This is a genomic window from Ruegeria sp. CF1, assembly GCF_056537445.1.
This window is the reverse complement of sequence record NZ_JBQFRN010000004.1, coordinates 1-57,671: the sequence shown is the minus strand read 5'-3', so window position 1 is coordinate 57,671 and position 57,671 is coordinate 1. Positions and strand designations below refer to the sequence as shown.

The 57,671-nt window shown below is 56.8% G+C and carries 46 protein-coding genes (1 of these 46 running past the window's edge); 33 read left to right on the top strand and 13 right to left on the bottom strand.

Annotated elements, in window-relative coordinates; all coding sequences use genetic code 11:
- Window positions 1-2,305 carry the 5' portion of an ABC transporter transmembrane domain-containing protein gene (locus ACRZ96_RS09435; protein WP_170511501.1) on the bottom strand. The gene continues 737 nt to the left of window position 1, outside the view, so 2,305 of the gene's 3,042 nt are visible here — the first part of the coding sequence; its start codon is at window positions 2,303-2,305; its stop codon lies beyond the left edge, outside the window.
- Between the two features lie 169 nt (window positions 2,306-2,474).
- Between ACRZ96_RS09435 and ACRZ96_RS09430 the strand changes: the two genes are divergently transcribed.
- Window positions 2,475-2,864, top strand: coding sequence for a DUF3307 domain-containing protein (locus ACRZ96_RS09430; protein WP_170397621.1), 390 nt, complete (start codon window positions 2,475-2,477; stop codon window positions 2,862-2,864).
- A 3-nt stretch (window positions 2,865-2,867) separates the two neighbouring features.
- Here ACRZ96_RS09430 and ACRZ96_RS09425 read toward each other — a convergent pair whose 3' ends face one another.
- Window positions 2,868-3,329: an Lrp/AsnC family transcriptional regulator gene (locus ACRZ96_RS09425; protein ID WP_170511280.1), complete on the bottom strand. Its 462-nt coding sequence runs from the start codon at window positions 3,327-3,329 to the stop codon at window positions 2,868-2,870.
- Between the two features lie 146 nt (window positions 3,330-3,475).
- Between ACRZ96_RS09425 and ACRZ96_RS09420 the strand changes: the two genes are divergently transcribed.
- The gene (locus ACRZ96_RS09420; RefSeq protein WP_480705673.1) at window positions 3,476-6,871 is read left to right on the top strand and encodes an indolepyruvate ferredoxin oxidoreductase family protein; all 3,396 of its coding nucleotides are present in this window, start codon (window positions 3,476-3,478) and stop codon (window positions 6,869-6,871) included.
- Here ACRZ96_RS09420 and ACRZ96_RS09415 read toward each other — a convergent pair.
- From ACRZ96_RS09415 to ACRZ96_RS09390, 6 genes are all read right to left on the bottom strand, one after another.
- Entirely contained in the window at window positions 6,868-8,172 is a 1,305-nt protein-coding gene (locus ACRZ96_RS09415; protein ID WP_170736580.1) for an FAD-dependent oxidoreductase, read from the bottom strand. The genes ACRZ96_RS09420 and ACRZ96_RS09415 overlap by 4 nt on opposite strands.
- A complete protein-coding gene (locus tag ACRZ96_RS09410) occupies window positions 8,159-8,842 on the bottom strand; it encodes a TetR/AcrR family transcriptional regulator (protein ID WP_170397633.1) in 684 nt (227 codons plus the stop codon). Before ACRZ96_RS09410 ends, ACRZ96_RS09415 begins: the two co-directional genes overlap by 14 nt.
- Entirely contained in the window at window positions 8,843-10,387 is a 1,545-nt protein-coding gene (locus ACRZ96_RS09405; protein ID WP_480705675.1) for a trimethylamine methyltransferase family protein, read from the bottom strand.
- A 2-nt stretch (window positions 10,388-10,389) separates the two neighbouring features.
- Window positions 10,390-12,792, bottom strand: coding sequence for a GcvT family protein (locus tag ACRZ96_RS09400; protein ID WP_480705677.1), 2,403 nt, complete (start codon window positions 12,790-12,792; stop codon window positions 10,390-10,392).
- A 98-nt stretch (window positions 12,793-12,890) separates the two neighbouring features.
- On the bottom strand, window positions 12,891-13,520 hold the full coding sequence (locus tag ACRZ96_RS09395) for a glutathione S-transferase (protein ID WP_170564505.1): 630 nt from the start codon (window positions 13,518-13,520) through the stop codon (window positions 12,891-12,893).
- Window positions 13,521-13,613: 93 nt separating this feature from the next.
- Window positions 13,614-14,111, bottom strand: a complete 498-nt coding sequence (locus ACRZ96_RS09390) for a class I SAM-dependent methyltransferase (RefSeq protein WP_170564502.1) — start codon at window positions 14,109-14,111, stop codon at window positions 13,614-13,616.
- 228 nt (window positions 14,112-14,339) lie between these two features.
- Between ACRZ96_RS09390 and ACRZ96_RS09385 the strand changes: the two genes are divergently transcribed.
- From ACRZ96_RS09385 to ACRZ96_RS09365, 5 genes are read left to right on the top strand one after another with little or no spacing between them, the layout of a single operon-like run.
- Window positions 14,340-16,112: an ABC transporter ATP-binding protein gene (locus ACRZ96_RS09385; RefSeq protein ID WP_480705679.1), complete on the top strand. Its 1,773-nt coding sequence runs from the start codon at window positions 14,340-14,342 to the stop codon at window positions 16,110-16,112.
- Complete coding sequence (locus ACRZ96_RS09380; protein WP_170596927.1) at window positions 16,105-18,018, top strand: ABC transporter substrate-binding protein; 1,914 nt, start codon at window positions 16,105-16,107, stop codon at window positions 18,016-18,018. The genes ACRZ96_RS09385 and ACRZ96_RS09380 overlap by 8 nt, the downstream gene beginning before the upstream one ends.
- Window positions 18,019-18,033: 15 nt before the next feature.
- Window positions 18,034-19,062 (top strand): ABC transporter permease, encoded by a 1,029-nt coding sequence (locus ACRZ96_RS09375; RefSeq protein ID WP_170397654.1) that lies wholly within the window; start codon window positions 18,034-18,036, stop codon window positions 19,060-19,062.
- Window positions 19,059-20,213 carry an ABC transporter permease gene (locus ACRZ96_RS09370; protein ID WP_170663923.1) on the top strand — a complete coding sequence of 385 codons (1,155 nt, stop codon included), beginning with the start codon at window positions 19,059-19,061 and terminating at the stop codon, window positions 20,211-20,213. The genes ACRZ96_RS09375 and ACRZ96_RS09370 overlap by 4 nt, the downstream gene beginning before the upstream one ends.
- Window positions 20,210-21,565: a CoA transferase gene (locus tag ACRZ96_RS09365; protein ID WP_480814436.1), complete on the top strand. Its 1,356-nt coding sequence runs from the start codon at window positions 20,210-20,212 to the stop codon at window positions 21,563-21,565. The genes ACRZ96_RS09370 and ACRZ96_RS09365 overlap by 4 nt, the downstream gene beginning before the upstream one ends.
- Before the next feature lie 87 nt (window positions 21,566-21,652).
- On the opposite strand, the gene ACRZ96_RS09360 is transcribed toward ACRZ96_RS09365, so the two are convergent.
- Window positions 21,653-24,049: a mechanosensitive ion channel family protein gene (locus ACRZ96_RS09360; protein WP_170397663.1), complete on the bottom strand. Its 2,397-nt coding sequence runs from the start codon at window positions 24,047-24,049 to the stop codon at window positions 21,653-21,655.
- 382 nt (window positions 24,050-24,431) lie between these two features.
- On the opposite strand from ACRZ96_RS09360, the gene ACRZ96_RS09355 reads away from it, so the two are divergent.
- The 8 genes from ACRZ96_RS09355 (at window position 24,432) to rpe (ending at window position 31,746) form a co-directional block, all read left to right on the top strand.
- Complete coding sequence (locus tag ACRZ96_RS09355) at window positions 24,432-25,646, top strand: glycosyltransferase family protein (protein ID WP_480814435.1); 1,215 nt, start codon at window positions 24,432-24,434, stop codon at window positions 25,644-25,646.
- Window positions 25,643-26,890, top strand: a complete 1,248-nt coding sequence (locus tag ACRZ96_RS09350) for a glycosyltransferase family 4 protein (protein WP_480814434.1) — start codon at window positions 25,643-25,645, stop codon at window positions 26,888-26,890. The genes ACRZ96_RS09355 and ACRZ96_RS09350 overlap by 4 nt, the downstream gene beginning before the upstream one ends.
- Complete coding sequence (locus tag ACRZ96_RS09345) at window positions 26,890-27,963, top strand: glycosyltransferase family 4 protein (RefSeq protein WP_480814433.1); 1,074 nt, start codon at window positions 26,890-26,892, stop codon at window positions 27,961-27,963. Before ACRZ96_RS09350 ends, ACRZ96_RS09345 begins: the two co-directional genes overlap by 1 nt.
- Window positions 27,963-28,541, top strand: coding sequence for a histidine phosphatase family protein (locus ACRZ96_RS09340; protein ID WP_480814432.1), 579 nt, complete (start codon window positions 27,963-27,965; stop codon window positions 28,539-28,541). Before ACRZ96_RS09345 ends, ACRZ96_RS09340 begins: the two co-directional genes overlap by 1 nt.
- A gap of 2 nt (window positions 28,542-28,543) precedes the next feature.
- The gene (locus ACRZ96_RS09335; RefSeq protein ID WP_480814431.1) at window positions 28,544-29,686 is read left to right on the top strand and encodes a glycosyltransferase family protein; all 1,143 of its coding nucleotides are present in this window, start codon (window positions 28,544-28,546) and stop codon (window positions 29,684-29,686) included.
- The gene (locus ACRZ96_RS09330) at window positions 29,683-30,435 is read left to right on the top strand and encodes a polysaccharide deacetylase family protein (protein ID WP_480814430.1); all 753 of its coding nucleotides are present in this window, start codon (window positions 29,683-29,685) and stop codon (window positions 30,433-30,435) included. The genes ACRZ96_RS09335 and ACRZ96_RS09330 overlap by 4 nt, the downstream gene beginning before the upstream one ends.
- A 19-nt stretch (window positions 30,436-30,454) precedes the next feature.
- On the top strand, window positions 30,455-30,931 hold the full coding sequence (locus tag ACRZ96_RS09325) for a class I SAM-dependent methyltransferase (RefSeq protein ID WP_170511246.1): 477 nt from the start codon (window positions 30,455-30,457) through the stop codon (window positions 30,929-30,931).
- Between the two features lie 125 nt (window positions 30,932-31,056).
- Entirely contained in the window at window positions 31,057-31,746 is a 690-nt protein-coding gene (rpe, locus tag ACRZ96_RS09320; RefSeq protein WP_480771671.1) for a ribulose-phosphate 3-epimerase, read from the top strand.
- Window positions 31,747-31,899: 153 nt separating this feature from the next.
- Here the strand turns inward: rpe and ACRZ96_RS09315 are convergent, their stop codons facing one another.
- Both ACRZ96_RS09315 and ACRZ96_RS09310 read right to left on the bottom strand, forming a co-directional pair.
- Window positions 31,900-33,993: a 3-hydroxyacyl-CoA dehydrogenase NAD-binding domain-containing protein gene (locus ACRZ96_RS09315; RefSeq protein ID WP_480814429.1), complete on the bottom strand. Its 2,094-nt coding sequence runs from the start codon at window positions 33,991-33,993 to the stop codon at window positions 31,900-31,902.
- A 531-nt stretch (window positions 33,994-34,524) separates the two neighbouring features.
- Window positions 34,525-35,178 carry a GntR family transcriptional regulator gene (locus ACRZ96_RS09310; protein ID WP_170612103.1) on the bottom strand — a complete coding sequence of 218 codons (654 nt, stop codon included), beginning with the start codon at window positions 35,176-35,178 and terminating at the stop codon, window positions 34,525-34,527.
- A 208-nt stretch (window positions 35,179-35,386) separates the two neighbouring features.
- On the opposite strand from ACRZ96_RS09310, the gene ACRZ96_RS09305 reads away from it, so the two are divergent.
- The 13 genes from ACRZ96_RS09305 to ACRZ96_RS09245 all read left to right on the top strand — a co-directional run bounded on the left by ACRZ96_RS09305 (window position 35,387) and on the right by ACRZ96_RS09245 (window position 50,314).
- Entirely contained in the window at window positions 35,387-36,469 is a 1,083-nt protein-coding gene (locus ACRZ96_RS09305) for a Gfo/Idh/MocA family protein (protein WP_480814428.1), read from the top strand.
- A gap of 100 nt (window positions 36,470-36,569) precedes the next feature.
- Complete coding sequence (gene dctP / locus ACRZ96_RS09300) at window positions 36,570-37,580, top strand: TRAP transporter substrate-binding protein DctP (protein WP_170429695.1); 1,011 nt, start codon at window positions 36,570-36,572, stop codon at window positions 37,578-37,580.
- A 30-nt stretch (window positions 37,581-37,610) separates the two neighbouring features.
- Entirely contained in the window at window positions 37,611-38,186 is a 576-nt protein-coding gene (locus ACRZ96_RS09295) for a TRAP transporter small permease (protein WP_480814427.1), read from the top strand.
- Window positions 38,183-39,478: a TRAP transporter large permease gene (locus tag ACRZ96_RS09290; protein ID WP_170328647.1), complete on the top strand. Its 1,296-nt coding sequence runs from the start codon at window positions 38,183-38,185 to the stop codon at window positions 39,476-39,478. The genes ACRZ96_RS09295 and ACRZ96_RS09290 overlap by 4 nt, the downstream gene beginning before the upstream one ends.
- Window positions 39,478-41,364 (top strand): bifunctional sugar phosphate isomerase/epimerase/4-hydroxyphenylpyruvate dioxygenase family protein, encoded by a 1,887-nt coding sequence (locus tag ACRZ96_RS09285; RefSeq protein WP_480814426.1) that lies wholly within the window; start codon window positions 39,478-39,480, stop codon window positions 41,362-41,364. The genes ACRZ96_RS09290 and ACRZ96_RS09285 overlap by 1 nt, the downstream gene beginning before the upstream one ends.
- A 1-nt stretch (window position 41,365) precedes the next feature.
- Window positions 41,366-42,238, top strand: coding sequence for a shikimate dehydrogenase (locus ACRZ96_RS09280; RefSeq protein WP_170602879.1), 873 nt, complete (start codon window positions 41,366-41,368; stop codon window positions 42,236-42,238).
- The gene (locus tag ACRZ96_RS09275; protein ID WP_480814425.1) at window positions 42,235-43,050 is read left to right on the top strand and encodes a citryl-CoA lyase; all 816 of its coding nucleotides are present in this window, start codon (window positions 42,235-42,237) and stop codon (window positions 43,048-43,050) included. The genes ACRZ96_RS09280 and ACRZ96_RS09275 overlap by 4 nt, the downstream gene beginning before the upstream one ends.
- Window positions 43,040-44,227 (top strand): Gfo/Idh/MocA family protein, encoded by a 1,188-nt coding sequence (locus ACRZ96_RS09270; RefSeq protein ID WP_254447327.1) that lies wholly within the window; start codon window positions 43,040-43,042, stop codon window positions 44,225-44,227. The genes ACRZ96_RS09275 and ACRZ96_RS09270 overlap by 11 nt, the downstream gene beginning before the upstream one ends.
- Complete coding sequence (locus ACRZ96_RS09265; protein WP_170558876.1) at window positions 44,217-44,891, top strand: hypothetical protein; 675 nt, start codon at window positions 44,217-44,219, stop codon at window positions 44,889-44,891. The genes ACRZ96_RS09270 and ACRZ96_RS09265 overlap by 11 nt, the downstream gene beginning before the upstream one ends.
- Window positions 44,884-46,074 (top strand): Gfo/Idh/MocA family protein, encoded by a 1,191-nt coding sequence (locus tag ACRZ96_RS09260; protein WP_170602881.1) that lies wholly within the window; start codon window positions 44,884-44,886, stop codon window positions 46,072-46,074. Before ACRZ96_RS09265 ends, ACRZ96_RS09260 begins: the two co-directional genes overlap by 8 nt.
- Before the next feature lie 154 nt (window positions 46,075-46,228).
- On the top strand, window positions 46,229-47,143 hold the full coding sequence (locus ACRZ96_RS09255) for a sugar phosphate isomerase/epimerase family protein (protein ID WP_480814424.1): 915 nt from the start codon (window positions 46,229-46,231) through the stop codon (window positions 47,141-47,143).
- Window positions 47,124-48,533, top strand: coding sequence for an aldehyde dehydrogenase family protein (locus ACRZ96_RS09250; RefSeq protein ID WP_480814423.1), 1,410 nt, complete (start codon window positions 47,124-47,126; stop codon window positions 48,531-48,533). The genes ACRZ96_RS09255 and ACRZ96_RS09250 overlap by 20 nt, the downstream gene beginning before the upstream one ends.
- The gene (locus ACRZ96_RS09245) at window positions 48,533-50,314 is read left to right on the top strand and encodes a thiamine pyrophosphate-binding protein (RefSeq protein ID WP_480814422.1); all 1,782 of its coding nucleotides are present in this window, start codon (window positions 48,533-48,535) and stop codon (window positions 50,312-50,314) included. Before ACRZ96_RS09250 ends, ACRZ96_RS09245 begins: the two co-directional genes overlap by 1 nt.
- A gap of 103 nt (window positions 50,315-50,417) precedes the next feature.
- Here ACRZ96_RS09245 and ACRZ96_RS09240 read toward each other — a convergent pair whose 3' ends face one another.
- Complete coding sequence (locus tag ACRZ96_RS09240; RefSeq protein WP_480814421.1) at window positions 50,418-50,645, bottom strand: hypothetical protein; 228 nt, start codon at window positions 50,643-50,645, stop codon at window positions 50,418-50,420.
- A gap of 215 nt (window positions 50,646-50,860) precedes the next feature.
- On the opposite strand from ACRZ96_RS09240, the gene ACRZ96_RS09235 reads away from it, so the two are divergent.
- The 5 genes from ACRZ96_RS09235 to ACRZ96_RS09215 all read left to right on the top strand — a co-directional run bounded on the left by ACRZ96_RS09235 (window position 50,861) and on the right by ACRZ96_RS09215 (window position 56,710).
- Complete coding sequence (locus tag ACRZ96_RS09235) at window positions 50,861-52,084, top strand: MobA/MobL family protein (RefSeq protein ID WP_170618613.1); 1,224 nt, start codon at window positions 50,861-50,863, stop codon at window positions 52,082-52,084.
- Window positions 52,085-52,241: 157 nt separating this feature from the next.
- Complete coding sequence (locus ACRZ96_RS09230) at window positions 52,242-53,690, top strand: hypothetical protein (protein WP_170620592.1); 1,449 nt, start codon at window positions 52,242-52,244, stop codon at window positions 53,688-53,690.
- 165 nt (window positions 53,691-53,855) lie between these two features.
- Window positions 53,856-54,395, top strand: a complete 540-nt coding sequence (locus tag ACRZ96_RS09225; protein ID WP_170620593.1) for a hypothetical protein — start codon at window positions 53,856-53,858, stop codon at window positions 54,393-54,395.
- Complete coding sequence (locus ACRZ96_RS09220; protein ID WP_480814420.1) at window positions 54,388-54,822, top strand: hypothetical protein; 435 nt, start codon at window positions 54,388-54,390, stop codon at window positions 54,820-54,822. The genes ACRZ96_RS09225 and ACRZ96_RS09220 overlap by 8 nt, the downstream gene beginning before the upstream one ends.
- Before the next feature lie 274 nt (window positions 54,823-55,096).
- Window positions 55,097-56,710 carry a recombinase family protein gene (locus tag ACRZ96_RS09215; protein ID WP_480814419.1) on the top strand — a complete coding sequence of 538 codons (1,614 nt, stop codon included), beginning with the start codon at window positions 55,097-55,099 and terminating at the stop codon, window positions 56,708-56,710.
- A 715-nt stretch (window positions 56,711-57,425) separates the two neighbouring features.
- Here ACRZ96_RS09215 and ACRZ96_RS09210 read toward each other — a convergent pair.
- A complete protein-coding gene (locus ACRZ96_RS09210; RefSeq protein WP_480814418.1) occupies window positions 57,426-57,551 on the bottom strand; it encodes a hypothetical protein in 126 nt (41 codons plus the stop codon).
- Window positions 57,552-57,671: the final 120 nt, after the last annotated feature.

The window sequence follows — 57,671 nt, the reverse complement described above, 5'->3', positions numbered from 1 at the left end:
CCACCACCATCGGTCGCGCCCCGTTCTCGGCCAGAACATCGACGATCAGTTTGCGCGCCTCGTCGGTCCGCGCACCGCCGATCTGGCTGACCTTGCCAAACAGTGCGTTTTCCATGACCGTCAAACCGGGTGCAAAGGCATCTTCATCCAACGGGACGAATACATCGTGCAAGGGTTCCAGCAATTTGGCCGAATGGCTGTGGCGAAGCTCAAGAATGCGGTTCTTCAGCTCATCCGAAAACGCCGGGCCAATCTGCTCGGCCGAGATCACAAATGGCACCGAAAGCAAGCTAGCCAATTGTTCGTCATCCAGCCCGTTTGCGCCTTCCTTCCGGGTTTGCTCGACCAATTCAACCGCGGCCTCGTAGGTCTGGGCCTCAAGCCCCAGCTTGCGAAACAAAGGATGATCTGTTCCATCAAGCCCAAATATCTGGCGCAGCATCTCAATTACGTCGCGTGTCAGGCTGATCAGGGTTTCATCCAACCCCAACTCGCGCAACTGGCCCAGAAACACGGTCTGCTGTGCCAGCAATTGTCGCGTCACCGGAACGCAGGGGGTGGCAAACAACAGGTTCTCAGCAACGGGTAGCGCAGGGTTATACGCGCAGCGATCGAAAATCAGCGCCTGCTGATCAAGCCCGGCCTCGCGCACCGCCTTCTGAACCCGAGGGCGCAATTCGACCAGCTTTGCTGCCAGTTCCGGGCGCTCATTCGCATCAAACACCTGCTCGGCACCGCGCTGAAACAACGCCGCGCCCGAGCCCATGCCATCGATCAGTTTCAGCCACCAATCGCGCAGCCGCGCCGTATCGTCAAAACCCGCCATTCCGGGGTCAAGCCATTCGGCGTTGAATGGATCAGCACTATTGCCTGCCCTCAGCGTCTCGGGGAAATCCGGATCCTCGGTGGACTTGGACAATGGATGTGACCGCATCGGCATCATCACATTTTCACCCAACGTGCCCTGAAACATTATGGGGCGCGAGGTTGCTAGACCTATTCGTTGGGCAACAACGCTTTGATGCAGGCCAGCCATATTGATGCCGCCGATTTCAATACGGCCAGAGGTTGGCAGTATCTCGCGGGTCAGCAACTCGGTCAGCGCATGGCGATCTTCCTCGCTGGTGGCCGAAATGCCGACCGTTTTACCTGCTGGGAACGTCAGGTCCAGATCATCCAAAACCTGATTGCCGTCGATATCACGAACCGAGACTTGATTCAGTACGATATCGCCATTCAGATGTGGACGATCCGCTGGCTCTCCGTCAAACAGGGCCTCATCAATCATTCCATCCGGTGCGAAACGATCAATCACAACATCCCATCGCAGCGACATGTCCTGCGTTTGATTATAATAGGTCAGCAGTTCTTTCCAGGGTGAGCTCAAGTCTTTGTAAGCCGCCAGCGCAGCCACCAGAGCACCCAGCGAAACAGACCCCTGCAACACCAGCAGGCCACCGACAAGGTAGAACATGAATGGCGTCAGCTGCGATATGAAGTTGTTGATGAACTTCATAAAGAACTTCTTCTGATAGATCTCAAAGCGGATGGCGAACAGGCGCCCCAGCTGATCCGAGATCATCGCCCGCCGATAACGCCAACCGCCATTGGCGCGCAGGGTCGAAGCACCGGCAGCGTTCTCGCCGATCTGGGCAGCCAAAACGCGGACCTCTTGAATGCGCTTCTTGTTCAGAAGATTGATCTGGCGTTGCAATCGCGGGATCAGCCAGGCCTGCAGCGGGATCAACGCCACCGCGGCCAGTCCGAACCAAACGCTTTGGAGGAACAGAAAGGACAGGATCGTGATCATTTGTCCGGCCTGCAGCACGGGCTGACTGATCGCATCCCCCATCAGCCCACCCATCGGTTCGCTTTCAGCGGTTATCATCGAGACCATTTCGCCCTGACTGACCCGCTCAAAATATGGTTGTGGGAAGCGAAGCGCGCGGTTGATCAACTGATAGCGAAAGCGACGCAGCATACGCTCGCTCAGAACACCCTTCATGGTGTTGATACGCATCTTCATCAGCCCGTGCGCCAGCACCGCAGCCAGAAAGGCAAAGCACAGGATCATCAGAAAAGTGGTCTGCGTCAGGCTATAACCCCAGACATCGACAATCTGACTTGTCGCGCCGATTGCGTCATTGATGATGCGCTTGGGCAGCTCCAACGTCAGGTAAAGCAAAGGAAACAAGGTCGACGTCACGGCCAGCAAAATCAACTGGTCGCGCTTCGAGTATTTCCAGATGAACTGAAAGATCGATCGTTCTATTGAACCCGCCCCTACTAACGATCCGCCGCTCAAATCACTGATTTTGGCGTGAATACAACGGGCCGAATTTACCGCAATCGTATCCTCGGAAGCAAATGAATTTCCGATTTGCGCCTAATTTGCGTTGTGTGAACAAGTTCATTTGCGCGTTTCGCGTTTACCCCCTAATCTCCTGATTCAGGACGATATCGGGAGGATTCATTTGCCTGCCAGCTTTGGCGCTGTGTTTCTGTTGCTGTGCCTGCTTCAGATCAAACACATGTTCGCCGACTATTATTTACAGACGCCCAAGATGCTTTCCGGGCGAGGCACGTATTTCCACATGGGGCGCGCGCAACATGCTGCTGTGCATGTTGTGGGTTCGGTCGTGATTTTCGCGCTCTTTCGCGCCCCGATTGAATTCATACTGATCATCGCTGCGTTGGAATGGATCGTGCATTTTCACATCGACTTTGCCAAAGCCAACTATTCTGACCGCAAACAGCTGCAACCCAATCAGGCCGCTTTTTGGCGTGCCGCTGGTCTGGATCAGTTATTTCATAACCTTACCTATATTGGCATGGCCTGGGCTTGGGTGGCTTTCGCGGCTTAAGCTTCAGGGTACCACCGGTCGGTTCCGCTTGATCGTCCGCAGCACGACATTCGTTTGCGCGCTGGCGACGGCGGGCAATCGAAACAAGAAATCTTCCAGAAACGTGTTGTAAGCCGACAGATTCCTGCACAAGACACGCAGATGATAATCCGCCTGACCTGTCGTGGCGTAGCATTCCTGCACTTCGGGGCTGATCTCGACGGCACGGATGAAGTCAACAATCTTGTCCGGGTCATGCCGGGTCAGGTGAACATGCACGATTGCTTCGAACGTCAACCCCATCTCGGCAGGGTTCACCAAAGCGCCATACCGTTCGATCACCCCAGCCTCTTCCAGCGCGCGCACCCTGCGCCATAGGGCTGAGGCCGACATGCCGACTGCATCTGCCAATTCGGCATTTGAAACCCGGCTGTCATTTTGAAGCAGCGTCAGAATGCGGCGGTCCCGATCATCAAGAGTGGTCATCTTAGAAAGATTCATCCGTAATTTTAACTAAATCTGGTGAATTATATCATATTTTGCGGAACTCGCACAAAATCTGAAACAGAAATTCACCTGCGGGGGGTTAAAATAACCGAACACCAAAGACAAAAACCCATGGACGCGCAGCAATGAGCCACCACGAACCCTCCCCCCGCACCTATCGGCTTGAAGACCGCAATACCCTGACGCAGGGCCGGGTTTTTCTAACAGGCACGCAAGCCCTGGCGCGGATTATGATGGACCAGGCCCGACGCGACCGTCAGGCCGGGCTGAACACGGCGGGGTTTGTCTCGGGCTATCGCGGATCGCCACTGGGCGGGCTGGATCTTGAGCTATGGCGCGCAAAGGACCGACTGAAGACGGATCGCATCACGTTTATGCCCGCCGTGAACGAAGACCTCGGCGCAACGGCGGTTCTGGGTGCGCAACAGGCCATTTTGGACCCGCATTGCGAGGTCGAGGGCATCTTTTCGATGTGGTACGGTAAAGGCCCCGGTGTCGACCGATCAGGCGATGCATTGAAACATGGGAATGCATATGGGTCTGCGCCAAAAGGTGGCGTGCTGGTCGTGGCAGGCGATGATCATGGTTGCGTCAGTTCTTCGATGCCCCATCAGTCGGATGTGGCCTTCATGTCGTGGTTCATGCCGACATTGAACCCAGCCTCGGTCGAGGAATATTTGGAATTCGGCGAGTACGGGTTCGCTCTGTCCCGTTTCTCAGGCACGTGGGTCGGGTTCAAGGCGGTCTCGGAAACGGTCGAAAGCGCGCGGTCCGTCGATCTGCACCCGGATCGCAGCTTTTCCCTGCCGCAGATCGACTTGCCCGAACGCGGCTTGCACGTCCGCACTGCCGATTTGCCCTCGCCCGAGATCGAGACCCGCATCCAGCACAAGTTGCGCGCCGTTCGGGCCTTTGCCGAAGAAAACCCCATCGACCGGCGTATTTATGACATCGACAGTGCGAAGTTCGGCTTCGTGACCACCGGCAAGGGGCACCTCGATCTCATGGAGGCGCTGCGTTTGCTGGACCTTGATGAAGCCGCCTGTCGCCGCTTGGGGATCGACATCTACAAGGTTGGCATGGTCTGGCCGCTGGCCCGTCGCAACGCGTTGCGCTTTGTGAAAGGCAAGGCCGAGGTTCTGGTCGTCGAGGAAAAGCGCGGCATCATCGAAAGCCAGTTCAAAGAATACTTCTATGACTGGCCCGGCGACAAACCCCATAAGATGGTAGGTAAATATGACAGCCATGGCGAACCGCTGATCCCATGGACCGGGGAACTCAGCCCTTTCATGCTGGCCCCTATTGTTGCCGCCCGACTTAACACGTTCTTCCCTGAAGAAAACCTGCCTGCCAAAGCGCGTGCACTGACTGAGACAGAACCGCCCGTGATCAACGTCCCGGGCGCAACACGGACACCCTATTTCTGCTCGGGCTGCCCGCACAATACATCAACCAAAGTTCCAGAAGGCTCTACCGCTGCCAGCGGCATTGGTTGTCATGTAATGGCATCTTGGATGGATCGCGAGACGGTCGGCTATGCACAGATGGGAGGCGAAGGCGTACCCCATGTGGTGGCCTCACAATTCAATGGCGGAAAGCATATCTTCCAGAACCTTGGCGAAGGGACGTGGTACCATTCTGGATCACTCGCGATCCGTCAGGCGGTCGCGGCAGGGACAAATATCACCTATAAAATCCTCTACAATGATGCGGTCGCAATGACCGGAGGGCAACCAGTGGATGGACCTGTCAGCGTTGCAGGCATTGCCCAAACCTGCCGGGCTGAAGGCGTTGCGCGGATCGCGCTGGTCTCGGACAACATTGCCAAGTTTCACCGATCCGATTTCCCGGCTGGCACCACATTCCACGACCGGGCAAAGATGGACAGCCTGCAACGCGAACTGCGCGACATACCCGGAGTCACGGTCCTGATCTATGAACAGACCTGCGCCACCGAGAAACGCCGCCGCCGCAAGCGTGGGACAATGGAGGACCCCTCGACGTTCGTCTGGATCAATGATCTTGTCTGCGAAGGTTGCGGCGATTGTTCGGTCGCATCGAATTGCCTGAGCGTTGAGCCGCGAGAAACCCCGCTAGGGCGCAAGCGCAAGATCAATCTAAGTTCGTGCAACAAGGATTTTTCGTGCTTGAACGGGTTCTGTCCGAGTTTTGTGACCGTTGAGGGCGCAACCCGACGAAAGCGCGCCATCGAAATGGACTTCAATGCGCTTGAAACAGGCCTGCCGGACCCAAAGCTTCCATCTTTGGACACACCGTTTGATCTGCTTGTGACAGGCGTGGGTGGCACTGGGGTTGTCACGGTTGGGGCCCTGATCACTATGGCCGCGCATCTGGAAGGCAAAGGTGCCTCGGTCCTGGATTTCACCGGATTTGCGCAGAAATTCGGCACGGTACTCAGTTACATCCGCCTTGGCGCAGCTCCGGATGCGCTTAACCAAGTACGCATAGATCAAGGCGCTGCGGATGCGGTGATTGGCTGTGATGTGGTGGTGAGTTCGGCCCCCAAAGCCTCAGCTCATTATGCCCGCGGGACACGCGTTGTGCTGAACAGGGCTGAGATGCCCACCGGCGATCTTGTCCTGCGTCGCGATGCCCAATTGCGGGTCGATAAGCGGGAACAGGCGATCGCAGATGTGGTTGGGGTGGACAATCTCGCCAGCCTTGACGCAAATGCAATAGCTGAGGCGCTACTGGGGGATTCCGTCTTCGCCAACGTCATTTTGCTGGGTTATGCATGGCAAAACGAGCTGGTTCCGGTATCGCACCTTGCATTGGCTCAGGCCATCTTGCTGAACGGTGTTGCCGTCGAAAAAAACCGGCTGGCCTTTGCTCTTGGGCGTTGTCTGGCGGCTGACCCCGACCGCATTCACGGGCTGGCACTACCCGAAGAGGCAAACGGCACCTTGGATCAGGTGATTGCGCGTCGGGTGGCGTTTTTGACAGATTATCAGGATGCCGCATATGCGGATCGCTATGCGCAACAGATTGAAGCAATCCGCGCGTCGAACCCGAAAATATCCGACGATCTTCTAGAATCCGTAGCCCGTAACCTGTTCCGCTTCATGGCCTATAAGGACGAGTTCGAAGTGGCCCGGCTGCAAACGTCCCAAAACTTCGACAACGAACTGAAGCAACAGTTCGAGGGAGATTTCAAAACCAGTTACCACTTCGCCCCGCCAATGCTCAGCTGGCGCAAGGACGAACGGGGCCGCCCCCTCAAGTTTGCACTGGGTCCATGGATGCGCCCGGTTCTGCGGGGACTGTCCCGTCTACGTGGTTTGCGTGGCTCGGTCCTGAACCCCTTCGGCTATCACTCCGAAGCGCGACTGCATCGAGATATCCTAAACTGGTACCAATCGCTGTTGGACATGTATCTGACAAACCCCTCCGCCCATTCCGAGACCGAGTGGCTGGACGTGCTGTCAGCTGCGGACCAGATACGCGGTTTCGGTCCAGTACGGGAAGAAAGCTATGAGAACGCGCGCGCGATGGCGCGTTAACCAAGCACCGAGAAACTGCTATCGGTATTGACCGGTCGCTTGCGGGAATAGAAACCGGTGTCGATTGTGCGCCCAATGCAAGGCAGTTCAAACTGCATCGGCTTGTCGTCATGATCCGCACCGCCTTCAACGTAGTCAATCAGTTCAGCCATCATTTTGCCCGCAATCGGCGCGTTCTTGTATTGGTTTCCGCTGGTGCCGCAGGCCATGTAAAACCCCGGCAGGCTGGACTTGTCATAGATCGGAATCCAGTCAGTCGAGGCATCATACAAATCCACCACCCCACGGGTTCTGGAGGGTATCCCCAAGCTAGGGACCCGTTGGGCATAACGCATGGCCTGCGTGGTCCATTGATCCGTAAAATCGTGGTTATAGCTTACATCATCTTCGCACCATTGATGCGGATCACAAGCCGGATCCTCGGAGCCGATCAGAATATGATTGCCATGTTCTGGACGGCAATACAGCGCGATATCACTATCCGAGACAATTGTTCCTTGCGTTTCGAAATCAAATCCTTCGGGCGCGGGTACATGCACCACCTCCTGCCGCAGCGGGCGGGTTTGAATAGTCATGTCACCCAGAACCCCGGCCATTTCGTTGACAAGCGCTGACCCGGGACCGGCAACATTCACCACCACTTTGGCGTGGATTTCTTCACCAGAGGCAAGTCTGACACCTGCGACGCGCCACTGCTGCAACAGGATTTCGCGCACGTCTGCGCCCGTTCGCACTTCGGCACCATGCAGCTTGGCGGCATCCATCAGGTTTTGCGCCGACAAGGCCGGATCGGTCACATAGCCTGCTTTCGGCCAGAACACTGCGCCCTGAATCCGATCTCCGTTCGGTTGGCCGAACTCCGGATCATCCATGCGCCGCGCCGGGGCAAAGCTGTCCAGAGAATAGATCGGCAGACGTTCGGTAATCCGCTCGGGTGTCCATTCTTCAAACGGACAATCCAGTTCGGCGCTGTACTTCTTATGTTTCTCAAGAAATCCATTGGCCTCGGTCTTGACGACCAAACAACCGGTCTCACGAAACTGCGCCAAATCGGCTGTGTCGGGCAAGCCCAGATAGTTCGCCCAATCACGCCAATAGTGATAACCTTCCCAGGCGAACGCGGTTCCATCGAGGGTCGAATAATGCATCCGAATTATCGCGCAAGAGCCAGCGGTCGAGCCATGCCCAACCTGCGCATTGCGATCCAACGACAGAGTTTTCCAACCGGCCTTGGACATCTCGAACGCGATGGCGGCGCCGATCACACCGGTGCCAATGATGATTGCGTCAGGTTGGTTCATGTCCTGCCCCTTCCCAGAAACGTTTCGCATACGCGCTGAATTCGGTGATTTCCTCGGGTCGCGGTTCGACCCCTGTAAAAACATAAAGGTAGTGTGGAACCATCGACAGCCTGATCGCCAATGGTTCGTTTAACTGCGCCAGATCATATCCGATCTGCATATAATATAGCACCCGCGCCCGCGTCTCTGCCTCGGTCTCATCATAGTTGAACCGGATGAACATCGCGCGCAGCGCGGCCAGGCGACGGGCATCGGACTGGTCCAGCATACGCCGCACCTTTCCCGATCTTCGTGCCCAATCCCGCACAGCAAAATCAAGCGCCGTATCAAATAGTTCGGTATTCACAACGCAGCGCTGCACATTGCACACCGCAGCCGTGATCGTTTCAGCAGGCAATTCGGATTGCGCGATCAAGGCCGCCGTATTTGTCGCCTGCCATCGCGCCAGCAGCGCATCCAGCAATTCCTGCCGCGACTTGAAGTACCAGTAGAATGATGAGCGCGAGACCGCCATCCGCTCGGCAAGGTTCATGACTTTCACCTGCTCGACCCCGTCCGAAATCAGGACGTCCATGGCCACGTTCAGCCAATCATCGCGCGTGACCTTGACGTTACCAATCAGTGGCTCAGCTTCGGGATCGTCCCGGTGCAGGATGGGTTTGGTGTTCATTCAACTCTCCGGCGGTGCGCCGCCCTCTTCTGTACGGCGCGCTATGAAATCCTTCAACGCACCAAGGCGATCCGTATCTGATGCCGGTGCTTTGAAATTTGCCAGGATTTCCTTCCATACACCGGTCGCGCGATGGTTGGCGTCGATCGCGCCACGCTCGGTCCAGGTGCCAAAATTTGCGTAATCATGCAGGTGCGGCTCATAAAATGCGGTATTATAGCGCTCCATCGTCTGACTCGTGGCGAAGAAATGTCCGCTGGGTTCAACCTCGCTCAGCGCAGTATCAAACCCGATCTCTGCACCATTGGCCTGTGCCCCTGCACAAAGCTCGGCCACCATGTTCAACACCTCGGCATCGCAGATCATCTTCTCGAAAGATACGGTCAGGCCACCTTCGAGCCATCCGGCCGAATGAATGATGACCGTCGCCCCGGCCATCAGGCAGCCCCACAGGCCGAACTGGTTTTCATTGGCGGCCTGAACGTCGTTGATATTTGCCGCAGACCCCGCCGCAGACCGCCAGGGCAGGCCCAGATGCCGGGCCAACTGGCCCGCCGCCAAAGACGCCTGAAAATGCGAGGGTGTCCCGAATGCAGGCGCCCCTGATTTCATGTCGACATTGCTGGTAAAGGTCCCATAGCACACCGGCGCACCGGGGTTGGTAAGCTGGGTCAGCGTCAAGGCCGCAAGTGCCTCGGCATGGGACAGCGTGATGGCCCCGGCCACCGTGATCGGAGCCATTGCGCCCATCAGGGTAAAGGGTGTGATGATCGACATCTGACCATGGCGCGCAAAGTCGATCAGCCCCTGAGCCATTGGAATATCCAGCGTCCGCGGGCTGTTGGTGTTGATAATCGTGTAACAATGGGCGTTAGCGCGGAACTCCTTGTCAGACAGACCTCGCGCCGTTGAGAGCATCTCGAAGCAGTCCATCACTTGCGGCGTGCCCCGCGAGAAGAAGAACGGGAACTTATCCGTCAGCTCCATCTGCGCTTGTGTGGTGAAATAGTGCCGCACATTGGTTGGCACGTCCTGCGGTTCGACCTGCGGTGAGATCATCTGGAAGACATCAAAGTGATGAGTGAGCTTTAGGAACTCCAGATAATCCTGCCCACTCGCTGGCCGCCGACCGCGTTCCAGATCGGTCGCGTTTGGAGCGCCAGCCCCGGGTTGGAACACCAAAGAGCCCAGCTCCAAAGTGAAATCCCGGTGCCGCGCGCCCGCCCGGCAGCCGATGGATTTCGGAGCTGAGGCCACCGCAGCCTCAACCATATCCCGCCCGATGAAGACCATTTCGCTGTCTTCATCCACGCGGGCGCCACCCTGCGCGTAGATTCGCCGCGCTTCGGGCAATAGAACTTTCACGCCCAACTCTTCCAGTGTGCGCAATGCGGTGTCGTGCATATCTGCAATCTGATCCGTCGGGAACACTTCCATCTGTGGAAACGGATTGCGCAACTGGCGATAATTCACCTCGCGACTAGATTGCGGGGCGACATCGGTCCCGCGCCCGCGCCGTCGGCGTCTTTGGCCCAAGTCCGACATGGTCAACCTCGCATCGCTTTGCCCAGCGGGTCATAGGGCGACGGCGCAATCACGCGGGCCGGGCGTTCGACACCGACCACATGCACCGACAACTCGGTGTCTGGTTCAGCCTTGTCGCGGTCGACCAAAGCCATGGCCAGCGACTTGCCCGTGTAGTGGCCATAGCCACCCGAAGTCACAAATCCAACGCGCTCATCCCCAGCCCAGATCGGTTCATACCCACTGGCATCTGCGTCCAGCGCATCAACCTCAAGCGTCACTTGAACTTGCGCCGGACCGTTGCCATCGCGTTCAGCCAGCGCAGCCTCTTTGCCAACGAAATCCTTGTTCCAGTCGATCCAGCGATCCATTCCGGTCATGCCTGGCGTGTAAAGCTGAGTGAACTCTGCAGACCAGATACCAAAGCTCTTCTCAAGCCGCGTCGACAGCATCGCGTTGAATCCGCATTCGCGGATACCGTCCCCGGCCCCAGCCTCAAGCAGCATCCGGCGCAGTTTGATATGGTCGCCATAGCGGCAGTTTATCTCATACCCTTTTTCGCCCGTCACAGACATACGCGCCACACGGGCACGCACCAGACCGATATCAAAGTCGCCGCAGCCCATGAATTTCAGGCCCGAGATATCCTGTTCGGCCAGTTTCTCGACCACAGCCTGCGATTTCGGCCCAACCACGGCAAAACCGCAATATTCCTCGCCCAGATCGCGGATATTCACGGCGTCCATCATGTGATCATTGAACCAGCGCATATGCCATGCGCGCAGATAATAGCTGCCCATGATCCACCAGGTCCCGTCGCCCCAGTTCAGCACGGTCAGATCACCCTTGAGGCGACCGTTCTCACCCAGCATTGGAGCCAGTTTGGCACGCCCCGGTGCAGGCAGTTTCGACGCCATGATCCTGTCTAGCCAAGCCTCGGCATTTGGGCCTGTGACCTCGAAGCGCGAAAAGCCCGAGATATCCAGTAGTCCCACGCCTTCGCGGATGGTTTTGCACTCCTCAGCCACGATGTCGTGCGCATTCGAGCGTTTCAGCGTCGGCGTCTCTTCAAAGCCCTTGGGCGCAAAGTAAAGCGGTACTTCCAGATCCCAGCTGACGCCCCATTTGCACCCCGCCTCGGTCATTGCATCATGGGCTGGGGCCATCTTCAGCGGGCGACCTGCGGGCAGTTGCTCGTTCGGGTAAGTCATCACGAAACGACGGGAATAGAACTGACCGGTTGTTTCGCGGATGTAGCGTTTGTTCTGAGCGAAATCGCCATAGCGCGCCACGTCCATAGGCCATGCGTCGGCCTCAGGATCGCCATGGATCATCCATTCGGCCAGCGTCTTACCAACGCCGCCACCCTGCAGGAATCCGGCCATCACCGCACAAGCTGACCAATAACCGCGCTTGCCTGGGACCGGACCGACCAGCGGGTTGCCATCGGGTGAGAAGGTGAACGCGCCGTTCACCCATGTTTTGATGCCAACATTCTGGATCGACGGGTACCGTTCAAAGCCCAGCGTCAGCTCGTTCTCGATCCGGTCGAGCTGTTCCTGGAACAATTCTTCACCGTAATTCCACGGCGCACCGTCCATAGCCCAGTGCTCGTGATCGACCTCGTAGATGCCCACCAGAACGCCCTTCTGGTCCTGTCGCATATAGGTGAAGCCTTCAAGATCAACCGTCATCGGCATCTCGAAATCCGCCTCGGCCACCTCAGGCACCGTATCGGTGATCAGATAGTGGTGTTTCAGCGGCGAAACCGGCAGCTCCACTCCGGCCATGCGCCCCACCTGTTTGGCCCAGAGGCCAGCAGCGTTGACCACATGTTCACAAGTGATAGTGCCTTTGTCGGTCACAACTTCCCAACCATCCGCAGTCTGTGTCAGGCTTTCGACCTTGGTTTCTTCGTAGTATTCCGCGCCACGTTTCTTGGCCGCAGTTGCATAAGCCTGAACCGTACCGGTTGTATCGATGTAACCTTCGCGATCCGCCCACATCGCGCCCAGCACGCCGTCGGTGGACATGATCGGGCAGCGTTTCTGCGCCTCCTCTGGCGACAACAACTCACAGTCGTCAATGCCGATGGACTGAAAAATGCGGTAGTTGGCCTGCAGCCACTCCCACCGTTCGGGCGTGCCCGCCAGCGTCAGGCCGCCGGTCATGTGCAGGCCGATATTCTGACCCGACTCTTTTTCGATCTCGCTGAGCAGATCAATCGTATAGGCCTGCAGCGACGCCATGTTCGGATCTGCGTTCAGCGCATGGATGCCTCCCGCCGCGTGCCACGAAGACCCCGAGGCCAAACGCCGCCTTTCCAGCATGACCACATCTGACCAGCCAAACTTGGCGAGATGGTACAGAACCGAGGCGCCGACAACGCCGCCACCGATGACTACGACACGATACTGAGATTTCATCCTGCGCTCCCCTGCATGACTCGCAGAGGACGCTAGAGGCACTGTTCACTTCTGTCTAGACATTTCTGTACAGTTCGAGGGACAGCACCCGGATCAGCTTAAAGCCGGGCGCTCGGGCGTGTCTGAACGGCATCAAACCAGGCGCGTGTGGCCGTGTTCTCTTCTGGGATACGCATCTTGATGACACGTGCGAAATCGACAAACACAAATGTGGTGATATCGGCCAGTGAAAACATGTCACCCGCAACGAAACCGCTCACTTGCAGACGGGCCTCAAGCAAATCGAAGAAGGCACGCACCCGCTCAGCCCCCCGCTGCGCTAGTTCAGGGATTTGCGCGTGGTTTGCAGGCCCGGTGATCGCGCGGCCTTTGAACGAAGGATGGGTGTTGCGCAAAGTTTCCGCGATTGGTGCGCCACATTGTTGTTCGGCGATGGCATTCCACATCAGAATTTCGCCTTTTTCATCCGGCGTTTGCCCCATCAAGGCAGGTTCCGGAAAGCGCGCCTCGAGATAGGTGGCGATGCCAAGATTTTCTGTAAGCGTGGTACCTTGATCCGTAACAAGCACAGGAATCGTTGCACCAGGGTTCACAGCCCGGAAAGCATCGCTAAGCTGTTCACCCTTGGCGATTGAGATATCGCGGGTGTCAATCTTCAGCCCCTTTTCCGCGATAAACATCCGAGCACGGCGCGGGCTTGGCGCGGTCGAGCAATCGTAGAAAAGCATTTTTGACGGTCCCCTCCAAAGCTTCACGCCTCAGACGTTAGACCGGCCCGGTACTACAGCGCGAGTCGGATCACACAGTGACCCTACGGCAGATCAACGCCGATAGATGAAACAGCGCCCGTCGACCGCCCCTTCTGGCAGCGGCACCTCGGTCAGTGTTTCGAAATACATACGATCGCTGGAAACCATCAGTCCGTCCCGCGCCAGAAGCGGTTCGATCAAAGGTGAGACGAGGCGGGCAAAAGCATCATTCTTTTGCCGGTTGTGTCCCCCAAGATCGGCATGGATCAGACTGGCTGACGCGCCAAATCGCGTGACCGAAGCAGGCAATGTTTCGCGCACATCACCGAGAATCACCAGATCATCGGGCGGTGTCGAATCAGGATGAGACGCAACGGCCCGTTCAAAAACATAAACGGGACGGTCCTGAATGTGCTTAACCATGTGGTGATATGTGCGCCCATTTCCCAATCCCAGCTCAAAAACCGGACCAGGCTGCCCCGTGGTCTGCGCGATGGCAAAGTCCAGACAAGCACGTTGCGAGACCATTCGGTCAATGAACAGATCCAATCGGCTTTGTTGCTCGGACACGGGGCACCTCTTTCAAAATCATTCGACACCAGTCGGGGGGCGATTGCGCCTTTGATGGCAAAAACTCAAGACTTTGTGTAGCCATACGGCCCGAGTTTCACGATTCCGCGACAATTCGGGTGAAGAAGGTGTTTGACTACGCCGCCCCAACCGCGCGAAACTGCTCAAAAAAGACAGGGAGTTCACAAAGCCGATGTTTTCTAGCGGCCAGACGGGTGGAAAACCCGCATGAGTGCGTTGTTGTCCGTTCGGGATCTCAGCATCGGCTTTGGCACGGGTCCATCCGTTGTCCAAGATGTCAGCTTCGAGGTCGAACCCGGGCAGACACTTGCATTGGTTGGAGAATCCGGTTCGGGCAAAACGATTTCCTGTCGCGCTGCACTGCGTATTCTGCCGCGTACCGCCCAGATCCGTAGCGGAACGATCACGCTGAACGATTCCAAAGGCACCGCTAATCTGATCGAACTGAGTGAAAGACAGATGCGTGGTATTCGCGGCAATCGGGTTTCTATGATTTTTCAGGAACCGATGCGATCTCTGTCACCGCTTCATAAAATCGGAAATCAGGTCAGCGAAGTTCTTTGGTTGCATCGCGGCGCATCCGATGCACAGGCCCGCAAAGAAGTTCTGACCCAGTTTGAGAGGGTTGGTTTCCCCGACCCTGCCCGCGCCTACGACAGCTATCCGTTCGAGCTGTCCGGCGGCATGCGCCAGCGCGCCATGATTGCCATGGCGATGGTGTCCAAGCCTGAATTGCTCATCGCGGACGAGCCAACCACAGCGCTGGATGTTACCACCCAAGCGCAGGTTCTTGGGCTGATCAAAGAGCTGCAGCGCGAGACCGGTATGGCGCTGATCCTTGTCACCCATGACCTGGGTGTAGTTGCTAACATGGCCGAGCGGGTGGTCGTCATGCACAAAGGCCGCGTGATGGAAGCTGGCCCGGCAGCACCAATTCTGAACGATCCGGCGCACCCCTATACGCAGCAGCTGTTCGACGCTGCGCCTGAGATACCCGATCAGGATGCCGTCGGCATACCGATGCCCGACGAGGACCTAATTCTGCAGATGACCGGGGTCTCAAAGACCTACACGATGCGATCGAGCAAAGGTTGGAAAGCCGACAAACTGATCCATGCCTGCCGGGGCGTAGATATGAAGCTGGCGCGCGGCAAGACGCTTGCAATCGTTGGCGAAAGCGGGTCTGGCAAAACAACCGCCGCCAGAATCGCTCTGGGCGCTGAACTGCCCGACCCGGGCGGCGAAGTTCTGTTCAGAACAACAAGGGATTCCAAACCGATAACGGTTCACAGTATGACACGGACCGAACGCACCGCGTTTCAGCGCAAGGCGCAAATGGTGTTTCAGGATCCCTATAGCTCTCTTAGCCCCCGTATGCGCATTCAGGATGCCATGACCGAGCCGTTGGAGATACACCGCCTCGGCACCGTGGCAGAGCAGCGCGACAAAGCGGCCGCGATGTTGCAGCGGGTCGGGCTGAATGCCGATATGCTCAAACGCTATCCGCATGCGTTTTCTGGTGGACAACGACAGCGCCTATCTATCGCCCGCGCGATGATGCTGGACCCGGCGCTGATTGTTTGTGACGAGCCAACCTCGGCACTGGATGTATCCGTTCAAGAGCAAATTTTGACCCTGCTCGAAGAACTGCAGGACAGTCTGAACCTGTCTTACCTGTTCATCTCACATGATCTGGCCGTCGTCGCGCGCATTGCCGACGAGGTCGCCGTCATGCGCCGGGGTCTTGTGGTGGAACAAGCCCCACCCGAAACTCTGTTCTACAATCCACGTCATCCCTATACCAAGGCACTGATTGCCGCCCAGCCCGAACCGGATATCAATCGCCCGATTGATCTGAAACTGGTTGCGCTTGGTGCCGGTTCGCCCGACAGTTGGGATGACGCCTTTCGATTTTCCGACACCGTGATACCTTCTTTGGTAGAGTTGGAGCCCGGCCATAAGGTACGTTGCCATGTTTAAGACCACTCACCGATTGATTCTGGCCGCGTCGCTGGCCATCGCAGGTATGCTGCCCGCTGTGGCAGAAATTCCGTCTAATCTTCAGGAAAACGCGTTCTGGCAAACCGAGGTTGAAAGCGGTGACCTGCCACCGGTTGCTGAACGTATTCCGCAAGATCCACTGATCGTGGACTTAGCCGCCAAAGGTCGCGAATTCGGCGTACCCGGCGGTACACTGCGCACGATGGTCACCCGGTCCAAAGATATTCGGCAAATGGTGGTCTATGGCTACGCAAGGCTTGTGGGCTTCGATCAGGATTACAACATCGTCCCGGATTTGCTGGCTTCTTTCGAAAACGAAGACAATCGCAAATTTACTTTGAACCTGCGACCCGGCCACAAATGGTCAAACGGATCCGCGTTCACATCCGAAGACTTCCGGTATTGGTGGGAGGATGTGGCCAACAACGAATTGCTCAGCCCTTCAGGCCCACCAGATTTCCTGCTGGTTGAAGGCAAAACACCCACCGTCACCTTCCCCGACGAAACAACAGTTGTATTCGAATGGGATGACCCCAACCCGAATTTCCTGCAATCACTTGCTCAGGCGCGGCCGCCCTTTATCTATCGACCGTCTGAGTTCCTTAAGCAATATCACGAGAAGTTTGCGGACCCCGAAGAACTGGCATTCAAGGTCGAAGATGCGCGGGTAAAAAGCTGGGCGGCGCTGCATAACAAGTTGGACAATCTATATAAGTACGACAATCATGAACTGCCGACGTTGCAGCCATGGCTCAACGCAAGTTCGGGCAAGAAAATCCGGCACAACTTTGTCCGTAACCCTTATTACCATCGGGTGGATTCAAATGGGGTTCAGCTGCCCTATATCGACGTAGTCGAAATGGAAATCGTCGCACCGGGTTTGGTCGCGGCCAAAGCAAATGCGGGTGAAACCGACTTGCAAGGTCGCGGATTGGCATTCCGCGATGCCTCGATCTTGAAAAAGGGCGAGGCTGAAGGTGGATACAAGACGCTTTTGTGGAAAACAGGCGTCGCGTCGCAGATCGCGATTTATCCCAATTTGAACTACACTGACGATGCGTGGCGCGAGGTTCTGCGCGATGTACGTGTACGCAGGGCACTGTCGCTCGCCATTGATCGCAAGACGATCAATCAGGCGCTCTATTTCAAGCTGGCCCAACCCGGCGCTATGTCGGTTCTGCCCGCATCGCCCTTCTACGACGAAGCGAATGCGCAGGCTTGGGCACAGTATGACGTCGACAAGGCGAATGCTCTGCTTGATGAGGCTGGGCTGACCGAGCGTGACAAAGATGGTATCCGACTGTTGCCCGACGGGCGTCCGATGGAGCTGATCATCGAAACCGCCGGTGAGCGGCAAGAGGTTGAAAACGCCCTGCAGATCGTCACGGATACCTGGCGTGAGATCGGAGTCGAACTGGTCATGCGACCATTGGATCGAGACATTCTGCGCAACCGGGTCTTCTCGGGCAATACAATGGCGTCGGTCTGGTTCGGCTGGGATGACGGCATTCCGCAAAGCCACACATCGCCGGCCTATCTCGCCCCGACCGATCAGGTCTTTCTGGCGTGGCCTAAATGGGGCCAATACTATCAGACAAATGGAGGGTCGGGCGAACCACCAGACATGCCCGAGGCCGAACTTCTCATGAAGCTTGCCCACGATTGGGAAATCGCCTCCACGGATGAAGAACGCGGCGCAGTCTGGTCTGAGATGCTGAAAATTCACGCCGACCAGCTTTATGCGATCGGCATCCTGAACGGCGCACCGCAGCCTATTGTCGTGTCGAACCGCCTGCGCAATGTGCCTGAGCAGGCCATGTGGGCATGGGAACCCGGCGCACATTTCGGCATTCACCGTCCCGACGAGTTCTTCTTCGCCGACTAATTCAGGAGCAGCTAAATGGTCATGCTGCGCTACGCGGTGTATCGCTTTTTCACGATGCTGCTGACATTGCTGGTGGTGTCGGTTCTGATTTTCGTGATCATCAACCTGCCCCCCGGCGACTATCTCAGCAACCAGATCGCCGAACTGCAGGCTTCAGGACAGTCCGCCGGTGTCGCCAAGGCCGAGTTTCTGCGCAAGGAATACTCATTGGACCGGTCGTTGCCCGAGCAGTACCTGATCTGGATGGGCTTCTGGCCCGGACCGCATGGGTTCGAGGGCCTGTTACAGGGCAATTATGGCTGGTCCTTCGAATTTGACCGCCCCGTGCGCGAGATCGTGGGCGATACGCTCTGGTTGACGGTTGTGGTCAATCTGGCCGCCATTCTATTCGTCTATGCCGTTGCTCTGCCATTGGGGGTCATCGCTGCGGCCAGATCACGGACGTGGATCGACTATACCTCGGCCTTTGTAGGCTATCTGGGTCTTGCGACCCCGAACTTCCTGTTGGCGCTGATCCTGTTCTACTATGGCCATCGCTATTTCAACCTGCCCATCGGCGGACTGATGGACCCTTCCTTTGAGGGACAACCGATGAGTTGGGACAAGTTGAAATCCATCCTTGTCCACCTGATCGTTCCGACCTTCGTCATCGGAACCTCGGGTGCTTCGGCCATGATGCAGCGCCTGCGCGCCAATATGCTGGATGAACTAGGGAAACCTTATGTCGAAACAGCAATCGCCAAGGGCATGTCCCCATCGCGGATGCTGACGAAATACCCATTGCGCGTGGCCTTCAACCCGTTTGTCGCCGACATTGGAAACCTGCTGCCCTCGATGGTTTCCGGGTCGGTTTTGGTCTCGGTGGTTCTGGGTCTGCAAACAATCGGCCCGACCCTGCTGACTGCCTTGAAAACGCAGGACCAGTTCCTGTCGGCCTTCATTCTTATGTTCGTGGCTCTGCTGACCCTGATCGGCACCATGATTTCCGATATCCTGCTGGTCATGCTTGATCCGCGCATTCGTTACGAGGGGCGCGAAGCATGACCGATAAACCCGATGGTCGCTATGTCGACGACGCACCATTTGACCCGCAGGCCTCTATTCAGCAGCTTGAGCGCGCAGATCTCGATGCCCCTAATTGGGTGCTGGTCTGGCGCAAGTTCAGGACCCACAAGCTGGGTCTGATTTCTGGCCTCTTCTTGCTGCTCTGCTACTTGATGCTGCCTTTTGCGGGCTTTATTGCCCCCTACGGCCCCAATGACCGGAACGGAGAGCACCTGTACGCTCCACCCCAGTCGGTCAACTGGTTTCATGAGGGGAAGTTCATCGGCCCCTACATTTATCCAATAGTTGCAGAGGCGGACCTTGAAACTTTCCAGTGGAAATTCGTCGCTGACACGGAAGATCCGCGCCCAATCCGGTTCTTCTGCGAAGGGTCAGAATACAAACTCGCAGGGCTGATCAAATCCGATACGCACCTGTTTTGCGCACCCGAAGGGGCCACGCTGTTTCTGTGGGGCTCGGACCGTCTGGGCCGCGATGTATTCAGCCGCATCCTATATGGCGCGCAACTGTCGCTGACAGTGGGCCTGATCGGCATTTCGGTATCCTTCTTCCTCGGCATCCTGTTCGGATCAATGGCCGGGTATTTCGGAGGGCGCATCGACTGGACCATCAACCGTGTGATCGAAATCCTGCGCTCGCTGCCGGAACTTCCCCTTTGGCTGGCCTTATCCGCCGCGGTGCCATCAAATTGGAGCCCGGTTGCGGTATTCTTCATCATCTCGATCATCCTCGGTATTCTCGATTGGCCAGGCCTTGCCCGATCTGTCCGCGCAAAATTTCTGTCTCTCAGGGAAGAGGAATACGTACGTGCGGCCGAGATGATGGGCGCAAGTTCCGGTCGTGTGATCCGAAAGCACCTGCTACCCAATTTCATGTCGCATCTGATTGCCTCGGCCACGCTATCAATCCCTGCGATGATCTTGGGCGAAACCGCCCTCAGCTTCCTTGGCCTTGGACTGCGGGCCCCGGCGGTCAGTTGGGGCGTGATGCTGAACGATGCGCAGAACCTCGCCTCAATCGAAATCTATCCATGGACCGCGATCCCGATGCTGCCAATCATCGTCGTCGTGCTGGCCTTCAACTTCCTTGGCGACGGGTTGCGCGACAGCCTTGATCCCTATCAGCAATGAGCTTGCTGTCCGCCCTCCCCTCACCTGACACCTACAGGGTCAATGGGGCGGGTGCGCGGCCCAGCGCCTTTGCGGTCTCGGAACTGGCGACGGCCAGTTTTGCGGCAGTCGGGCAGGAGCTGTCGCGCCTTGTGACAGCCTTGAACCTGGCGCCTACACCTCTGGAGGTGGCCGTAGATCATCGACTGGCCTCCTTGTGGTATGGCTTTTCCTTCAAACCCGAAGGGTGGGATATGCCCAGCCTTTGGGACGCGATTGCTGGCGACTATCAGGCCTCTGATGGGTGGATCAGGCTGCACACCAACCTGCCCAGTCATCGCGCCGCCGCCCTGAACGTTTTGCAAGTCGCGTCGGACCGTGCGCTGGTATCGCGCGCGGTTCGGGATTGGAGCATCTCTGAACTGGAAGCCGCGATTGTCGCCGAGGGCGGCGTCGCTGCCGCAATGCGCAGCCGCTCTGAGTGGCATGACCATCCGCAAGGACGCATATTGGCCCGCGAGCCGTTGATCGGATGGCAGGGGCCACGCAATATTCAGCTACGTGATCGACCTCAGGCGACTGCCGCGCGACCTCTTGCTGGGCTGCGTGTGCTCGATCTGACCCGCATTCTGGCTGGGCCCGTCTCAACACGAACACTCGCGGGATTCGGCGCCGAGGTCCTGAGGATCGATCCACCCGGCTGGGATGAACCTGGCGTCATTCCTGACATTTCTCTCGGCAAGCACTGCGCCTATCTGAACCTGAAATCACCCGATGGAAAAGCAAAACTGCAAGAGCTGCTGGCCCAAGCGGACATACTTGTCCACGGGTATCGGCCCGGCGCTTTGGACGCACTCGGTCTGGGTAAAAACACGCGGGATCAGCTCGCCCCCAACAGGGTTGAAGTCACGCTAGACGCCTATGGCTGGCAAGGACCTTGGGCAGCGCGCCGCGGTTTTGACAGCCTTGTACAGATGAGTTCCGGAATCGCACATGCAGGGATGGGTTGGGCGGGGGCCGACAAGCCAACTCCGTTGCCCGTTCAGGCACTGGATCACGCAACTGGTTACTTGATGGCTGCCGCCCTGCTCTCGGCGCTCGCCGAAGCCGCATCTGGACACGCTGTTATGGATGCCAGGCTCTCGCTGGCGCGCACCGCCGAATTGCTGGCCACCCTCGCCAAGAGCGATCCCGGTGACGAAATTACCGAGGCGCTGCCTGTCGATTATGCGGATGCGCTCGAACCTTCCGGGTGGGGGCCCGGCTATCGATTGAAGCCGGCGCTAACCGTTGGATCCGCAAAGATGCACTGGGCTTTGCCTGCGTCCAAACTGGGAACTTCGCAGCCCACTTGGCCGTCACTTACCGCTTAAAGCTGCCGCCGCGCGGGACGCGCGGCCCGGCCCAACGCTTTGGTTGACGTCTCGCCAGAGACGCAAACCAAAGGGGCGGGAGCCCTCCTAGCGATCATCACCACCGCCGGGGCCGATATCGTCCAGATAGTCTTCGTCAATCGCGGCCTGAACGGCCCCTGTGACAGCCTCGCGTTGTTTGGGAGTCAGGTCCTCGGCCTCTTTGTCATCCGCCAGTCGCACGGTGACTTCCCGATGCGCAAACCGGATGCCTTCACGGGCAAACAGCTCACGAATATCCTGATAGACTTTCTTGCGCACCAGCCACTGATCGCCCGGCTTGGTCATAAACTTGACCCGGATAATCATTGCAGAATCCTGCATTTCGATCACACCCTGCGATTTCAGCGGCTGGATGAAGTTATCACCAATCACCGGATCGCTCAGCAGCTCTTGACCCAGCTTCTTGATCAGCTTCCGCACTTTTTCGACATCGGTGTCATAGGTCACCCGCAACGGCAGCTTCATGATAACCCAGTCGCGGGAATAGTTTGTCAGAACCTTGATCTCTCCAAACGGGATCGTGTTGAGCGCACCAAGGTGGTGGCGTAGTTGGAAGGACCGGACCGATATCTTTTCGACCGTCCCTTTCACATCACCAATGTCGATGTATTCACCCTTTCGGAAAGCATCATCCATCAGGAAGAACGCACCCGAGAAGATGTCGCGGACCAAGGTTTGCGACCCGAAACCAACGGCCAGACCCACAACACCTGCACCGGCAAACAGCGGGCTGACATTGATCCCCAGTTCCATCAATACAATCAACGCGATGGTCACAACGACCACAGCCAGAATGGCCCCGCGGAACAGAGGCAACAAAGTTGCAAGACGGCTCTGCCCGCCTTCGCCTCCTTCGTCGCCCAGCTCGGCTTCAGCACCGCCGTCATCCGTCTCTTCCGCGATCTTGCTATCGATCCAGACGCGGAAGAAGTGAAACAGAATGTAACCCATAAACAGGATCACCATCACATCCAGCGCCCGCTCGATAGGCAAGTCATCCGACCAATTGGCCTGCGGGTTCCAGATCACCACCAGCGCATAGAGACCCACCACAAAGGCCAGAATGCCTGCCACACGACGGGCAAGGTCTTCGTACGTCAGAATGGCGTGCTTGCGCTTTTCGGCCTGCGGCGTATCAGCCACCAGCTCATCCTCGATCTGCTCAGCCGCTTCTGCGTCGGCATTCATCACCTCAATTCTGCGATTGCGATCAAAATACCTTTCAAGCAGATAGTTCATCGCGCCGTAGGCCACGACAACGGACATAAAGATGGCATAGCTGCTGGCCACGATCGGGATCGAATCCTGAACCTCAAGCACCAGATCAACGGCCAGTTTGAACCAGCTGAACACCATATAAAGCACCAGAACCGGCGCCCAGGCGAAAGAGATGAACTTCAGTATCCAAGACACCTGATCCGGAGCACGCCCGCCACGAATAGCGTTCGAGATCGCGCGTGCATTGAACAGGATCATCAGTATGTTGCCCAGCGCCCCGATCAGCGTCAGGCTACCATAGACCATGGCATAGACGTTATAGTTCAGCCCAAAATCCGCGACCCATGTCGAGAACAGAACAACCGAGATGTCATAGGTCGCCAGTGCTGACGCCCAAACATACAGGCGCTTGGCGTCCCGGTCTGAAAAAGGCGGCAAGCGATACTGGCTAAGGTAAGGCGACAGAACCATCCGCCACAAGTCCGAGACAGTGCGCGAGAGGAAGAATGCGGTAAAGATTGCCGTAACGGTAAACTGGATTGATATGTCTTCCGCTTCACCAAAGAACAGATAGCCAACGATCAGCGCCATGAGCATGGCAAAGATCGTTCCGCCAATGCCCATCACGAAACGATACACAAGGAAAGGCATCTTCTCACGATAGCCAACCGGGTTTTCCTTGATGCGCGCAACCACCAAACGCTTCGCGATGCGCTTGCCGTAGATTTCGATCGACAACCATCGCCCCAGCAAAAGGAACAACACATTCAGGACCAACACCTCGACATAGGTCTGAATCCGCCCGTCCGGACTGGTCTGTCTGAGGATGTATTGGACCTCAAAGACCGAATAGGGCAGCGCCTCCATCCGCGAGCGTACGGAATCCCGGAACTTTGAGAACCGCTCTTGCGCCTTCATCAGCTGAGAACCCTCAGCCATGTGATCAATGCTATCTGCCTCTGGCGTCGCGTCGGCGCTATTGCCCGCTGCCGATACAACCTGCCCGGCGCTGTCGATTACGATTACGCTTGCGCCCGCCTCGGAAGCGGATCGAATGGCCGCCGCCAGATCGCTGTCAGCGGCAGAGCTTGAAGAACCGGTTTCCTCGCTTGATCCTATTGGGTATCCCGGAATAAGCGAAGTTTGCGCAACCGCGTCGGTTGCACTGGCCAGCATTGCCGCCCAAATCACCAAAATCAGCCCGGCCAGAACATTCATTTTCATCGTATATCGCATCCAATTCGTAGCTGCGTCCAAGACTATAGAACCTCAGAAGGCTGTTCAAATCATCCGCACACGCGGTGTCAACATCGTGAGAGCCCGTGTTCCTGACGCAATGGATGGGATAAAGTGTTTCCAAGACAACAAAAATTGAATATGACCACCTGAGGCGTCCGGTCTCGGAATTGGCTTGTGCATGAAGAACCATCGGCCTGCATATCGCAAGGTGCGCCTGTTGCCGGCGGTGGCATTATGCTGTTGCCAATTCGCAATGTTTGGCGCATTTGGACGGCGGAATCTGTGCCTTTGGCAAGAAGGTCTGGCAGAATTACGATAATCAGGTGCAGACGCGCGGAGTTGCACCGGAACCGAAACAGGCGAAGGCATGAGCCTAGGGATCAAAAACGAAAATCACGGCCGCGCACCGCGCATCCTGCTATATAGTCACGACACGTTCGGCCTGGGTCACCTGCGCCGGTCACGCGCGCTGGCTGCGGCCATAACACAAGCCGATCAACGCGCTTCGGCCCTCATATTGACCGGTTCACCCATTGCCGGACGGTTTACTTTTCCGCGTCGCGTTGACCATGTCCGTCTACCCGGGGTCACCAAACGCGCCGACGGCTCGTATGCTTCGCAGACCATCGGCATGGGCATCGATGATGTGACCGAGTTGCGCGCAAGCCTGATCCAGACATCTGTCGAACAGTTCGACCCCGATGTGCTGATCGTCGACAAAGAGCCTACCGGTTTTCGCGGTGAGCTGCTGCCGACGCTTGAATATCTTGAAGACTCCTGCTCAACCAAATTGGTTCTGGGCCTGCGCGACGTTCTGGATGAGCCCGAAGTACTGGCCGCCGAATGGGAGCGTAAGGACGCGATCTCGGCGACTGAACGATTCTATGATGAGATCTGGGTATATGGGTTGCGATCGGTCTACGATCCTACACAAGGCCTTCCCCTCAGCCCGGCGACGCAACAGCGCATTCATTGGACAGGGTATCTACGTCGCGATCTTGGGCCGGTTGGTGAGCCACCAGAACAACCGTATATCCTGATCACCCCCGGTGGTGGCGGCGATGGCAAGGCGATGGTCAATTTGGTGCTGTCCGCATATGAAAAAGACCCGGATCTGTCACCCCGCGCTGTGCTGGTCTATGGGCCCTTCCTGTCAGGCGAACTACGCGAAGATTTTGAAACCCGTGTCGCCGCCCTAAATGGCCGTGTGACCGCCGTTGGCTTTGAATCGCAGATCGAAACGCTGTTCGCGGGCGCTGCCGGTGTGGTCTGCATGGGCGGGTACAATACCTTCTGCGAGGTTTTGTCCTTCGACAAACGCGCCGTCATTGTTCCGCGCACGACGCCGCGGCTGGAGCAATGGATTCGTGCCTCGCGCGCCGAGGATCTGGGTCTGGTACGCATGCTGGATGAAAACCGTGACGGTCTGACGGCGGATGCAATGATCCGCGCGATCCGCGCCTTGCCCCATCAGCCGCTGCCTTCGCAGGCCATTCGCGCAGGGTTGTTGGACGGGCTAAGCTACGTCACTCATCGTATAAACGCGCTGCTAGGCGCGGAACAAGAGCGCGCCACCGGATGACGCGCGAACCCCCCAAGCTGGCGGTGCTGGTCAAAGGCTGGCCGCGCCTGTCCGAGACGTTCATCGCGCAAGAATTGGTGGCCTTGCAGGAGGCAGGGCACAGCTTCGATATCTGGTCGTTGCGCCATCCGACCGATACCAAGCGCCATCCTCTGCACGATCGCCTCAAGGGGCAGGTGCATTACCTGCCGGAATACCTTTATGAAGAGCCTGAGCGGCTGGCGACTGCGCGAGACATTGCAGCTCGTCTGCCCGGATACGCGCAAGCTTACCAGGTCTGGCGGCAAGACCTTCACCGAGACCCGACTCACAACCGAATTCGCCGGTTTGGTCAGGCCTGCGTATTGGCCGCTGAGCTGCCCGATCAAACGCGGGCGCTGTATGCGCATTTCATGCACACTCCGTCTTCGGTCGCCCGCTATGCGTCTATCATGCGCAGCCTGCCCTGGAGTTTTTCGGCGCATGCCAAAGATATCTGGACCTCACCAGACTGGGAAAAGCGGGAAAAGCTGCAACTGGCCTCTCACGGCGCCATCTTCGGGGCAACCTGTACCGCCATTGGTGCCGCACATCTGCGCGAACTGGCTGATGATCCTGCGCGGGTAGAACTGATCTATCATGGGCTGGACCTGTCGCGGTTTCCTGCACCTCCCCAGCAGTGTTCGCGTGCAGAGGATGCACCCTTTCACATGCTGTCAGTCGGGCGTCTTGTCGAAAAGAAGGGCTTTGACCGGCTTCTCAAAGCTTTCGCGCTACTCCCCAGATCGCTGAATTGGCATTGGACCCATATCGGCGGCGGAAATCTGGGCGATGAGTTGAGCGCACAAGCCGATGCCGCAGGGATTTCCGATCGGATCACGTGGATGGGGGCTTGCGATCAACCGGAAGTCATTGCCGAGATGCGCCGCTCTGATCTGTTTGTCCTGCCCAGCAGAATTGCTGCCGACGGCGACCGCGATGGTTTACCCAATGTTTTGATGGAAGCCGCGTCCCAGCGCCTCCCGATCCTGTCAACGCCGGTGTCAGCCATCCCGGAGTTCATTGAATCCGGTATTCACGGTCAGTTGTCAGCAGATGACCCGACCTCTCTTGCCTCGGCTATTGCGGATCTCGCCCGGAACCCGACCAGAACGGCCGAGATGGCTGAGGCCGCGTATAACCGGTTGATCGCCGACTTCCGGATGGACCCGGGCATACGTCGCTTGTCCGAGCGGCTCAGCGCCTTGTGCGCGGACGAGCCCTGATGGCGCGGGTGGCTTTCTATGCACCGATGAAGTCCCCCGACAGTCCCAAGCCCTCGGGTGATCGCGAAATGGCCCGCAACCTGATGCAGGCCCTCGGCGCTGAGGGAGACATTGTTGAGCTGGCCTCGCAATTGCGGATTTACGACAAGGCAGGCGACCGGGCACTTCAGGACGAATTACGTCGCAAAGCAACGACCGAGGCTGCACGACTGGCTGAGGAACTGCCACCTGACACGAACCTGTGGGTGACTTATCACAACTACTACAAGGCCCCCGATCTGCTCGGCCCGGCCGTGAGCCGCGCAAGAGACATCCCGTATGTGCAGCTGGAAAGTACCCGCGCCACCAGCCGGCTTGCAGGCCCATGGGCTGATTTTGCGCAAGCGGCGCATGACGCGTGCGACAGCGCGCAGGTGATTTTCTACCACACTGCCAACGACCTGATCACGTTAGAACGGGAAAGGTTCGGTATGCAGGCGTTGGTGGAACTGCCTCCGTTTCTTCCCATCACGGAATTACCCCCTGTTTCGACCCGTGATGGGCCGATGCTGACTGTGGGAATGATGCGGTCGGGGGACAAGCTGGCCTCGTACACCATTCTGGCCGACACGCTGGAACATCTGACAGGGGATTGGGCGTTGGACGTGGTAGGCGATGGCCCGGCCCGATTGGAAGTCGAGGCGCTGATGGCGCGGTTCGGACCTCGTGTCCGGTTTCTGGGTCAGCTGGATCGGTACGCGTTGCAGGCCCGGTACCGCCAGGCCTCCTTGTTCGTTTGGCCCGGCGTCAATGAAGCCTATGGAATGGTCTATCTGGAGGCTCAGGCCTGCGGCGTTCCCGTCGCAGCACAAGATCGCCCCGGTGTTCGTGATGTGCTGATACCTTCCGATCATCCCGATACCGGATCGGGTGCCAAAGGGTTGGCCGCGCGTATACAGAGGTTTCTGGACCATCCCGACCTGAGCCAGTCTGAGGGCAATCGTGCCCGCGCCTATGTCGCGCACCGCCATCTGATGCCATCCGCCACCGAGCGGTTCTGGACCACTGTGCGCCCCTTGTTGGAGAAAAGTTGATGACCCGTCTCGCCCTTCTGCGCCATGGACACACGGATTGGAATCGCGCGGGTCGCATTCAGGGGCGCAGCGACATCCCGTTGGATACCGACGCGCGGGCTGAACTTGCGGGGTATTGCCTGCCATCGCCGTGGAACGCAGCATCAATCTGGTCCAGCCCGCTAAGCCGCGCGTCTGAAACAGCGCAGTTGGTATCGGATAAAGCGCCCAAAACATCTCAGGCGCTGACCGAGATGAATTGGGGCGAATGGGAGGGAGAGCGCGGTGCCGAACTGATCGAGACACCCGATAGCGGTTACCGCCACATCGAAGACTGGGGCTGGGATTATCGGCCACCGGGCGGTGAAAGCCCGGCTGAATTATGGGCAAGGCTTAATCCATGGTTGACCGAGTTGCAGGGAGACAATCTTGCTGTCTGCCACATCGGAATCATGAGGGTAATATTGGCCAAGGCCTGGGGCTGGAATTTTGCCGGACCCGCACCGTTTAAGATCAAGCGTAACAGACTGTTTATCGTAAACCTGGACGAAATGCGGCCTGAACCCGAACCCGTTCGATTGATTGCGCGTGAGGTTTGACCATGAAGGTGATGATCGTTGTTACCCATCTGTTGGGCACCGGGCATCTGAGCCGAGCCCTCACATTGGGGCGCGCATTCGCCGAACAGGACCATGAAGTGTTTATGGTCTCGGGCGGAATGCCTGCGCCACAGCTTGACACACGTGGGTTGTCATTTCTGAACTTACCGCCGCTGCGGTCTGACGGCACCGATTTCACCCGCCTGCTTGATCAGAGTGGTACTGTTGCTGACCCGGCCTATTTCGCTGCGCGCACCAACGCTCTGACGCAGGCGGTCCGCAGCTTTGGGCCACAAATATTGATCACCGAGCTCTATCCGTTCGGGCGGCGCTCCTTGGCCGCAGAATTCCGTTCTGCGTTGGAAGCCGCGCGGAACCTACCTCAGCCGCCCATCATCCTGGGTTCGATCCGTGACATTCTTGCACCGCCATCGAAGTCTGCAAAAGTAACCCAAACGGATGAGGTTATCGCAGAGTTTTACGACGGCGTTCTGGTCCATTCCGACCCCAAGATCACCGAACTTGAAGTCAGTTGGCCTGTCTCGGCTCAACTGGCATCGCGCCTTCATTACACCGGTTTCGTGGCCCCAAGTGCTGCGCCAAGTCATCCGGATGGCATAGGCCAGGGCGAGATATTGGTCAGCGCGGGTGGCGGGTCGGTCGGCCAGCCGATCTTTCAAGCGGCCATCGAGGCCGCCCGAAAGATGCCCAACAGGCGCTGGCGCTTGTTGGTGGGCGGGCAGGATGCCAATGCGCGGATCGCCGAGCTTTCGCAAATGGCCGAGGGTTCATCGGTTCTTCTTGAAACCGTCCGCCCTGATTTTCGCCAAATGCTGCCGCTTGCCGCCGCTTCGGTCAGCATGTGCGGTTACAACACGGCCATGGACCTGCTGCAAAGCGGTACCCCGGCGGTTCTAATCCCCTTCGATGATGGCAAAGAGGTTGAACAGACTTTGCGCGCGAGATCTCTGTCTCAGTTGAACGGGATCAAGGTGCTTAACAGTTCTGACCTGAACGCGGACTCACTGGCGAATGCGCTGGAGCATGTCATTTCGGGTGCTGAACGCCCCCCTATGACCAACGGGTTTGATGGTGCACGCCGGTCGGTGGAAATTGCAGAGGGCTTGTACGAGGCTAGCCGATGAGGCCTGATTGGCACACATTGCAATCCGAGTTGCAGCAGTGGCAGGACGCAGGATTGACCCTGCCCTTGTGGTGGCGTGATGACGATGCAGTTGCGGTGACACCGCAGCTTGAAAAGCTATCCGCCATGTCGGGCACGCTTGGCCTACCCGTCCATCTGGCTGTGATCCCGCGTGATGCGCAAGCGGCACTTGCAGAGTATGTGTCAGATCAATCTGTTTTGATCCCGGTTGTGCATGGCTGGGCGCATCAGAACCACGCGCCTGCAGACGAGAAGAAAGCCGAATTTCGCCTGCACCGGCCCCTTGAAGCGGTAGTTGCAGATGCCGAGGCTGGATTGTCCCGGTTGCGAGAATTGTTTGGTGCGCACCTGCGACCGATGTTTGTTCCGCCATGGAACCGGATCGACTCCAAAGTCGCCATGCAGCTTCACGGGCTGGGCTATCGGATACTGTCGACGGCGACCCCCCGAAAGATACCGCTCGCGGCGCCCGGCCTCGCGCAGATAAACACACATCTCGATCCAATCGACTGGCGCGGGACGCGCGGTTTAATCGACCCTGACAGACTGATCGCACAGACAGTTGAGCTGCTGCATGACCGACGCACCGGTCGCGCAGACAATGCCGAAGCATTTGGGGTGTTGACGCATCATCTGGTCCATGATCAGGACATCTGGACGTTTACACAGGATCTGTTGCACAGGCTGCTTGATGGACCGGGCACACCCTGGACCGCACCACGCAACTGAACTCGCAAGGAGAGCCCGAATGAGCCGACTGGATTCCATGCTGCGCCGCCTGACGGCGCAACGCGATGGGCTAAACTGGGCCGCCGCACAGATCGGCACCATGGAAGGGGACGTTCTGGACCTGGGGCTAGGTAACGGACGTACCTATGATCATCTGCGAGAGATCCTGCCCTCTCGGCGTATATGGGTGATGGATCGCGTCTTGCAGTGTCATCCCGACAGCACGCCACCGGCACAGGATTTCCTACAGGGTGAGGCTGAGCCGATGTTGCGTAAACTGGCGGACGCAGGCCAAACAATCGCGCTGGCGCACTACGATTTCGGCCGCGGGATCAAGTCCGAAGATGTTGCGGAAGCGGCACGCCTCAGCCCTTTGATCAAACAGGTCATGCGACCCGGTGGGTTGTTGATTTCAGGGCAACCGTTGACGGGTTTTGCGCAGGTTGAAGGCCCCGAGACCATCGCGCCCGATCGATATCTTTTCTATCGCGCCTGAGCAGGCTTTGAACTGACGGGTTAGTATGTTGAATCTATCGATCAGATTCACCGCAGTCAGGCCTATGCATTGACGCGAGTCGAGGGTATACGCCACCGCAACAGCACACCCACATGAGGCCAGTCATGAGCTTTGACCGTTCCATCAAGATCGCTCCCTCGATCCTGTCAGCCGATTTCGCAAATTTCGGACAGGAGATTCAGGCCATCGAAGCTCAAGGGGCGGATTGGGTTCATGTGGACGTGATGGACGGCCACTTTGTCCCAAACCTCACTTTTGGTCCCCCAGCGGTCAAAGCGTTTCGCCCACATGTTAAGACCGTCATGGATGTGCATTTGATGATCACTCCGGTCGATCCTTATATTCAAGCCTATGCCGATGCGGGCGCTGATGTGCTGACCGCGCACGTCGAAGCGGGGCCGCATTCGCACCGCACGCTGCAGGTGATACGCGCTGCGGGAATGAAAGCAGGGATCGCGTTGAATCCCGGGACGCCCGCCGAGGCCGTCGAACATCTGTTGGACCTGACTGATCTGGTGTGCGTCATGACCGTCAACCCCGGCTTCGGGGGGCAGAAATTCATCGACATGACCGCAAAAGTGCGACGTTTGCGCGAGATGATCGGCGACCGACGGGTTCATATCGAAATCGACGGCGGTGTTGATCCCAAAACAGCGCCTCTGGTGGCCGCTGCAGGCGCTGACGTGTTGGTCGCCGGATCAGCAGTTTTTAAAGGCGGGTCAGTTTCAAACCCGTCGGTCTATGGCGACAATATTCGCGCTGTGCGGACTGCTGCCGAAGGTGCACTGGGTTAACAACAAACCCTCCCGCCAGTCGTCGACGTTTCTTACGAAACGCCTCCTCCTGTTGGGCCCGGCATCGCGCTTTGCGCGATGCCGGGCCCAAGGCGGCTAGCAATATTGGCGCAGCCAATGTTGCGCAGGCACGAGAGCCTTTGCCCCGAGACTTCAGGCATCTTTGTTGAGATCATCAAAGCAGCGGTTCTCGGCCACCAGTTGTTCGAGCAGGGGTGCAGGTTGCCAGAAAAAGGCATCTTCTTCAGCCCACTTGCGAATATCGTTGAATACACCCGGCAAACCCTGCAAATCTGCCCATTTCAGCGGCCCACCCCAGTAGCGCGGAAAACCGTAGCCATAGAGCAGCGTAACGTCCACATCCAGCGGTCTACGCGCGATGCCGTCGCCTACCACCTTCGCCGCCTCATTCACCATCGCGACCATATAGCGACGTATGATCTCCTCATCCGTAAACGCGCGTGGAGTTATGTTCTGGGCCGCACGCTCGGCTTCGATTAATGCTGTCACTTCGGGGTTCGGCTCTCCACCTCGCTTGCCATTTTCATATATGTAATAGCCCTTGCCGGTTTTCTGGCCGAAATGTCCGGCCTCGCACAGCTTGTCGGCATAGAAACTGTCGCGAACGCGTGGATCCTGGCCTGCGGCCCGTTTCCGCTTGCGCGCCGCCCAGCCAATGTCCAATCCGGCCAAGTCTGACACTGCATAGGGGCCCATCGCAAATCCAAACCCGGTCAGCGCAGCATCGATCTGGAATGGGCTCGCCCCATCCAGCACCATGTGATCAGCACAGTTCCGATATGTGCCCAAAATCCGATTACCTATGAACCCGTCGCACACACCTGCCCGAACGGCCACCTTGCCCAACCTCTTGCCCAACGCGAAACCCGTTGCCACAACTTCGGGCGCGGTGTGATCCGCCACCACGATCTCAAGCAGTTTCATCACATGTGCTGGGGAGAAGAAATGCAGACCGATGACATCCCGTGACCTTTCGGTCGATCCGGCAATTTCGTTGATATCAAGGTATGAGGTATTGGTCGCCAATACCGCACCGCTTTTGCAGACCGCATCCAGTTGCGCAAAAACCTTTTTCTTCACTGCCATGTCCTCGAACACTGCTTCGATCACCAGATCAACGCCACTCAGCGCGTCATAGTCGGTGGCCAGGGTCAGCCGGTTCTGCAGAATATCATCATGTTTGTCCTGGCTCAGCTTTCCGCGCCTCACGGCGCCAGCCAGATTTGCCGCGATACGATCTTTAGCGGACCGCGCTGCCTCGTGTGACATCTCAAGCAGCACGACAGGAAGTCCCGCCAGCAGAACTGAGGTGGCAACCCCTGCGCCCATCGTACCGCCGCCGATGACGCCAACCTGTTGCAGATTCCGCGGCTCGACCCCATTCAACTCGGGCAATTTTGCAACCGCACGCTCCGCAAAGAATGCGTGGATCAACCCTTTGCGCTGATCCGAGGCCATCAGGTCCATGAATAATTCCCGTTCGCGTGCCAAACCGGATGCAAAATCCTCGGCCTCGCAACTGGCTTGTATTGCCCGCACTGCAATCGCAGGCGACAGTTGGCCCCGGCCCTTCTTCAGCACCGCGTTATAGGCCGCATCAAAATCGATTGGGGCGGGCCGGTCCATATCGCAAACAGGACGCCGAGGTGCATCAGTTGCAAGCAGCTCTCTGACATAGGCCAGGCCGATCTCGCGCGGATCACCATCCTGAACTTTGTCCAGCACACCCATCTCAAGCGCTTCTGGAGCTCGGACGTGCCGCCCCGTCGTGATCATGTCCAATGCCGCCTCGACTCCGGCAACACGCGGCAAGCGCTGGGTGCCGCCAGCGCCAGGAATGATACCAAGATTAACCTCGGGCAACCCCACCTTCGCAGACGGCACGGCAACGCGATAATGACAGGATAAAGCAACCTCAAGCCCACCACCAAGCGCGGTTCCATGCAACGCAGAAACCACCAGCAAGGGTGACGCCTCAATCCGATCACAGAGTGCGGGCAGCCACGGGTCCTGTGGCGGCTTGCCAAACTCGCGAATGTCTGCGCCTGCAAAATAAGTCCGACCCTCACCATAGATCAAAACCGCGCGCGCGCCCTCTGTTTCGGCACGTTCGATCGCAGACAACAAACCCCGGCGCACATCCACGCCCAGCGCGTTAACGGGTGGGTTCTCAGCCGACAAAACGGCGATATCGCCCACTTTCTCATACCCGATGACTTGGGTCATATGATCCTGCCTCCTCAGACGAAATGCGATGCCAGTAGTAAATCGGGGAATCCCCGGACACGGCGCGATCAAAGACTGGCCCGGTCTGCGTTCGTATTCAACTACATTTTCGACCGATCGTTCGGTTTATTTGATTTTCTCGGATTTAGTACCATAATCACGCGGTTCATGCCCGGAACCAACCTTTTACGTTGCGGTAGAACTCGCTTCGCGGCCTCAGACCGACGAAGCGCAAAGAACTGCAGCGTTTGGTCTGAACTCGCACGTAACCCGAGGGCGTGATCCAAATGGAAACCCAGCTAACAGGGCCGCAGTATTTGTTTGGGAAGTTCTGGTAGCGGAGGTCCGTCTTGGACACAAACCCCACACATTAACACTCTGTAAAATACGGGTGCCGCGACCTTCGAGGGGTAAGCTGAAAGGTCAATTGTCGTAGCGGTACCCTGACTGGCGAATTCGATCAAAAGATATTGGACTTCACCGCGTTGCTCCGAGTTGGAGGCCGCCGCAATTGCGGCACGGCGGAATGGCCTACATAGCCTCCAACGTGTGGGCGAGGCCATTTCGGATGTGATCTTCCAACAACTTCTTGGCCATATTCGCGTCTCTGGCCAATGCGGCATCGAACATGTGTTTGTGTTCTTTGGCTGCTACCTCACCTCGATAGGTCAGTACGAGCATCTGGTAACGAAGATATTTGTCATAGATGATTGAGTGAAGGGATAAAAGATTCTTGGAGTTGCAGGCTGCTATCATTGCTTGATGAAACTCCGAGTCGTACCTCTTCCAGGTTTCTTTCTCAGAGTCATCTCCTTTGAGAAGCCGTTGCTCCATCAAATGCAGCTTATGATGCGCGGCGACGAGGTTCCCCTCCCAATCCGTGTCACCATTCTCGATGGATAACTCCAACGCATGGCATTCCAACAGGACACGCAGCTCTGATATCTCGATCAGGTCTTCACGGGAGACTGGTGTAACCAGGAAACCCCGTTGCTCTGGGGCTTCGACAAATCCGTCGCTGGCGAGCCTGTTCAGCGTTTCACGAAGTGTCGAAAGGCTTGCCGAGTAGCGTTCCTTCAAGGCGTCCAGCTTCAGTTTGGAGCCGGGCTGCAGCTCCCCGAAGATGATGTCCCGCTTGATGCGCTGATAGGTACTTGCACCTATCGTAGACGGCTGTTTCGCCATGCGTTTCACCCGATATTATCAGTTTCCTCGTTCAATTAGCATTTTTCAGAGACATCAGCAATCCAAACTGATGTATGGTAAAAATAAAAATATCATACATTATTGCGGAATCGCGAAAACCCCAATACGGTCGTAGCCAAGTTGGGCAAAGCAGCCCGATCGCAATCATCGGTTTCGGGATTTTCCGGACCCTCCGGAAGGAAGCAAAGTGTCTAAGAACTTTCGCATTGCCATTGTCGGCATCGGCCTTGTTGGACGCCGCCACGCAGATGCTATCCGAGCGTTGCGCCATGTTGATCTCGTCGCGGTGGTCGACCCCAGCGATGAAGGCCGTGCTTACGCCGTTGAGCATGCGGTTGCATGTTACGAAACCCTCGAGGAAATGTTTGCAAATCAGACGCCAGACGGAGCTGTTCTGGCGACCCCGACCACGCTTCATGTCGAACAAGGCCTCACGTGTGTTCGACATGGTTGTCCCGTTCTTGTCGAAAAGCCGATCGCCGTGGAAGCCACCGCTGCACTTGAGCTTGTTCAAGCAGCGGAGAAGGCCAATGTGCCACTGATGGTCGGACATCATCGTCGACACAATCCTCTGATCCGGTCGGCTAAGGAAGCCATTGTCGATGGGAAGATTGGAGATGTGCGCGCTGTCCATGCGAATTGCTGGTTCTATAAGCCAGACGAGTATTTTGATGCTGCGCCTTGGAGAAAGAAACCCGGTGCAGGGCCCATCTCGGTCAATCTTGTCCACGATGTTGATCTGCTGCGGTACTTGGCCGGAGAAGTCGTGACCGTTCAGGCTCAGTCGGCTTCATCGCAGCGGGGTTACGACAACGAAGATGTCGCCGGCGCGCTGTTGACGTTTGAAAGCGGGGCGATCGGGACCATAAGTGTGTCCGACAGCATCGTTGCTCCATGGAGCTGGGAGATGACGTCTCAGGAATATCCAATCTATCCGTCGACCACTGAGAGTAGCTACATGATAGGTGGCTCTCATGGTTCGTTGTCCGTTCCCGATCTTCGATTGTGGAGTTACCAGGGTGAGCAAAGGGACTGGTGGACGCCAATCTCATCAACCGCGCTGAAGAAGGGTGCGTCTGACCCACTGGTCAATCAGCTTAGGCACTTTGTTGAAGTAGCTCGGCACGAAGCAGAACCGATTGTGTCTGGATGGGAAGGTTTCAGAACACTTCAAGTTATTGAAGCTATTCAGAATTCCTGCAGAACAGGTGATACGGTCAGGATCAAAAACTTACAAAAAACACCAATGGTAGGTATGACGGCAGTCTAAAATATCAGATATTTTGTAAAAAATCTTGCAAAATGTCCAAAATAGGTCAAAACTCTGAATCGCAAAAAAGAAGCATCATGATGTCTCAGGGAGGAGCAAAGTGATTACCAAACTTACCCGCCGGGCTGCTGTATCGGCCCTGGTCGCAACCGGTGTTCTGTTTAGCGCAACAAGTGGTGCGCTGGCGGAAGACAAAGTGCAACTTCGCCTCGCAACATCAGGATCGGAGACCGATCAGCGCTCGGTCGCCATGGCCGAGGTTTTCGCACCCATGGTCGCTGATTTCGCAAGCTACGAGCCCAGCTATAACGGAACCATCTTCGCTCAAGGCACCGAATTGGACGCCATCAGTCGGGGTAACCTGGAAATGTCGATCACCTCGGCGCAGGAACTGGCACAGTTCTTCCCCGAGTTTTCGATCTTTACAGCAGGCTATGTCCACCAGGACGCCGCGCATCAGGTGGCTGTCTTCAACGATCCCTTGATGGATGCCTTTAAGCAAAAGGCCGAAGAAGAACTGGGCGTCAAACTGCTGTCGGTCATGTATCTGGGCCGTCGTCAGGTGAACCTGCGCCAACCCAAGGATGAACTGACCGTCAGCACTCCGGCTGATCTGGAAGGCGTGAACCTGCGGATGCCCGGCACAGATGCGTGGCAGTTCCTTGGCAAAGCGCTGGGTGCTGCCCCGACACCAATGGCGTTCTCAGAGGTTTACACAGCTCTGTCGACCGGTGCCGTTGACGGTCAGGACAACCCGTTGCCAACCGTGGTTGATGCCAAGTTTTACGAAGTGACCAATCAGATCATCCTGACATCGCACTTGGTCGACCTCAACTATATCGCCATTGGCAAAGAAGTTTGGGACGGGTTGACGCCGGAACAGCAAGCCAAGGTTCAGGAAGCTGCGGACGCGGCAGCTGAGTCAGGCCGTCAGAAGCAACTTCAGAAAGAAGAGGATCTTGTCAGTTTCCTGAAAGAGCAAGGAATGGAGATTTACGAACCCGATCTCGCAGCGTTCCGCGATCAGGTACAGTCTATGTATCTGGACAGCGAGTTCGCTGGCTCATGGCCCGAAGGCGTTCTGGATCAGATCAACGCTCTGGGCAACTGAGCCCAGTAAGACAAGGGAGGGAGAACCACAATGAAAGCCTTTATAAAGGGGTTCTCCCGACTGACCGAAGCGATTGCCGGCGGGATGCTGGCGGCAATCTTCTTAATCTTTCTATTGCAAATACTCTTGCGCTACTTCTTTACCCCCGCCGGTTGGACGCTTGAACTGATCGGCATCCTCTGGGTCTGGGTGATCTTTTTTAGCTGCGCTTTCATAGTGCGCGAACGGGATCACGTGAAGTTCGACATCATCTACCTTTCCGTGCCGATGCGCGTGCGGCAGGTCTTTGCGATGTTGGCGGCCGCAGCGATCGTGGTCGGTATGCTCTACAGCTTCCTTCCAACGTGGGACTACATCGATTGGATGAAAATCCGAAAGACATCGACTGTCCGCAATCCGTTTTCCGGCGAGAAGATACCTTTGCGCACAGTATTCTCGATTTACGCGGTATTCATGCTGGTCGTCGCAGCGCGCTACGCGTGGCTATTCTTCGACGTCATGCGCAATGGCCCCCCAAAGACAGAGTTGGAACTGGTCGTTGGGTACAACGTGGTTGACGACCATCCCCGTGTCGACGTCGAAGAGGACGAGGAAGCAGACAAATGAGTTTTGAACTTCTTTCCTGCCTGCTCGCTCTCTTTCTTCTGGCAGGCATCGGGACACCTATTGGCTATTCCATCCTATTGGCCTCATTAGTGTACCTGGGCACGGCCGGATTGGACGTCGCACTCGCAGGCGAGAAGATCCTGCAAGGCTTCTACAAAAGCACGATCCTGCTTGCCGTGCCTTTGTTCATCGTCGCCGCGAATATCATGAATGCTGGGTCGATCACGGACCGTCTGCTGAACTTCTGCGTAGCCGCTGTCGGTCGTTTCAAGGGCGGCCTTGGGCACGTAAATGTGGTAGCGTCTCTAATCTTTTCCGGTATGTCCGGCTCGGCTGTCGCGGATGCCGCGGGGATCGGCAAGATTATCATTGAAATGATGACTAAAGATGGCCGCTACAGCCGAGGTTATGCTGCTGCTATTACCGCGGCGTCGGCGACGATTGGCCCGATCATTCCGCCCTCGATCCCAATGGTTTTGTACGCGCTCGTTTCCAAGGCCTCCATCGGATCTCTGTTCTTAGCCGGTATTCTGCCGGGCCTGATCATGGGCGTCGTCCTCATGGCGATGAACTACTATCTGGCCGGAAAGCGGAACTTTGCATTGGAAGAACCTGTTCCTCTGCGCGAATTGCCGGCTAAAACCGCCAACGCGTTTCCGGCACTGCTGATGCCCGCGATCCTGCTGTACGGTATATATGGCGGCGTCACCACTCCGACCGAAGCCGCCGCAGTTGCTGCATTCTACGCTCTGCTACTGGCAGCGTTGTTCTACCGCGCGCTGACCTTCCGTGGCCTTTATCAAGTGTTCGTCGACAGCGCGCGCTCCTCCGCCGCCGTCGGGGTGGTCATTGGTGGCGCGTTCATTCTGAACTTCATCGTCATTCAGGAACAGATTCCACAGTCGATCTCGGCACTGCTGGAGGGTTCGGATGTTAGCCCGATTGTATTCCTGATCCTCGTAAACCTGCTGATCCTTGCGCTGGGATGCGTCTTGGACGCAACAACGATCATCCTGGTGATCGTGCCCCTTTTCATTCCGACCTGCGAAGCGCTCGGGATTGATCTTGTGCATTTCGGAGTTCTGGTCGTCGTGAACTCGATGATCGGTCTGATCACGCCTCCCTATGGCATTCTACTCTTTGTGATCAACGCTGTGACGGACATTCCGCTGCGCGAAATCATCTCGGAAATCTGGGCCTTCCTCGCGGTTCTCATCTTCGCCTTGGTGATCATGATGCTGATGCCGGATCTGGTCCTGTGGTTGCCGCGTATGTTTGGATATCAGGGATAATGTGCCTCTCGGTTTCGACAACGTCGATCCCCGGTGATCTGGCTGAAAAGCTGAGTGCTATCGCTGACGCGGGATTCGGGGGTGTCGAATTACACGAACCGGATTTGACCGCTTTTGACGGATCGCCATCGCAAGTCCGCGAAATTGCATCGGACTTCGGCCTGAAGATTTGCCTGCTACAACCCTTCCATAACCTTGAAGGCCAGCCCGATGCCGGACGTGAGCGCGCCTTTGATCGACTGAAGCGCAAACTCGACCTGATGAGCGAGTTGGGAACGGAATTGCTGCTTATCGGATCTGCCTTCGAGGTCGATGTCGCCGCGACCGAAGAACAGGTAATCGCAGATCTTGGCGAGGCGGCCCAAATCGCTAAAGAAATGGGGATGCGTCTGGCCTATATGGGCTTGCCATGGTCGGATCTTATTCACTCGGATGAGCAGGCGTTACGCGTCGTCGAAGCAATTGACAGCCCTCATTTTGGGTTGGCCATGAATTCCTTCTTCTCGCTTGCCGACGGGTCCAAACCAGCCCGCCTTCGGGACATTCCCGGCGATCGGCTGTTCCATGTACAACTGTCCGATGCACCCCGGTTCGAGATGGATATACGTCGGCTCAAACGGCACTTTGGGCTTTTGCCGGGGCTTGGGTCGCTGAACCTTGCGGGCTTTGTACGCGTGTTGTCCCGCGCCGGGTACAAGGGGCCTTGGTCCATTGCGCGCGTCAACGAAGCAGCTCCTCAACCCGGTGGCCGAACACTGGCCCGAGACAGCTACAGGTCGCTGGTGAACCTCTTGGATGAGGTATCACGGACCGAGCCGGGAACCGATTTGGGCACCCCGGACCTGCCGGAACGCGTCTATGCGTCAGGCTTCGAATTCGTCGAATTCACAGCCGACGAAACAAGCGGTGCGCAGCTGGCAGAAATGCTGTCAGCAATGTGTTTTCGAATGGAGCGAAAACACGTAAGCAAGTCCGTCGAGCTATGGCGGCAGGGCGCGATAAACATCGTCGTGAATACCGAAAAGGAAGGATTTGCCCATTCGGCGTTTCTGGGTCACGGCCCGTCCGTTTGTGATATGGGGTTGCGTGTCAAAGATGCGGATCAGACGGTTCAGCGAGCGACCGCGTTGGGCGCGCCGAATTTCTCACAGCCGGTAGGGACCGGGGAACTGGACATCCCGGCCATCCGAGGTGTTGGTGGCAATGTTGTCCATTTCATAGATGAGAAATCCGATCTGCATCGGGTTTGGGACATCGAGTTCGAGCCAGTCGCCAAGACCAAAGCGATCCAGCCCGCCGGTCTGCGCCGCATCGACCATCTGGCGCAGACGATGCGTAACGATGAGATGCAAAGCTGGCTGCTCTATTACATTTCGACTTTTGAGATGGCAAAATCCCCGATCGTGAACGTTGCCGACCCGTCGGGTGTTGTGCAAAGCCAAGCCATCGAAAGCCCCGAGGGCGAAGTGCGATTAAACCTGAATGGAGCAGTTGGGCGTCGAACACTGGCGGCTTCATTCCTTGAAGACGGTTTTGGCGCCGGTGTTCAGCACATCGCCTTCCAGTCGGACGACATATTTGAAACCTCGGCCCAATTGCGGAAGTCCGGCTTTCCCAGTCTGTCCATCCCAGAAAACTACTACGCTGATCTGCAAGCGACATTCGGGTTAAGTGAAGACCTGATCGCCCAAATGCGCAGGGATAACATACTCTACGACCAGGCGGCGGGTGCCGAGTATTTTCAGATCTACAGTCGCCCCATCTTTAACGGCTTTTTCTTTGAAATTGTTGAGCGCCGAACTGGTTACGCCGGCTATGGCGCGCGTAACGCTGCGTTTCGATTAGCGGCGCAAACGCGACACCACGTGGCGGAAGGAACAACCTAATATGAAGGCCGCACTGATCGGACAAGGGATTTCTGGCTCCATGACGCCTGAGATGCACGAGGCGGAGGGCCGGGCGCAGGGTATCGATCTGAGCTACGGTAGGATCGACACGGCAAAAGAGCCATTTCGTGGAATGTCGGTCGCTGATTTATTGCATTACTCAGTTGAATTAGGCTGTGCGGCGGTCAACGTGACACACCCCTACAAAGCATCAGTCATTGATCATCTCGATGAGCTTTCCAAAACCGCTGAGGAGCTTCAAGCTGTAAACGCGGTGGTTTTTTGTGACGACCGAATGGTTGGCCACAACACCGACTACATAGGTTTCCACAGTGCCTTCGGAGATTTTTTGGGATCATCGAAGACTGAAACGGTTCTCATGTTTGGTGCTGGAGGCGCGGGCAGTGCAGTCTCTTTGGCTTTGCTTGATTCAGGTGTTCGAAACCTGGAGATCATCGATCCTGACTTCCACCGAGCGCAGGCGCTGGTCAGTCGACTAAAGGTCTTGCGCCCTTGTGCAAAGCTTCAGGGTTCCCCCTCGATTTCGTTGGAACGGGTCAAATTTGTGGACGGAGTGGTCAATGCAACACCGCTCGGGATGGATAAGTACCCCGGGTCGGTGATTGATCCATCATTGTTGCGGCCGGATGCTTGGGTGGCAGATATAGTATATTTCCCGCTCGAGACACACCTTCTGAGAAGCGCCCGCACAACTGGGTTAAAAGTGATGAATGGTGCTGGAATGGCAGTTCATCAGGCTGCAGCGTCTTTTGAAATCTTCACCGGCTGCACCGCCTCAATCAGTCGTCTTCAAAGCGTTTTCGATTCACTTCGTCAGCAGCGCATGCGCGAGTTTAGAGGTGCAACGGTATGACAAACGACGAGCAAGCTATCCGCCAATGGTGGCGTACCTCCATCATCGACATGAAGCCCGGTCAGATCGCTTTTCGTGGCAACGCCATAGAGGACCTGATCGGGAACGTATCTTTCCCGCAGATGATCTGGCTGATGGTGCGGGGCGATCTGCCGAGCGACGCACAGGCGCGCCTGTGCGAGGCTGCTTTGGTCGCAGGCGTGGATCACGGTCCGCAGGCCCCCTCGATCGCGGCTGCGCGTATGGCTGCCACCTGCGGGGTAGGTCTCAATAATGCGATGGCGACTGCGGTGAACATGCTGGGCGACGTGCATGGAGGTGCAGGAGAGCAATGTGCTGAGCTGTATTATGATATCGCCGCCCGCATGGATGCAGGAGGTTCGCTGAATGACGCTGTTCGGGATGGCTTGGACAGTTGGCGCGAGACCTACGGCAAGATCGTATCGGGCTTTGGTCACAGGTTTCACAAGCCTGTCGACCCACGCGCACCACGTTTGATGCAACTTGTTCGTGATGCGGCGGCAGAAGGCACAGTTTCTGGCCGGTTTGCCGATATCGGAGAAGAGGTTCAAGCCGAACTCGGTCGTCAACGAGGCGGTCGGCCAATTGCCATGAATATTGACGGAGCGACGGCCGTGATCTTCTGCGAACTTGGCTTTCCTGCGCCCTTGTCGCGAGGGCTGTTCTGCCTGTCCCGCTCGGTCGGAATACTCGCCCACGCTTGGGAACAGATGAACCAGGGTGGCCGAAATAAAGGGCCGATGCCCCCAAATTACTTACCCCTCTACGAAGACAGGAATGATGACACGTGAGACATCGAAATCCTTCCGGGTCGGCCTTATTGGCTGTGGTCGTATCAGCGATATCTATCTAAAAACACTATCCAAATTCTCGAACATAGAGGTCGTGGCTTGCGCAAGCCTCGATCCTTTGGAAAGCCGCGCGAAGGCGGATAAATACGGCATCGCCAAGGCTTACACACCAGATGAAGTGTTTTACGATCCGACAATTGACTGCGTTTTGAATCTGACAATTCCGGCGGCCCATGCCGAAATCAGCCTGCGCGCTCTGGAGGCGGGCAAACACGTCTATTCAGAAAAGCCGCTGGTTATGGATCGAACGGATGGAAAGGCGATCCTGCACATGGCCTCTGAAAAGGGGTTACTGGTCGGTTGCGCCCCCGACACATTTCTGGGCGGTCGCTGGCAGACCGTTCGGCGCTTGATCGACGAGGGTGCCATTGGCAAGCCGACAGGGGTTTTTGCCCATGTCGGGACCCACGGGACGGAGCGCCACCATCCCAATCCGGATTTCTACTATAAGGCGGGTGGTGGGCCATTGCTGGACCTTGGGCCGTACTACCTGACCGCCATGATTTTTTGCCTTGGGCAAATTGACCGCGTCGCCGGAATGGCTCGGCGCACGTTCGACAAAAGGATGATCGAAAATGGCCCTCGCAACGGAGAATGGATGGATGTCGAGGTCGACACGCATTCCCTAAGCCTGCTGCAGTTCTCTTCCGGAGCTATAGGGTCGATGACCATGAGCTTCGACGTCTGGGACAGCGAAACGCCGCGGTTCGAGATCTACGGTGAAAACGGCACCATTAGCATCCCAGACCCTGACCCGGTTCATGGTGCCAATATCTTTCAAGGGGATGTCTGGCTGAAAACGCGGGAGACCTCGCGCTGGTCTCATCAGCCGCGCCCAACCGGTCGCGAAGGCTGGCAGGTGGTCGACAACAAACATGGGTTCAATGAGGACAGCCGTGGTCTCGGCCTTATGGATCTGGCCCTGGCGGCGCAAGAAGGACGCCAACCCCGTGCAAGTGGAGCGCTTGCCTACCACGTTTTCGAGGTCATGGACGCGATCGAGCGGGCGCCGAAATTTGGTGCCTATCAGACCATAGAAAGCCGTTGCGCGGCTCCGGAGCCTCTGCCGGTCGATTTCCTATTGAATGAGAGGAAGGAGTTGGTTCATGCCGATTGAGACACTCGACTTTGCCCAGCCATTCTTTCGCGTCCAGCACATCACCAGTGAAGACAGAATTTCTGTCGAGGGTCGCGCCATCGTCCTTAACCTTGGGCGGCGAAATCTCTCTGTCGAGGATCAGGCCGTTGCACCGCTTTCGTCTGTTATCGTGCAAGATAGCTCACTCAAAGGTGTGGAACGCGCAGTAATTGTCCACGGGTTCGACGCCCATGCCGATGAGAACGAGTTGTTCGCATGGGTGAAAGATACATGGCCATCTGCATTTGATGTTCGCCAAGAGGAGCGTCTGCGCGGTGTCAGCCACTACATGTCGCCAAAGGTCTTCGTGGGTAACGTTGGACTGACCATGTACCATTCAGGTTCGGTCCCATTGAATGTCGGATTGCACAAGGATCATCCGTTCTGCCCGGTACCGGGGTTTCGCGAAGTGCATACGCAAATCGTAGGCTTTGGCAAAATGCAGCAATGCCGTGAGCGGGATGTTGAAACCCTTTACCTCGAAGAATTCATGGCCCCTGGCACGACGCACAAACCGATGTATGACGCCGAAGGCAACTATCCTTGGCATCAATACGAGACGATTACCCCCAGCATTTTCATGGCGGTGGAAATGCTGCCGAAAGGCGTACGGGTCTCGGAAATGGAGATTCAGAATGGCTGAGAGACTTTTACCCCAAGACCTGAACTTCGACGGCCCTTTCCCTCGGTTGTCTCGCCGTTTGCGGCTGGGTGTTGTTGGCGGAGGACGGATCTCCGTCACGCAAGCAACGGCTGCGCGGATGACCGACCTGTGGGAGGTCGTCGCTGGCGCGCTCAGTTCTGACGCTGCGCGCAGCAAGGCGCGTGGGGTCGAGTGGTTTCTGTCGGCCGACCGGTGCTATGCGTCATTCGCCGAGATGGCAAAGGCCGAGGCGGCGCGCCTGGATGGCGTGGATGCCGTAATGATCACTACCCCGAACCACGTTCATTTCGAAGCGGCCAAAGCGTTTCTGGAGGCGGGTATTGACGTGCTGTGCGACAAGCCGCTGACCAACGAAGTCGACGAGGCCGAGGGGCTTGAGGAGATTACCGCGCGCACGGGACACATCTTTGCTGTCGGCTATGCGATGTCGTGTTTTCCAGTAATCCGTCAGGCCAAACAAATCGTGGCGGAAGGCGGCATCGGTAAAATCAACCAAATCCACGTCGAGTTCATGCAAGACTGGATGACGCCCGATGATGTTGCTGATGCGCCCCACGTCAAATGGCGGCTGGACCCAAAGATTTCAGGTCCAACCAGCTGTGTCGGCGATATCGGCACCCATGCCGCGCATCTCGCCAGCTTTGTCTCGGGTCTGCCCTTGACCGACCTGAGGGCCGAGTTCCATGTTTGCGGCGCGCCAAAGCCTTTGGAAGACACGGTGTTCATGTTCACCCGCTACCAAAATGAAATTCCGGGAACCTTGATGGCAACACGACTTGCCCCGGGAAATCGGGGTGGGTTGAGGTTGCGGATATTTGGGAGCGAAGGCGGCCTCGAGTGGGATTTAGAGAATTCGGAGCAGCTGAAGTTCAATCGGTTTGGTGAACCGGATAATATCATAAGCCGAGGTCACGGGCATGGCATCGGCCCCGGCGCAGAACGTCTTATCCGTACCGCGCGCGGCTTCCCTGAGGGGATTATCGAAGCCTGGGCCAACCTCTATATGGAATTTGCCATGGCCGTAGCCGCGCGCCGGGATGGCGTCACCGTTCCGGCCGATTGGCTTACTTATCCCAGTGTCGAACAAGGTGCAGATGGCGTCCGGTTTATTGATGCCTCCGTGCGCTCTCACCAGTCCGGAGGTGACTGGGTCACTCTCTAAGGCTCTGCCAGCATAAAGGTTAAACACGCCCGGGCTATTGCTCGGGCGTTTCTATTCTCCGCTCAGTATTAAAAGTTGATATTTTAAAAAATATCAGATATTTTTTACTACGTGTGATGAAAATAAGATTCGCAGACACCCGGAGCTGTCATTCATGGCGAAACCCGAAGAGGCTGGCACACGCCCCTCTCTCTATTCCTTGGCGCATCTGACGCTGATTGGCTGTACGCCGCCCGAGCTGGTCTATATCGCCGCACGGGCCGGTTACGATGCCGTCAGCCCCCGATTCATTCCGATGCATGTGCCCGGTGAATTCACTCAATCCCCAATCGACAGGGCACAGGTGCAGGCCACCAAAACTGCTCTCTCTACCACTGGCTTGAAAGTCCTCGATGTCGAACTTGCGCGCATCACGGAAGACGTCGATCCGCGCAGTTTTGAACCTTCTCTTGAGATCGGTGGGGAATTGGGCGCTAAACGCATGATCATGAGCGCGTGGACCAATACCCGCGATGATCGTGACTTCCTGATCGACGTCTATTCTGAAACCTGCGAACTGGCGGCGCCCTACGGGCTAACAGTGGACTTGGAGTTCCCGAGCTTCTCTCGCTTGCGCACTCTGGATGAGGCGCTGGATATTGTCCGCGCTTCTGATCAACCCAACGGCGGTATTCTGGTCGATACGCTCTATCTGCACCTCAGCCGCGTGGATCTGGGAGAGCTCTTGCACGTCCCTTCGGAGTTGTTTCACTTCCTGCATATCTCTGATTGCCTGCCCGGCATCGCCGATACGCGCGAAGGCATGATCCAGTTGGCCCGTGATGCAAGGTTGTACCCAGGCGAAGGCTGGATCGATTTCAACGGCATCATCGAACGGATGCCGCCCGTCGACTATTCTATTGAACTGCCCAACCAAAGCCGCGTTGCCGAGTTGGGATATGAAGAACACGCGCGTCGCTGTCTCAGCCACGCCAAGCGAACATTTGGCGAGGCGCGGTCACAGCGCCGCACGCCTGATGCTGCAATTCCAAAACACCAAGAGGATCATCATGGGCAAAGAGCTCACTGAAAACGACCGCAACATGGCGGCAGATATGCTGGCACGCGCCCGCGCTGCCATGGCCGAGATCGAGGATTGGGATCAGGACAGGCTGGACCGCCTGTCTCAGGCCATTGCGTGGTACGCAGGCAACGAGAAAACCTTCACCCGTCTGGCCCAGCAAGGCGTGGACGAGAGCGGCATCGGAGATCGCGAAGGACGCCCTGCGAAGCGCTTCAAAATCCATATGGTATTGCGTGATGTCCTGCGCACGCCATCGACCGGTATTGTCGAGGTTGATGAGGAAAAGGGTCTGGTCAAATATGCCAAACCTGCTGGCGTCATCGCATCCCTGATCCCGATGACCAACCCGGCGATGACGCCACCGGTGACCGGCGTTTCCGCCGCGAACGCCCGGAATGCGGTGATCTTCAGTCCGCACCCACGAACCGCCCATACAACCTATGAAATGGTCGAAGTCATGCGTGCAGCTTGTCGTGCTGCCGGTGCCCCCGAGGACTTGTTTCAATCCATTCGCAAACCCTCGATCCCATTGACGCAACATCTGATGGAGATCTGCGACTTGACTTTGGCGACGGGCGGCAAGCCCATGGTCAAAGCGGCGTACAGTTCAGGGCGTCCAGCCTATGGTGTCGGCGCAGGCAATTCATCCATTGTCATTGATGAGACTGCCGATCTGGATATCGCCGCGCAGAATACCCGTATTTCAAAGACCTCCGACTTTGGGTCGGGCTGCTCGGCCGACGGCAACATCATCATCCAGCGCTCAGTTTACGACGATATGGTTAAGGCGCTTCAAGCCGAGGGAGGCTACCTGTGTTCGGATGAAGAGAAGGCCATGCTCGAAGCGGCCATGTGGGATGAAAAGGGAAACCGTACGTTTCCGACCATTGCCTGTCCGCCGCAGCAAACGGCCAAGGTCGCCGGTTTTAGCATCCCCGAAGATCGCAAGTTTCTGATGGTTGAAAATCAGGGGCAAATCGGGCCGCAGCACAAGTTCTCCAAGGAAAAACTGACCACGCTGATGGCGCTTTATCACTTCGAAACGTTCGATGATGCGCTGGACACGGTCAGCCAGATCTACAACACCGGGGGAAAGGGCCATTCCTGCGGCATCTACAGCCACAATGACGATCACATCGACCGGTTGGCGCGTCTGGCTCCGGTCAGCCGTATGATGGTGCGACAGCCTCAATCCAAGGCCAATGCGGGTGCCTGGACAAATGGCATGCCTATGACCAGCAGCCTGGGCTGCGGCATTTGGGGCGGCAACATCACCAACGAAAACGTCACCATGAAACACATGATGAACTACACCTGGGTCAGTCGTCCGATCCCTGAGGATCGCCCCTCGGAGCCGGACCTGTTCGGTGAGTTCTACGGACAGGAGGTCGCGTGATGGACGGGGCTAAATTGGAAGGCAAAACCGTTGCTGAGCACATCGTCGATTTCCTTGAGCGTCGTGAGGTCAAGCACGTTTTCGGCCTGTGCGGGCACACGAACATTGCGGTTCTGGCTGCGCTGGCGGAAAGTCCCATCGATTTCGTCACAGTACGACACGAACAAATCGCCAGCCACGCGGCGGATGCATATGCCCGCGTGACGGGCAAGGCCTCGGTGGTGCTGTCCCATCTCTCCCCGGGGCTGACCAATTGCGCCACCGGGGTCGCCAACGCCGCACTGGACTGTATCCCGATGGTCGTGATCGCGGGTGACATTCCCACGCATTACTACGGTAAACATCCGCATCAGGAAGTGAACCTGCATGCAGACGCAGCCCAATGGGAGATTTACCGACCCTTCGTGAAGCGCGCTTGGCGCGTGGATCGCGCCGACCTGATGGCCGAGATTCTGGAAAAGGCGTTTCATCTCGCTGAAAGCGGCCAGCCCGGGCCGGTACTGGTCAATGTCCCCATGGACATCTTTTCAGAGGTGATCCCCTCGGACAGTTTCGACCGTATCCGCGACAACACGCGTGCGCTCAAGAAACCGTCGATTGACGACGAGACAGCGGGAGAGATTGTCGAAGCGATGGCTAAAGCCGAAAACCCAGTCGCTTATGTCGGGGGTGGTATTCTTCTGGCACAGGCCAGCGAGGAGTTGCGAGAATTTGTTGAACATATGGGCCTTCCAGTCGCGCATTCCCTGATGGGTAAAGGCGCGTTGCGAGACGACCATCCGCTTGTACTGGGAATGACCGGGTTTTGGGGCACCGAATTGGTCAACCAGTCCTGCTTGAATGCGGACTACATCTTTGCGGTGGGAACCCGGTTCAAAGAGGCCGATTGTTCCAGCTGGTATCCCGGCTATACGTTCAACATTCCTGGCTCGAAGGTCATCCATATCGACATCGAACCGCAGGAAATCGGTCGGAACTATCCCACCGAGATCGGCGTCGTTGCTGACGCCAAGGCCGCTTTGCGCGTCCTCAACCGGGTCGCCCGCGAGATGTATCCGGACGGTTTCAAACGCCCCGCTCTGGAACAGAAGATCGCTGGCTTCCGGACGGACTTCAAAGCGCACAACGTGGAAATGGCGACCTCATCGGCCTTTCCGATGATGCCCGAGCGTATTCTGGCAGATACCCGCCAGGCACTGCCTGAGGATGCCATCATCACCACTGACGTTGGGTGGAACAAGAACGGTGTCGGGCAACAGTTTGACATTTTGACGCCGGGTTCAATCCTGACCCCGGGTGGGTTCGCGACGATGGGTTTCGGTCCTCCGGGTGCGATCGGCGCGAAACTGGCGGCACCTGATCGTGTGGTGATCAGCCTTGTTGGCGATGGTGGTTTCGGCCAAAACCCGTCGATGCTGGCAACGGCCGTCGAACTCGATCTGGGCATTATCTGGCTGGTCATGAACAACAATGCCTTCGGAACCATAGCAGGTCTGCAAAAGGCGCATTACGGTCTGACCTATGGAACCACGTTCCCCGGATCAGCCGCCGCACCCGCAAACGGACCGGGCTATGCCGACATAGCGCGAGCCTACGGCGCGGAAGGGCACAGACTCAGCGCTGCTGACGAGTTGTTGCCTGCATTGGAAGCGGCAATCGCCAGCGGCAAACCAACCGTGCTGGATGTGCCAATGATCAACAACCCGACACCAACGACCGGTCATTGGAACATCCTGGACATTTATTCGCCGGACAAGGATGTTTCTCACGTCGCGACCTGACGATACTGAGCGCGGTGAGCCGCGCCAGTTTTTTTCTTTCAATAGGTCCAAGTCAGCCAACCCTTCTGAGAGCGTGCAGTGCCTCAAGAAGATCTAACTGGGTTTACAGCCCTAACAGCTCTCGATCTGAGTCGCGTGAGATACGTTCGTGCAGAAGCTTGAGCAACCGATCAGCTTTGTCTCTCTCAATTTCCTCGAGAAGCTTCAAAACAGCAGCGCCATAGATAATCTTTTTGCGCGTTTCATCGCGACGCCGTTGCTTGCTCGCCCGGGCCTGGAGGTCCCTGAGTCTCGCGCGCGCCTGTTCGATTTGTTGATCCAGGTCCGCCATTTCGTCCTCCCTTTTCAGTGGTCGAACAGGAAATGCGGCCTGGATCCCGGCTTCGCTCCCCCTGCGTGAAAACGTGACTCCGCCAGGCCGCCTTGTGAGCGGCCGTCCGCATGCCCGTTGGGCAATGCGCGCAGTTACGCAAACTTGGGGTTTGCCTGCGCGCCTGCCGCGGGCTTTTTTGTGCGGAGTTCGGGTTGGAGCCCGATGTCCTTTACATGATACACCCCGCCAGCAGACTCGAAGTCATCCTGCATTCTCGTGCCGACGGTCGCTCCGCCGTCAAATCCGCCGCCTACACTGCGCGCACCACATTCCGGGATGCGCGGGTTGGACGACGGTTTTCGCCGGGCAGAAAGGGTGGCCTCCTGTCGCATGAATTGATCAACTGGACAGGAAACGCCGAGGAGCTCTGGAACGCAGCCGAGCGTTCTGAACGCCGAAAGAATGCAAGAGTCATCCGCGAACTGCGCCCATCCCTGCCACGCGAGCTACCGCTTCCCGAGCAGGTCCGTCTTGTCCGCGGCTTCTGCCTCTGGCTTCGCGATGAATACGGCGTTGCCGTTCAAGCCGACATTCACGCGCCGCGTTTCCTGTGCCCTGAGGAAGAGAAACAACACAGTGCGGGCAAACTCGAACTGACGCGAGAAGACTACGAGCAGAGGCTCTTCAACCCATCGAAGACCAACCTGAATTTCCACGCCCACATCCTGATGACGACGCGGAAGGTTGATAGGATCACGGGCGATTTTGGTGAGAAAACGCGTGTTCTTGACGACAGAACCTCAGGCCCAGGAGAAATCAAGCTTATCCGTGGAGAATGGGAAAAGCGGACCAACGCGGCCCTGCGCAGGATTGGCTCTCCAGCGCGGGTTGATCTTCGTTCGTATGCCGAAATGGCCAAGACGGGCGATGCACCGCATGGCATGGCAAGACAAGATCATGTCGGGCCACGCAGATCTGCAAGGTCGCGCCGCAGACTGCAAGAAAGCGGAAGCGACGACACAGTTGCCGGAGTGCGGCGTCAGGCTGTCCAAGAACACAATTCAACACTCTGGCACTCTTGGTTGCAGCTGCGCGCCCTGGAGCGTCAGAGAGACGACCTCGAAGCGGAGCGTATCGCGCGGGTGAGAGAGGCTGCCCGCAAGAAAACGGTCAGCGATGAGAAACGTCGAATGTTGGAGGCGAGATCCGAGCGCGAAGTGAAAGCAGCGCTGGAAGCTTCGTCGCAAATAGAATGTCTAAGAACTGAGACAGCATACCAGAAAGCGGTTCGATGGGCGACAGAAGGCATAAACATCGATCCATTAGACATCCTCGATGAGGAATTCTCCTCTGACGTCGACCTTGAGGCGTATCGCCCACCTCAGCTCCAGCAGAATGATCGGGATTCCAACATACGGCGTGTAAGAACACGCAAGCCGCGTCAGCGTACGCGATGACACCGAAGCCAGTTTTTGCAGGGCACAACACTGGATGCGATCTACATTATTTGGACTCGTGCCGTTGATCGGTTGACAGGAATAGGGCGTCACCCGGGCCACACCTTTGTTTGCTTGGATTTTTCTGTGTCGAAGACCGCAGAGCCAATTCCCGCGGATGAAGCACACCGATCCGCGCGACTTTGCCCCGCATTCAGATGACACCCACACCGTTTCACCAGAGGAATACGTTCAACTCCTCCATCCGCAAGGAGTGATTGGGAATCCTGCCGTTCTGATTAAGAATTCCGAGAAGCCAAGCCAACAATTCACACGCTCTCCGGATGGGATTGTAGCGTGTCTTCATGCGCTGCTGGATCGGACATCGTTTATCTCGCTGAACCGGTTTAAGGGCACACGCTGCAATTCAGGATTGGTCAGCCTGAATTCGCTATATGTCGATCTGGACTATCACAATGATCCCGGCTGGCGCGCTGAGGGTGAAGAAGACGTTCAGGCAGCCGTCGCGGGCCATCTTCTGATGCGCGGTGTCTCTGAGCCATCATTCTATTTGCGAACGGGACGAGGACTGGCCGCAATCTGGTTGATCCATTCGATGCCACCTGCTGCGCTATCCCGCTGGCAGGCGGCAATCAGGGCATTGATGGATCTGCTTGCTCCCTTTGGTTCGGATCGTTCTTGCAATGACCCAGCTCGCGTCTTTCGCATTCCCGGCACTCGAAACGAGAAATCGGGCCGGGTCGTTCAGGTGTCTGGTGGGAATTGCCAACGCCAGGATTTCGATGTCCTTGCCGATCAGATTTTTGCCGCCGTCGGGCGGCCCACTCGTTCCGAACTCGCAGAGCGCCGCAAGCAGCGTCAGGAACGGGCATCGGGCGCCCCGACAATGCCCAGAGGTTTGACGCAAGCTGAGCGTTTTGAACAGATACGCAAAGATCTTGAGGCTTACCGGATTCACCATGGTGGGGTTATCCCGGTGGGGTACCGAAACACATGGCTGCATTTCTATGCCACCTGCCTGACCCATCAGTCAGATACCCAGGCCATCGAAGGTCACATTCAACGAGCGGCAGACACGGCAACGCCCGGGCTATGCCAGGTCGAAACAAACGCAATCATCAAGCAGGCTCTTGCGAAGTCAAAGCTGCAAGCTTGCGACAATGCAAGCGAGAGCGAGAGATATTGTTACCGCGGCTCGACTGTTGCGGAGCGTCTCGACGTATCAGCCGATATGGCGCGTCAGTTGAGCATGCGTCAGGTGATGCCAGCGGAAGAGCGCCACCGCAGAAAAGCTGAACGGGAACGAGCACGGCGTGCTGTTCAGGGGAGTACCTCGCGAGATCAATACCTGCTCGAAAACAGCGCATCGAGAAACAAGCCCTGGCGGAACTATGGTCTTGGTAGGTCCCAGTATTACGCGCGCAAGAAGGCAGGAACACTCCCCGAGCTATCAGTTGCTCCGGACCGGACAGGTCCATGTCCACTACAGGGGAACCATTCTGGACACAGAGAACTCTGTGGCCCTCCAACAGAGGCACAGCAGTCGGAAACACCCGTCAACCGACCCATTGGAAACACTTCGAACACTCTGGCGACAGATCGGTAAGCTGCAACAGACCAGACAACAGCGCACGGACGAGAACCGAAACAGCGGAAAAGGCAGGTCGCCCACCTTCGACTGCGCAGTCCGGATGTCGCGCAGCCGAAAGTGGGAACCAGCCCAAACACGGTGGAAGACGCGGCTCTTTTCAACTTCGATGAAGGATGTCTCATGACACTTCAAACTGAAATCGCGCTGCCCTCCGAGAACTGGAAATCCCGTTTGAAAGTTGGCGATGTCGTCGCGTTTCGCTTCCCCCATGAAACGATGGGAGAGGATGATCCCAAAGTTCGGCCGTCGCTGGTTATTGATGTCGAGGAAATGGCCGGTGAGCGCTTTGCGGTTCTGGCTTACGGCACAACGAACCCCTGTCCACGCAAGCAGGCCTATTGCGTCGATGTGCGTTCGGAAGAGGAGCGGGAACAGGCTTCTTTGAGGGCGCCAACACGCTTCAATGCGGCTCGACGTGTTTCCGTATCTGTCAACAACAGCGGCTTCGACAGAAACTCCGATGGAACGCCCGTATTGGGTGAACTCGCCGACGCAGCGCTGGATCGACTTCATCGCGTTCGCGCACGAATACATGCAGAACGCGATATCCGGCGCTCCCGTAGGTTCGGCAGCAGAGGCTCGGGTCGAAAGATACGCGCCGTCACGGTTGAAACGCGGCGCAAGGGACGGCCGGATACGCGGGAGGTGCGCTATGTATGATAGCATCGCACAGCAGCTTTTGCCCATCGAGGCAGCGATCCTCGATGCGCTCAACATAGTGCCCTCAGCGTCGAAGGCACTCGACACGCTAATCGACAATCTGGCGCCCAGTGGCGCGCGCATTGCTTATCGTTTTGGCTCACGCCTCCGTGCGGGTGAAATGTTCGGTGATCGCGATCTCAATGATCTCGAATCCCTGCTCCAACCTGTCTTGGCTGAGATAGAAGCCGGATGGGTGAGCGAGGTGATTGCAGACGAGCATTGCCCGGGCGGTGCTTGGATCAACAAGCGGCTGACAAATCGAGCAGCCGAATTGAACCGGAGCGTTGAACCTTTGGTGGCGCTTCAAAGATGTCTTCAACTCATCCAGAACCTCCGTCGAGCCGACCGAATAACACGTCGAGTGATCGCTGAAACGCAGACTTAGCCTGCAGCCTTCGGAGAGCGTTTCTCGCTCTCCGAACCGTTCGGATTAAACTGCGTTTCTAAATTTTCCAAAGGAGACCGATCTCACGCTCGTTGAAACATAAAGCGAGCACCATGACAGTTCAAAAACCGATCCAAACCGATTTTTCGATTTGTGAAGAGATCACCAAGTCCCCAGCAGCAAAGCAAAACCCGACGCCAGATGTTGGTTTGCTTGAGCTCGTCCGGGAATTGGCCCGGGCGGCAGCACAACAAGACGCGAGGAACTCGAGAGAATGCAACGCCGCGCTGCGATCTACGCCCGCTATTCGACCACGCTCCAATCGGAGCGCTCCATTGAAGATCAGGTGGAGCTTTGCCGAAGCTACCTGAGACGCGAGAAATACCGATTAGTCCAAGTTTTTGAAGACAAGGCCATGTCATCCGCGACCCTGGTCGGGCGAGTTGGCCTTGCCAATCTTCTCGAAGCAGCGAGAGCTGGCGAAATTGATGCATTGGTTGTCGAATGCGTCGACCGAATTAGCCGAGATATCGGAGATCTTCAGTATGTGCAAAAGCAGCTTAGCTTCGCAGGCGTCGATATCATCTCTGCCAGTGAAGGGGTTCAGTCCGAGCTTCAAATCGGTTTCCGCGGCCTTTATGGTACGATGTTCCTTAAGGACCTCCGTGAAAAAGTTCATCGCGGAATGTCAGGCAACATTGCCAAGGGTTTGAGTGCCGGCGGCAAGGCTTATGGCTACTCACCCATATCGGGGAAACCCGGTGAGCTTCAGATCGAAGCACACGAAGCGAAAGTTATACGCCGAATTTTTTTGGCCTACTCTAAAGGAGCCTCCCCGCGAGATATTGCTCATGATCTCAACGCTCAGGGTGAGTTGCCGCCACGTGGGCCAAAGTGGAACGCTTCCACGCTGAACGGCAATAAGAAGCGCGCTTATGGAATCCTACGCAACTCACTCTACGCGGGCATCCTCGTCTGGGATCGCGTCAAGATGGTGCGCGATCCGACAACGGGAAAAAGAGTCAGCCGCGAAAAGCCGGCCGAAGACTGGAAGTATGCAGAGGTTCCGCATCTACGTTTAATCGATGAGGAACTGTGGGATGCGGTTCAGAAACGGTTGGCCAAGCAGTCCGAAAATAAGCGCTCCGGAAAGTCGACTCGCAAACCCTTGCGTCCTTTCTCGGGCCTGCTTAGGTGCGGTTGCTGCGGTGGTGGCATGTCTATTCATGACCGAAAGGGCAGTGCTATCCGGATTCGTTGCTCTGCGGCTAAAGAGAGTGGCTCATGCAACAATAATGGGAAGGTTCGCCTCGACAAGATCGAAAGCGCCCTGCTGGCCGAACTAAGAAAAGAGCTGTCGACGCCAACCTACATCAATGAATTCATCCGTGCCTACAATGAAGAACGTCGCGAACTCAACGCAGCCGGCAAACCAGACAGGAAGAAACTTGAACGCAAGGTAGCAGAAGCCAACAAGCTGCTATCGCGTCGTATCGAACTTTTCGAGATGGGTATTCTTGAAGGAGTCGAAGGAGAGGCAAAGTTGACTGAGGCCAAAGAACGCGCTTCGGTTGCCATGGATGTGTTGGCCAGCTTTGAAGAGAAGGAGCGGGCGTTCGAGTTCAATCCAGCGACAGCTTCCAAGTATGTCACGGCACTGGATGAAATGATCTCTTCTATGCAGGCGCATAACGGCAATCCGAATCCAAAAGCACGTGATGCGGTGCGCGGCTTGATTTCGGAGATCGTTGTGTCTCCGACCGAGGAAGACGGCGTGCCTGTCGAGGTGAAGGGCCGCCTTAGCGCCTTGGTTTCAAACCGTTCCAAAAAGGTGGGGGGTTTGGTGGTAGCGGAGGAGGGACTTGAACCCCCGACACGCGGATTATGATTCCGTTCACCTACTGATTTCGCTGTAAGTCTCTACAGTCTATGGCCGTCCACAATTATCCAACCCTACCCCAATTTAGTTTGTAAATACCAAGCTCTATATATTTTTCCCCGAATAGTTATTGTCTACAGTTGTCCATAATTGTCCGCCACAATCCAGTTGATTTTGTCCCCATGAGTCCCCCAGAGCGATGAAGAAGATGTTAACGAACAGATACCTTGAAAACCTTACCACAGCTTGGATTGGCACGCGTAAATCGAATTGATGATGAGGCTGAATCCGACTTCCGGCAGCGTGTTCACTTGGAATCGGTTCAGACACGTTCGGGAAATGGTGACCCATTCTATCAACAGTTGGATACTCCGACGCTTGAAGCGTGCGGAGAAGCGCTTGATGCGTTCATTTCAGCGCACGATCCGAATTTGTTAGCCGAACTCAAAGGCAATGGAGGTTCATATGCCTAATCTAACTAACCGACTACAGAAGCTCGAAGTGCATTCATTAGAATCGAAGGTACACTACACATGGGTGGAGCCGGTACTGACCGAAGAGCAACTTAATGCCCATGTCCAAGAAGTTCGGTGGATGAAAGGCCTGTCGGACGATACTAAAATCATCGCGTTTCGTTGGATGTAGTTAGTGGTTTGAAGCTGGTGACGCTTTGCAGTTTTGTTGCTGCATATTTAAGCGAGAAAACAAGGCTATCTCCCAAATACTACCGACACGGGGCGGCTAGAACCATCACCCAGATGCGATCCGCCGCCTCGTACAGCGCGAACTCTTCGGCCTTGCGTGACAGCATATTAGCACGATGCCCCCGCGATTGCGCCCAAGCTGACATCACAGCGTCCAAACCTTTCTGCCCCTTGGCTGTCAATGAGCGTTCAAAACTGACCCGGTTTCAGCATTTAAATTTGACCCACCCTATGTGGCGCAAAGCCCCCAGGCGGGCCGCCCTCAT

Bases quoted from the DNA above. Each gene is read 5' to 3' on its own strand.
- ACRZ96_RS09425 (WP_170511280.1), bottom strand. From the start codon at position 3,329: ATGACCACTCTTGATGATCGGGACCGCCGCATTCTGACGCTGCTTCAA.
- ACRZ96_RS09420 (WP_480705673.1), top strand. From the start codon at position 3,476: ATGAGCCACCACGAACCCTCCCCCCGCACCTATCGGCTTGAAGACCGC.
- ACRZ96_RS09415 (WP_170736580.1), bottom strand. From the start codon at position 8,172: ATGAACCAACCTGACGCAATCATCATTGGCACCGGTGTGATCGGCGCC.
- ACRZ96_RS09410 (WP_170397633.1), bottom strand. From the start codon at position 8,842: ATGAACACCAAACCCATCCTGCACCGGGACGATCCCGAAGCTGAGCCA.
- ACRZ96_RS09405 (WP_480705675.1), bottom strand. From the start codon at position 10,387: ATGTCGGACTTGGGCCAAAGACGCCGACGGCGCGGGCGCGGGACCGAT.
- ACRZ96_RS09400 (WP_480705677.1), bottom strand. From the start codon at position 12,792: ATGAAATCTCAGTATCGTGTCGTAGTCATCGGTGGCGGCGTTGTCGGC.
- ACRZ96_RS09395 (WP_170564505.1), bottom strand. From the start codon at position 13,520: ATGCTTTTCTACGATTGCTCGACCGCGCCAAGCCCGCGCCGTGCTCGG.
- ACRZ96_RS09385 (WP_480705679.1), top strand. From the start codon at position 14,340: ATGAGTGCGTTGTTGTCCGTTCGGGATCTCAGCATCGGCTTTGGCACG.
- ACRZ96_RS09380 (WP_170596927.1), top strand. From the start codon at position 16,105: ATGTTTAAGACCACTCACCGATTGATTCTGGCCGCGTCGCTGGCCATC.
- ACRZ96_RS09375 (WP_170397654.1), top strand. From the start codon at position 18,034: ATGGTCATGCTGCGCTACGCGGTGTATCGCTTTTTCACGATGCTGCTG.
- ACRZ96_RS09370 (WP_170663923.1), top strand. From the start codon at position 19,059: ATGACCGATAAACCCGATGGTCGCTATGTCGACGACGCACCATTTGAC.
- ACRZ96_RS09365 (WP_480814436.1), top strand. From the start codon at position 20,210: ATGAGCTTGCTGTCCGCCCTCCCCTCACCTGACACCTACAGGGTCAAT.
- ACRZ96_RS09360 (WP_170397663.1), bottom strand. From the start codon at position 24,049: ATGAAAATGAATGTTCTGGCCGGGCTGATTTTGGTGATTTGGGCGGCA.
- ACRZ96_RS09355 (WP_480814435.1), top strand. From the start codon at position 24,432: ATGAGCCTAGGGATCAAAAACGAAAATCACGGCCGCGCACCGCGCATC.
- ACRZ96_RS09350 (WP_480814434.1), top strand. From the start codon at position 25,643: ATGACGCGCGAACCCCCCAAGCTGGCGGTGCTGGTCAAAGGCTGGCCG.
- ACRZ96_RS09345 (WP_480814433.1), top strand. From the start codon at position 26,890: ATGGCGCGGGTGGCTTTCTATGCACCGATGAAGTCCCCCGACAGTCCC.
- ACRZ96_RS09340 (WP_480814432.1), top strand. From the start codon at position 27,963: ATGACCCGTCTCGCCCTTCTGCGCCATGGACACACGGATTGGAATCGC.
- ACRZ96_RS09335 (WP_480814431.1), top strand. From the start codon at position 28,544: ATGAAGGTGATGATCGTTGTTACCCATCTGTTGGGCACCGGGCATCTG.
- ACRZ96_RS09330 (WP_480814430.1), top strand. From the start codon at position 29,683: ATGAGGCCTGATTGGCACACATTGCAATCCGAGTTGCAGCAGTGGCAG.
- ACRZ96_RS09325 (WP_170511246.1), top strand. From the start codon at position 30,455: ATGAGCCGACTGGATTCCATGCTGCGCCGCCTGACGGCGCAACGCGAT.
- rpe (WP_480771671.1), top strand. From the start codon at position 31,057: ATGAGCTTTGACCGTTCCATCAAGATCGCTCCCTCGATCCTGTCAGCC.
- ACRZ96_RS09315 (WP_480814429.1), bottom strand. From the start codon at position 33,993: ATGACCCAAGTCATCGGGTATGAGAAAGTGGGCGATATCGCCGTTTTG.
- ACRZ96_RS09310 (WP_170612103.1), bottom strand. From the start codon at position 35,178: ATGGCGAAACAGCCGTCTACGATAGGTGCAAGTACCTATCAGCGCATC.
- ACRZ96_RS09295 (WP_480814427.1), top strand. From the start codon at position 37,611: ATGAAAGCCTTTATAAAGGGGTTCTCCCGACTGACCGAAGCGATTGCC.
- ACRZ96_RS09290 (WP_170328647.1), top strand. From the start codon at position 38,183: ATGAGTTTTGAACTTCTTTCCTGCCTGCTCGCTCTCTTTCTTCTGGCA.
- ACRZ96_RS09285 (WP_480814426.1), top strand. From the start codon at position 39,478: ATGTGCCTCTCGGTTTCGACAACGTCGATCCCCGGTGATCTGGCTGAA.
- ACRZ96_RS09280 (WP_170602879.1), top strand. From the start codon at position 41,366: ATGAAGGCCGCACTGATCGGACAAGGGATTTCTGGCTCCATGACGCCT.
- ACRZ96_RS09275 (WP_480814425.1), top strand. From the start codon at position 42,235: ATGACAAACGACGAGCAAGCTATCCGCCAATGGTGGCGTACCTCCATC.
- ACRZ96_RS09270 (WP_254447327.1), top strand. From the start codon at position 43,040: ATGACACGTGAGACATCGAAATCCTTCCGGGTCGGCCTTATTGGCTGT.
- ACRZ96_RS09265 (WP_170558876.1), top strand. From the start codon at position 44,217: ATGCCGATTGAGACACTCGACTTTGCCCAGCCATTCTTTCGCGTCCAG.
- ACRZ96_RS09260 (WP_170602881.1), top strand. From the start codon at position 44,884: ATGGCTGAGAGACTTTTACCCCAAGACCTGAACTTCGACGGCCCTTTC.
- ACRZ96_RS09255 (WP_480814424.1), top strand. From the start codon at position 46,229: ATGGCGAAACCCGAAGAGGCTGGCACACGCCCCTCTCTCTATTCCTTG.
- ACRZ96_RS09250 (WP_480814423.1), top strand. From the start codon at position 47,124: ATGGGCAAAGAGCTCACTGAAAACGACCGCAACATGGCGGCAGATATG.
- ACRZ96_RS09245 (WP_480814422.1), top strand. From the start codon at position 48,533: ATGGACGGGGCTAAATTGGAAGGCAAAACCGTTGCTGAGCACATCGTC.
- ACRZ96_RS09240 (WP_480814421.1), bottom strand. From the start codon at position 50,645: ATGGCGGACCTGGATCAACAAATCGAACAGGCGCGCGCGAGACTCAGG.
- ACRZ96_RS09235 (WP_170618613.1), top strand. From the start codon at position 50,861: ATGATACACCCCGCCAGCAGACTCGAAGTCATCCTGCATTCTCGTGCC.
- ACRZ96_RS09230 (WP_170620592.1), top strand. From the start codon at position 52,242: ATGAAGCACACCGATCCGCGCGACTTTGCCCCGCATTCAGATGACACC.
- ACRZ96_RS09225 (WP_170620593.1), top strand. From the start codon at position 53,856: ATGACACTTCAAACTGAAATCGCGCTGCCCTCCGAGAACTGGAAATCC.
- ACRZ96_RS09220 (WP_480814420.1), top strand. From the start codon at position 54,388: ATGTATGATAGCATCGCACAGCAGCTTTTGCCCATCGAGGCAGCGATC.
- ACRZ96_RS09215 (WP_480814419.1), top strand. From the start codon at position 55,097: ATGCAACGCCGCGCTGCGATCTACGCCCGCTATTCGACCACGCTCCAA.
- ACRZ96_RS09210 (WP_480814418.1), bottom strand. From the start codon at position 57,551: ATGTCAGCTTGGGCGCAATCGCGGGGGCATCGTGCTAATATGCTGTCA.